A 57,671-nucleotide genomic window follows, 5' to 3' on the forward strand; every position below is an offset into this window, starting at 1 on the left:
CCTGCGAGGGTAGGACGTTGCCATGCGAATATTCCGGCATAGCTCAGTTGGTAGAGCCCCTGACTGTTAATCAGGTTGTCGACGGTTCGAGTCCGCCTGCCGGAGTAGTGATAGATGTTAACCTTCTCAATTGAAAGTTAGCATCTTTTTCTATACCTGCCGGCTTAGCTCAGTTGGTAGAGCATCGGTATCGTAAACCGAGGGTCGGGTGTTCAAGTCGCCTAGCCGGCATTGAGAAAGACACCGCTTATGGTGTCTTTTGTTATTTTTAGGAGTATTTGGGAAGCTTCACTACTAAAAATAATGCACATTTTATTACCAAGAGATGTTTGGAGGAAGAAATAAATTGAATAACCAAAGCGATGTAAGCAATGACAAGTCCTTCTTTGGGCAACCACGAGGATTATCGACATTGTTCTTTACGGAGATGTGGGAACGTTTCAGCTACTATGGTATGCGTGCCATTCTGCTGTTTTATATGTATTATGCGGTATCAAAGGGTGGACTTGGCTTTAGCCAAACTACTTCTGCCTCTGTGATGTCCATCTATGGTTCACTGGTTTATCTAACTAGTGTAATTGGCGGATTTGTCAGTGACCGTATATTGGGACCAAGAAAAACAGTATTTTGGGGTGGCGTTTTCATTATGTTAGGTCATATTGCCCTAGCATTGCCATTTGGTGCTCCAGCGCTGTTTATTTCAATTGCTCTGATTGTTGTGGGAACTGGGTTACTAAAACCAAATGTTTCTGAAATGGTTGGGGGCTTATATACAGAAGAAGATATTCGCCGTGATTCTGGCTTTAGTATTTTTGTTTTCGGAATTAACTTGGGTGCTTTAATTGCGCCGTTACTCGTTGGTTGGGTTGGTGCCCATATAAACTTTCACGTTGGCTTCTCACTGGCAGCTATTGGAATGTTCTTTGGTCTTCTTCAATATTATTTGGGCGGAAAGAAATATTTGAGTAAGGATAGTTTATATCCTTCCGATCCGCTTGAACCTGAAGATGCACATAAGCTTGGTTGGCAAGTTACTGTTGGTGTTGTAATATTTGCATTAATTCTCGGCGTTATGAAACTTGCAAATGCCATGACGATCGATAACGTTGTGTTACTTCTAAGTCTGGTTGCGGTGGCAACACCAATCATTTATTTCGTGTTAATGTTCTCAAGTAATAAAGTTACGAAAATAGAACGATCTCGCCTTTGGGCTTACGTCCCATTGTTCATTGCCGCCGTTATTTTCTGGGCAATTGAAGAGCAAGGATCAGTTGTTCTTGCTTTATATGCGGCACAGCGAACACAATTGCATTTAGGACCAATTACATTGGCTGCTTCTCAGTTTCAGTCTTTGAATCCATTATTTATTATGCTATATACACCATTCTTTGCTTGGATGTGGATTAAGATGGGAAACAAGCAACCTACTTCTCCACACAAATTTGCATATGGTTTGGCGTTTGCCGGAATTTCATATTTGTTTATTGCTTTACCCGGTATTTTATTTGGAACAGCTGGAAAAGTTAATCCATTGTGGTTAGTGGGAAGCTGGGCTATTGTTGAAGTAGGTGAGATGTTAATTTCTCCTATTGGCCTTTCTGTTACCACAAAATTAGCTCCCAAAGCTTTCAGTTCTCAGATGATGAGTATGTGGTTCTTAGCAGATGCTGCTGGCCAGGCGATCAACGCACAGATTGTTCGTTTTTATACCAATGCAACAGAAGTTCCTTACTTCTTGATTGTTGGTGCGGTCAGCATTGTTTTCGGCTTGCTATTGCTCTTGATGTCCAAATGGATTTCTTCTAAGATGGCAGGTATCAACTAAATAAAGATTTTTTAGATCAGTTTTTTAAAACTGGTCTTTTTTAATACAGTTTGAAAGACAATTTTGAGTAATTAAGGTAGAATTAAAACCTACGAAAATTAAAAAGAAGGTAAATTATGAAAATTGCCATGACGAGTGATAATCATTTTGATGTGAATCGACTAGATGTCACTGAAACATTAAAGCAGCAGGCGGAATTTTTGGCAAATCAGAATGTTTCTTTATATTTAATTGCTGGTGATTTATTTAATGATTTTGAGAAAAGTCTTACTTATGTACAGAATTTACAAAATGAATTAGGTGCTCAAACAGTAGTGAAATTTATTGCTGGAAATCATGACATGGTACATGGCGTTACATTTGAAGAACTAGAGAGCAATATTGGAACTGGCTATCTACATAACCAGTATTTAGATTTGCCAGGAACCGATTGGCGAATTATTGGTAATAACGGTTGGTATGATTATAGTTTTGCAACTAATGTTAAAGGGAAAACAGTGGATAACTTTGCAACTTGGAAACGTGCTTACTGGATAGATGGCGTTATTCAGCAGCCAATGTCCGATGCTGAACGAATGGCACTTGTTTTAGATGAGACTACTCAACAACTTAAAAGTGCTCAGAAGGCGCGTAAACACGTTCTGTACTTCACTCATTTTGTTCCACGCCAGGATTATATTCGCTATGCACCACAAGGAAATTTGTGGAATATGGCTAACGCTTATATGGGAAGTCCCAAACTAGGAAAACTGCTTGAAAATTATAAAGTAGCACGTGTCCTATTTGGTCATATGCATATTTACCCGCAAGCACAACTTTTTGAACAAACCACTTATTACAATCAATCAGTTGGGTATCACACCAAACGAATCAATGAATGGCAAAAAGATAATTTTATGGCTGAATGGCGATCACGACTGGCTTTCTTGGTGGTTTGAAAAAAGAAATTTAAGAAAATTTGCTAAAACCCCTTGATATTTGTTCAAATTTTCGGTATTATATTTTAGTCGGATGCGTTAAGAAATTAAGGCAATTCAAAAGGGAAGGGTAGCGAAGTCTGGCTAAACGCGGCGGACTGTAAATCCGCTCCTTCGGGTTCGGTGGTTCGAATCCACTCCCTTCCATTTTTATGAATGGGCTATAGCCAAGCGGTAAGGCATCGGGTTTTGATCCCGAGATGCGATGGTTCGATCCCATCTAGCCCAATATTAATAAAAAAACTGTTGTACAACATTTAATTGTTGTATAACAGTTTTTTTTATTGGCTTTTCATCAAATTCCTGTTGAAGAATTAAATATACCAAACAGCATTGTAACCGAAACAATGTTTTGCTAATTTGATGCGAAAAAGGTGTCTTAGTGCTAGCTGCTGGGTTCTTAGTTGCGTTGTTGGTAGATGCTGTATTAGGAAAAGGTCGTTTTGAACCATTAAAGCCTTTGTGATGTGGATGCTTTAGAGATTAGTATCTGGTGGAATTAATTATTTCTTCAATTAAAAAAGAGTGCTAATCATGAAAGATTTTCAAATTCACGATCAGTACTCTATTTATTTTGACAAGTAGCATTAATCTGCCACTGGTTTCAGTGCAAGGGCCTTTGCTGCTTCTTCACAATCATCAAAATGGTGCTTTGTTTGTCCAATAATTTGATAATCTTCGTGACCTTTACCAGCAATCAAGATTACGTCGCCAGACTTAGCCGACTCAACAGCTTTATTAATTGCTTCACGACGATCAACGTAAACTTGGGGGGTGGCATTGGGAACCCCAGCAAGCATGTCATTTAAAATTTCTTGTGAATCTTCAGTACGTGGATTATCGGAAGTAAAAATGGGTTTGGTGCTGTAATCAACGGCTATTTTAGCCATTTTGGGACGTTTACCATTATCACGATCACCACCGCAACCAATCACACAGTAAATGTCTTTTTTAGCAAAAGTTTGAATTGTTTTTAAGGCATTCAGTAAACTGTCTGGTGTGTGTGAATAATCCACAATCACCCTTACGCCAGTGTGCGATGGAATCGATTGGAAACGGCCCTTAACGCCAGTGACCTTTTCCAATGATGCAATGATTTGTGCTTCTGGTAGCCCACCAGCATAGGCGGCTGCAAAAGCGGCCAGTAAATTGTAGACGTTAAACTGGCCAATGAGTTTTGTGGTGATGTGCGTAAGCTGACCAAACACAGATAAATCAAATTCAGTACCATGACTATAGATTTCAATATTTTGAGCTCTAATCATCGCATCAGCATTTAACCCATAGGTGAGCACATGAGCAGCTGTAAACTGTTCAAACTCACGGCCAACTGGATCATCGGTGTTCAAAACGGCTACTTTAGTTGTGCCGTCTAAATTATATTTATTACCAAGTTGAGCAAATAACATACTTTTTGCTTGTGTGTAATTTGCCATCGTCTTATGAAAGTCTAGGTGATCTCGAGTTAAGTTAGTAAAAACAGCCACATCATAATCAATGCCCCAGACACGTCCCAAAACTAAAGCAATAGAAGAAACCTCCATTGAAACTGTTTTAACACCGGCATCACGCATTTGAGCTAGCGTTTTTTGAGTGGTAATTGCGTCCGGAGTCGTGTTGGCAGTTGGAAATGTTTGGTCATTGATGCGACGATACATAGTACCCATTAAACCGGTGGCCTGGTCTTGATCACGATAAATTTGATCAATTAAATGAGTGACGGTTGTTTTTCCATTTGTCCCAGTGACACCGATCATGTGCATTTTTTGACTGGGAGCTTCATAAAAGACATCGGCTAGAATTGCCATGGCTCGTTCTGTATTTTGCACATAAATAACAGGAACTGTAACGTCAATTTTTTTCTGGGCCACGATAATCTTGGCACCTTTTTCGACAGCTTGTTTAACCAGTGTATGCCCATCAACATGGTAACCGGCCACAGCAATAAACATGGCACCCGGTTGGATTTCACGGGTATCCTGTGTCAACATGGTTACTTCAAAATCGGTAGTAACAGCAGGTTGTACTTGTTTGAATTTTAAACTATTAATTAATTTGCTAACTTTCATTAAAACCACTCCTTTTATTTCTACACTTGCTTGTCTATTTATTGTGCGACCGTGAATTGATGATTCCGTAAAAATTCATCATGAAGACCATTTAAAGCGGCCGTTAAATCAGTTTTTTTAATCAGAATCCAAATGGTCGTATAACTGTCAGCAGACTGTAAAATATCAATGTGTCGTTTAGTTAAAGTATTCACAATTCGGGCCGTGATTCCGGGTGTACCGGTAATTCCAGCTCCAACAATTGCTACTTTTGCACAATTTGAAACAGTTTGATATTTAGCTCCAGCATTGGTTAAAGTTTTTTCAGCAAGTTCTGTGCAACTCTGCGGTAGGTTAAAGACTACCGAATTGGGAGTGATATTAATAAAATCAATGCTTAGCTTTTGAGTAGCCATAAGCTGAAAAATTTGTCCCGAAGTTAAAACGGTTGTCGTAACAGAAAACTGAGTTAAATCTGTTTGACTAGTAAGACCAGTCACCGTACGATAATGTGAAATCGTAGGTGTTTCTTCACCAACTAACGTTCCTAAATCCTCAGGTTGTTGATAGGTTGCACGAATTCGCATTGATAGATTTGCCTGTTTTGCAATTTCTACTGCACGAGGATGAATAACGCGCGCACCGTTATGAGCCAAATTTGCAAGTTCGTCATAACTAATGGTTTTAATGCAACGTGCTTTTTTTACTAGCCGAGGGTCGGCGGTCATAATACCCGCAACATCGGTAAAAATATCGACTTGCTTTGCTTTTAGCGCTATGCCAAGGATCGCTGCGGAAACATCGGAGCCTCCGCGACCAATGGTGGTGATTTCGCCATCTTTTGTTGCACCTTGAAATCCGGCGACTACAACAACGTCAACAGTTTTGAAAGCTTTTTTAATGGGAGTAGGATCAACATTTAATATTTTGGCATTTTGAAATTCATCATCGGTAACAATGCCAGCTTCACGGCCAGTCAATGCGATTGCATTTAACCCGGCCTCACGAGCTTCTTCTGTAAATACAGTGGCGGATACGATTTCACCAACAGAAACTAACATATCAAGTTCGCGAGTGGATAGTTTGGACTGATCATTATGAACCAGGTTTAAAAGACCATCCGTTGTATAGGATGCACCGGGTTCACGAAAGGCCGAGACCACAACCACAACTTTTTTACCCTGTTCAATTGAATATTTGACATGAACTAGAGCCTGTTTTCTGGCGGTTGAATCCTTGACAGAAGTGCCACCGAATTTTTGAATAACAATTTCCATTTAGTCTATACCAGCTCTCTACTGTTTCTTTGGTTCGAATTCTTCAACATAAATTTTGTGCCACATCATAAAGGTAAGGATTGTCCATAATTTTCGAGAATTGTCAGCAACACCATCTCGATGATCATCTAATAGTTTTAAAAAGTAATTTTTATCAAAATATTGTTCAGTTTGAGATTCCTGAATAATCGTGCGCGCCCAGTCATACATTTCATTTTTAAGCCAAAAACGAATAGGAACTGGGAAACCAAGTTTTTTACGATGTAGAACATGATCGGGCACAATTCCTTCAACAGCCTTGCGTAAAATATATTTCGTTGTGCCATGGCTAATGCGCAAATCGGCAGGAATACTAGCAGCAACTTTGAAAACTTCACGATCAACAAAGGGGGTTCGTAACTCCAAACTGTGTGCCATGGTTGTGCGATCCGCATTGTGTAATAGATCACCATTTAGCCAAGTGTGCATATCAATGAACTGCATTCTTGTAATCGGGTCGTATTGTGCAGATTCATCGTAAAAGGGTTTGGTAATTTTCTGAAAAGGATGATTAGTGTTGTAATTTTTAAAGAAAGCACGTTTTTCTTTTTCGTTAAAGATAAAGGCATTTCCTACATATCGCTTCTCCATTGGGACGGTTCCTCGTAAAAGAAAGGATCGTCCTTTAACACCCTTAGGAATTAATTGAGCAATGTAGTTCAAAGCGCCATTTATTGGTCGAGTATAATTAAAGAGTTTTAGTGATTCAGGTTCATGATAAATGGTGTAACCACCGAATAATTCATCCGCACCTTCACCGGTAAGTGCAACCTTGACGTGTTTGACGGCCTCTTTAGCTAGGAAATATTGTGGCACAGCGGCCGGATCAGCTAATGGATCGTCCATACTCCAAACAAACTTAGGAAAGGCCTCCATAAATGCTTCCGGTGTAATCAAGCTGCTGTAATTTTTAACTCCTAATTTATCAGCTGTTTCTTGAGCGACATCTAATTCGCTGTAGCCTTCACGTTCAAACCCGACTGAAATTGTCTCTAGATGGGGGTTTAAGTTTTTGGCCATTGCGACGATGATTGACGAATCAATTCCGCCCGATAAGAATGAACCAACGGGAACGTCAGACCGCATATGCATCTTGACAGAATCTTGTAAAACCTCACGAATCTTTTTGGTGTAAACTGCTTCAGATTCGTTTGTAGGATGAAATTCACGATGATAATAGCGATTAATCAATGGTGTTTTGCCAATTTGTTTAGTTAATGTACAACCAGGAGATAGAATTTTAATTTCTTTAGTTAACGTTTCCGGTTCCGGAACAAACTGAAAGGTCATGTAATCTTGCAGGGCATCTTGATCCAAAGTTTTGTGCGCTAGGATTTTGTAAATGGCTTTACTTTCTGAAGCGTAGAACAACTGATCATTTTGGATGGCGTAGTAAAATGGCTTGATCCCAAATTGATCACGAGCTGCAAAAAATGTTTGTTCCTTCTTATCCCAAATGACAAAGGCAAACATCCCACGTAAGTACTTGGTAACGTCTGCATGATACTTGGCATATAAGGCCAAAATAACTTCTGAATCCGATTCTGTTTTGAAGGTGTAACCTTCTTTAATCAAATCGTTACGCAATTCAACAAAGTTATAAATTTCACCATTAAAAGTTAACCAATAACGTTCGTTATCATAAGATAATGGTTGATGACCGCCATCCAAATCAATGATACTTAACCTACGAAATCCCATAGTGATGTGGTCATCTTCGAAGTAGCCACTATCGTCTGGTCCGCGGTGAACCAACATGTTTGTCATTTCATGAACCGTATTGTTTTCAGTTTGACCGTCAATCTTTGATATGTCGTTCAAACATCCTGCGAATCCACACATACGTCCATCTCCTCTTTTCGTTTTATCTAACTTTCTGTTTTTGACTATAAATGAGTCAGATTAAATTAACTTTAAAAAACACCACAAATCAGTGGTTAATTTGATTTTAGCGATAAATAATCAGTTATACAACGAAAACAAATAATAAATCGGAATAATGATAAAATAAGGGTATTAAAAGTGAAAGTGAGTGTATAAAAATGAAAGTTGGATTTATTGGGGTTGGCAATATGGCTCGAGCCATCATTACTGGCATGCTTAAAGCAAATTTTGTAAGTACTGACATTTTGGTTCACAGTGGTCATCTAAACCATTACGAGAAATTTGCAGCGCAAAACAAGTTGACTTTGGAAGACAGTAATCAAGCTGTGGCCAAAAATGCGGATGTCATTGTGTTAGCTGTCAAACCTGACATTGCCAAACAAGTATTAAGTGATATTAAATTAGAACTGAATAGTGATGGAAAATTACTGGCTTCAGTAGTTTCAGGACTAAGTGTGGCTCAAATGCAAGCTATTATTGGCAATTGGCCAGTCATGCGCGTTATGCCAAATGTGAATGTTGAAATTGGTGAAGGAATGACGGCGTTGGCTGCCAGTGGTGAACTAACAAATTCACCGTTTAATAGTGGTAAAAAACTTTTTGAACTGGTTGGTCAAGTGATGGCTATTTCAGAAAAAGATTTTACAGTTTTTGGAGCAATTGCCGGTAGTGCGCCCGCATACGCCTACTTTTTCATTGATGCCTTGTCTAGAGCAGGCGTTAAATATGGGTTGACCAAGTCAGATGCAACCAAAATCGCGGCTCAAGTTGTGAACGGCAGTGCCAAGATGGTACTTGAAGCGGATGAGAATCCAGCAGCATTGATTGATAAGGTTTCTTCTCCAGGTGGCACGACGGTAGCCGGTTTCTTAGCCATGGAAGAGGCCGGTTTTATGACATCGATTGTTAAGGGCATTGACGCGACAATTGCGAAAGAAAAAGGAGAATGACAGATTCCACTTGCAGTTGTGGTCTATACCGATTATAATGAACTTAAACAAAACTGAGGGGGATTTTTAGATAATGAGTACTGTATTGAAACACGCCACAATTTATACTGGATTAGAAAAAATTGATGATGGCTTCATTCGTTTTAACAAACAAATTGAGGCTGTTGGTCCAATGAGTGAGTTCCGTCCATTGCCAGATGATGACATTCATTTTGCAGCAGAAACAATCATTACACCAGGATTCATTGATGTTCATAGTCATGGTGGATACGGATTTGATGCCATGGATGGTGACGCTGATCAGATTAATGAGATGGTCACTAAAATGACACGTACAGAAGGAATTACAACTTACTTCTGTACCACAATGACCCAATCAAATGAAAACATTGATCATGCGATGAAGGGAGTTGCCAAGGCTGCTGCAGTTAACCCAGTAATCAAGGGTGTCCATTTGGAAGGTCCATTTATCTCAGCTACCTTTAAAGGCGCTCAACCTGAACAATATATCAAAGATCCAGATGTGCATTTGTTAGAGCAATGGAACAAATCAGCTAACGGATTGGTTAAATTAATTACCATGGCTCCTGAAGACAAAGGTGCAGACGAGTTTGAAGCATACTGTTTAGCTCATGGCATCGTGCCATCGGTTGGTCATAGTAATGCGAAACGTGCTGATTTATTAAACAGTAAAGTTAGCCATGGTACTCATTTATACAATGCCCAACGCGAATGGAAGCACCGTGAACCAGGAGTTACTGGTCATGTTATGTTGGAAGATAACATTTATGCGGAATTAATTTGCGATGGTTTCCATATTGTGCCAGATATGTTACGTCTTGCTTATGAAGTTAAAGGTCCAGAAAGAATTGAATTGGTTACAGATTCAATGCGTTCTAAAGGGATGCCAGAAGGCGAAAGCGAACTTGGTGGTCAAAAAGTTTACGTTAAAGACAAGCAAGCTCGACTAGCTGATGGTACTTTGGCTGGTTCTGTTTTGGAATATACAGATGCCTTTAAAAACGCCATGAAGTTCATGGGATGCGGAATAGAAGAGGCTGTTCAAATGAGTTCTGTCAACCAAGCAACTGAATTTGGTCTTGATAGTAAAGGAACTCTTGAAGTAGGTAAGGATGCTGATTTAAACTTGTTTGATGATAATTTGAATAAGTTGGCAACTTACAGCTATGGTCGTGAGTTCTCAAATTCAAAAGACTAATTTTTGTAGTGATCATTTTAATGATAATTAACACATTAGAGTCCTTATAGGAGGTGGAATTATGGGATCCCCCATTTATATTCAAATCCACAATGAAATAAAAAAATCAATCGAGGCTGGTAAGTGGGCAATTGGTGACCGTATTCCAGCAGAACGAGAATTAGCCGAGCAATTTAATGTGAGTCGAATGACACTTAGACAGGCGATTCAAACATTAGTTGATGAGGGTATTTTAGAGCGGCGCGTTGGCTCAGGGACCTTTGTAGCTAATCAAAAAGTTCAAGAAAAAATGTCAGGTGTGACAAGTTTTACTGAACTGATGATTGCACAAGGGAAAAAACCTTCTAGCAAAACCATTTCGTATCATGCTGGGCAACCTTCTATGAGTGAAAGTGAAAAGTTACATTTGGGTGATGGCGAATTAGTCTTACGAATGGAACGGATCCGCTATGCTGACAATGTGCCCATTTGTTTTGAAACTGCCACGGTACCCGAAAAATTGGTTAAAGATTTCAGTAAGGCCGAGGTAACGAGTTCACTTTATGGAACATTAGAGAAAAAGGCTGGTTTGGTACCCGGAAAAGCGACACAAACAGTTTCAGCAATGTTGGCTTCTGAAAAAATAGCGGAATATCTGTCTGTAAAACGAGGTGAAGCGATCTTGCGGTTACGTCAGGTTTCGTATCTGCAGGATGGACAACCTTTCGAGTATGTTCGGACACAATATGTGGGTGAACGATTTGAATTTTACTTAAATCGGTAAACCAGAAGAAATAAGTGCCTATATAAAAATAGTTTGTCAATTTTCAAAATGAAAAGGGCAAACTATTTTTTTGAAACAATTTTTATTTATTTTTGAGTTTATGAATTTCCCACATGAATTGAGGAATGATCATTTGCCGTTTCAAGCGCCTCGGATCGGTCAATAAACGGTAAAACCATTCTAGATGATGAGTTTGCCAAAATTTTGGCGCGCGTTTCACGTTGCCAACAAAAACATCAAAACTACCACCCACACCCATCCATAAACCATTTGAGAGATGGCGGTGTTGCGCAATAAATTTTTCCTGTCTAGGAAAACCAGTGGCAACAAACACAATATCTGGTTGCTGATGTTCAATATCAGCGGCAATTACGGCCTCATCTTTAAAGTAGCCATCATGGGCACCAACAAGTTGAATGTTAGGAAAACTAGTACTTAATTTGGACTTCAAAGCACTGATGACCGCTGACTTGGCACCTAAAAAATAGACTTTTTGGTGAGTTTTGTTCGCCCATTCAACTAATTCTGTAAAAATATCATAACCGGCTATTCGTTCTGATAACGGTGTTTTTAATGAATTAGCGGCCTTGATAATACCAATGCCATCAGGAGAAATATAGTCGGCTTTGAGAATGGTTTCGCGATATGAGTTATCAGTTCTAGCGTACATGACAATTTCAGGATTAGCAGTTACAACAAAAGTATTTTGGTGATTCTTAACACGTGTCTGAAGTTGTTCGACGAACTGCTTGCGAGTTGTATTGGCAAACGGAATGCCCATAATTTTCACGCTAGAAAACGGGTCGTTCATAGTAAAATCAATCCTTTCGATTATGGAAAATGACGCACCACGGAAAAAATGATAAAATAGGTGCAACTATTGTTAATATTATTAAAACACTAACTAACTGAGGAGTACACTCGTCATGACTAAAAAATATCCGGATGACAGTTTAACGTTACATACGGATGCTTATCAAATTAACATGATTCAAACTTATTGGGAACAAGGAATTTACAATAAGAATGCGGTTTTTGAAGTTTTCTTTCGGGATATGCCATTTAAAAATGGTTACGCAATTTTTGCTGGATTGGAACGAGTGGTGAAGTATGTTCAACAATTACACTTTACCGACTCAGATCTGACTTATTTGAAAGAATCAGAAAATTATCCAGATGACTTTTTGGAATATTTACGTAATTTCAAATTTTCTGGCACAATTCGTTCTGCTGTTGAGGGTGACTTAGTATTTAACGGTGAACCCATTATGCAGGTTGAAGGCCCCTTAGCAGATTGTCAATTGGTGGAAACAGCTATTTTAAATGTTGTGAACTATCAAACTTTAATTGCCACTAAAGCTTCACGAATTAAATCAGTGGTCGGCAATGATGCTTTACTAGAGTTTGGTACCCGGCGTGCTCAGGAAATGGATGCCGCAATCTGGGGAACCCGTGCAGCATACATTGGTGGCTTTGATGCGACAAGTAATGTCCGTGCGGGCAAGATTTTTGGAATCCCAATTAGTGGCACACATGCGCATGCACTGGTTCAGTACTATCGTAACGATTATGATGCTTTTAAAGCTTATGCGCAAACGCACCATGATTGTGTCTTTTTGGTAGATACGTACGATACGCTTAAGAGCGGTGTCCCTAATGCTATTCGCGTGGCCAAAGAAATGGGTGACAAGAACAACTTCTTGGGAGTTCGAATCGATAGTGGTGACATGGCCTACTTATCTAAACGAGTTCGTGAACAATTGGATGAAGCTGGATTTCCAAATGCAAAAGTTTATGCTTCTAACGATTTAGATGAAAAAACAATTCAAAACTTAAAAATGCAGGGAGCCAAAATTGATGTTTGGGGCGTGGGCACTAAATTGATTACGGCCTATGACCAGCCAGCCTTGGGTGCGGTTTATAAGATGGTTTCAATTGAAGGCGAAGATGGCAAAATGGTGGATACCATCAAACTTTCCAACAATGTTGAAAAAGTTTCAACTCCCGGCAAAAAACAAGTTTGGCGAATTTCTAAGAATGCCGATGGTAAATCAGAAGGAGATTATGTTACCTTGTGGGATGAAGATCCACAAAAACAACCTTCTATTTATATGTTTCATCCAAACTATACGTACATTAATAAAACGGTCAGTGATTTCAACGCGCGACCATTGTTACATGATATCTTTAAAAATGGTGAACTTATTTATAAATTACCAGAACTTAAAGAAGTTAAGGCTTACTCGCGAGAAATGCTTGATTCGTTATGGGATGAATATAAACGTGATTTAAATCCACAAGATTATCCGGTTGATTTATCTGAAAAATGTTATGATCATAAAATGAACAGCATTAATGGTGTTCGAAAGTATGTGAGTTCGTTAAAATTTAAGGAATAAGAGAGATGAGCAGAGATGCGAGAGCTACAACAAAAAATTATTGCGGATTTAAAAGTTACCCCACAAATTGACCCAGAAACTGAAATTCGACGAAGTGTAGATTTTTTAAAAGCTTATTTAAAGAAAAATAGCTTCATTAAAAGTTTAGTTTTAGGAATTTCTGGTGGACAGGACTCTACGTTAACTGGAAAATTAGCTCAGATGGCAATTACCGAGATGCGTGAAGAAAGTGGCGACCAATCTTACCAATTTATCGCCGTTCGTTTGCCATATGGCGTACAGGCCGATGAATCAGATGCCATGGCCGCAATTGAATATATGCAGGCTGATCAGGTAAAACGAGTTGATATTAAACCGGCCGCAGATGCAATGGTACAGGCACTTGAAGCTAATGATTTAAACATTAGTGACTTTAACAAAGGCAATATCAAAGCTCGTGAACGAATGATTGCGCAATATGGCATTGCGGGTGCCAACAGTGGCATTGTCTTAGGAACGGATCACGCAGCAGAGTCGGTCACTGGTTTTTATACTAAGTTTGGTGATGGTGGGGCCGACGTAACGCCAATTTGGCGGTTAGATAAACGACAAGGTAAGGCACTTTTGGCAAAATTAAATGCGCCTAAACATTTATATGAAAAGGTACCTACAGCTGATTTGGAAGATAATCGACCGGCTTTGCCAGATGAGGTTGCTTTGGGTGTGACCTACGATGACATTGATAATTACTTAGAGGGTCACGAAATTGACTCGCAAGCTGCTGAAAAAATTGAAAACTGGTATAAAAAGACGGCCCATAAGCGTCATTTACCGTATACAGTTTACGATCAATTCTAGTAGCTGATAAATTAAAAATAAAAGTACTTGCTATTAGGTTTACTTATAGTTATAATAAATTAACAATCAAACATGAGGGAGTAACTAGCAGTTATTTCTGCGGCAATGTCGTCAACAAGAAAAAATCTGGTATTGCCTGAAAAAGTGAGACTCGTGGATGTTCGCATTTTAGTGTGAACATGCACGAGTCTCTTTTTTAAAAGAACTCTTGCATGTCAGAATAATAAGGAGGAACACATGAAAGCTACAAAAGTAAAGTATTATAACCAAAGCGTGGAAGATGTGCTGAAAGCTCAAGGCAGCTCTCCTGAAGGGCTAACGGATGCCCAGGTTCAAGAAAGCTTAACCAAACATGGTCCTAATCAGTTGGAAACAAAAAAGAATACTACTTTATTGCAAAAGTTTATTGCTCAGTTTAAAGATTTGATGATTATTGTTTTAATTGCAGCTGCAATTATTTCGGTGTTTGTGGGTGAGGGCGTGGATGCAATCATCATCTTGTTGGTGGTTGTTCTTAATGCTATCTTTGGTGTTTTTCAAGAAACCAAGGCAGAAGAAGCCATTGCTGCCTTAAAAGAACTTTCTGCACCACAGGCTCATGTTAAACGGAATGGCAAAGTCGAAACCATTAAGAGCGAAGATGTTGTCCCGGGTGACATTGTTTTGCTTGAAGCTGGTGATATTATTCCGGCTGATTTGCGTCTGATCGAATCTGCTGGTTTAAAGGTAGAAGAAGCGGCCTTGACTGGTGAATCTGTTCCGGTGGAAAAACAAATTGCCATACTGAACGATAAAAAATTACCAATTGGTGATCAAACTAATATGGCATTTATGAACAGTAATGTCACATATGGTCGTGGTAGTGGTGTGGTTGTTGGTACCGGAATGCGGACAGAGGTTGGGCAAATTGCCAACATGATTAATAACGCTGAAGAAACAACAACGCCACTGCAACAAAATTTGGCGCAGCTGAGTAAAGTGTTAACAGGCTTAATTTTAGTGATTGCCGCGATTGTGTTTGTGGTTGGAATGATTCGTGGTAACGAAAGTTTAATTAATATGTTACTGACGGCTATTTCCTTAGCGGTAGCGGCCATTCCAGAAGGATTACCTGCTATTGTGACAATTACACTTGCATTAGGAACGCAAAGAATGGCAAAACGACACGCCATTATTCGTAAATTACCAGCAGTTGAAACTTTGGGTGGTACTCAAATTATTGCCTCTGATAAGACCGGAACATTGACACAAAACAAGATGACAGTTGAAAAAGTTTTTGTGAATAATCAACTACACGATGCCCAAAATGTGCAATTGAAGGATTATCCATACAATCACTTATTTGAGTTGATGATTTTGAACAATGATACCAAACAAACAAAAGAGGGCTTGATTGGTGATCCAACAGAAACAGCGTTAGTTCAATTTAATTTGAATAAGCACGAAGACGTAGATAAGCTAATTCAATCCGAAAAACGGGTGGCAGAGGTGCCGTTTGATTCTGAACGAAAATTGATGTCAACGTACAATCAGTTGCCAGATGGTCGATACATTCAAACGGTAAAAGGTGCGCCCGATGAACTCTTACAGCGGACAACATTGTTTGAAATTGAAAATGATGTTAAACCAATGGATGATACTGAACGCAAACTTATTTTGGAAACAAATCATGAGTTGGCCACCCAAGCAATTCGTGTATTGGGTTTTGCCTACCAAATTGTGGATGAAATTCCTAAAACATTGTCTTCTGAGATTGTGGAACAAGAATTAATTTTTGCTGGGTTGATTGGCATGATTGATCCAGAACGTCCAGAAGTTGCGCAAGCAGTTGTGGAAGCTAAACAAGCAGGAATTCGTCCTCTTATGATTACGGGCGACCATCGGGATACTGCGTCTGCCATTGCAAAACGGTTAGGAATTATTGGTGAAAACGACGATCAAGCCGTAATCTCTGGTACAGAATTGGATGAGATGGATGATAAGACTTTTGCCAAAAAAGTAAAACAATATTCAGTTTATGCACGAGTTGCTCCAGAACACAAAGTGCGCATTGTGAATGCATGGCAAAAGCAAGGTAAAGTAGTTGCCATGACAGGAGATGGCGTTAATGATGCACCTTCACTGAAACAAGCAGATATTGGTGTCGCCATGGGAATCACAGGGACCGAAGTTTCAAAGGGAGCTAGTGATATGATCTTGGCAGATGATAACTTTTCAACAATTGTTGTTGCAGTTGAAGAGGGACGGAAAGTATTTGCCAATATTCAAAAAGCAATTCAGTATTTGTTATCGGCTAATTTGGGTGAAGTTTTAACCTTGTTTGTCATGACAATGATGGGTTGGCAAATTTTAGCACCAGTTCACATTTTATGGATTAATTTAGTTACCGATACTTTCCCAGCCATTGCTTTAGGACTGGAACCAGCTGAAAAAAATGTGATGAAACAAAAACCGCGTGGTCGGGAAAGCAATTTCTTGTCCGGTGGTGTCGCAGGTAACGTCGTTTATCAGGGGCTATTAGAAGGATTAATTACGTTAGCCGTTTATGGAATTGCAATTTGGTTCCCAGTACATGCTTCATATGCTCAAGTCCATGCAGATGCGCTAACAATGGCATTTGCAACCTTAGGACTGATTCAACTTTTCCATGCATTTAACTCAAAATCAATTCACGGTTCGATCTTTAGTGCCACAACTTTGAAAAATAAATTCTTTAATTGGTCAATTGTGGTATCGTTTATACTGTTAGCTGCGACAATTGTGGTGCCAGGATTAAATGATATTTTCCATGTGAGTCATCTTGATCTTCATCAATGGGCAATTGTGGGTGGCGCTTCTATATCAATTGTGATCTTAGTCGAGATTGTCAAATGGTTCCAGCGTCGTTTCGCAGCTCGTTAATCAGTAAGAATGGAGAGATTTTAAATGCGTAAAAGTAATCCACAAGGTTATGCCAATTTACTCAGTCGAGTGATGGAATCGTCTGAACAGATGGGCGATGAGGTTGATCCTCATTTTCAAGATTTTAAAAAGACGTTGGCTTTGAAAGGTGCTGAATCTTTTAGCGAACATGATTTGCACGAGATTGTCACGATTTTTAAAAAAGCCGTTGATCTGTATCAGCAAAATACAGAAACTTTGAAAAGAGCTAAACCGCCAGTACAGATATTGGGACGTCATAAGCAATTGGTAAGTGCTTACCAAACGTATGCGGCCGACTGTGAATTAATGCTGACTAGTATTGATGAACAAAAACGTCAGATTAATTCTGACCAATTTAGTAAGGCTGAACAGGCGCAAGATAAGGATATGGATGCTGTTTCAAAGGCTTTTGATCGGATCATGTCCCTGTTAATGGGTTAAAACACAAAATTAAAACTAGGAAGAAATTTTCCTAGTTTTTTTGTGAAAAAAATTAACTAACAGAGATATTTTTAGAATATGTGTGGTAAAAAAAGATGTTCGCCACGGACAAATAATCACGTATGCTATACTGGTAACTATGTGTTATTGGGATTTAATGTTTAGTTTGGAGTGAATTTTTTTGGAAGATCGAATTGTAAAAATTGTAGAACAACAGCTGTCAGACATGCGGCCAAAACAGATTCATGCAGTATTGAGTTTGTTAGGTGAGGGCGATACGGTACCCTTTATTGCACGGTATCGAAAAGAACGAACGGGAAGCTTAGATGAAGTTCAAATTCGTGAAATTCAGACCAGCTATAATAAAGCAGAGAGCTTAGAAAAGCGCCGTGACGATGTTTTAAAACTAATTTCTGAACAGGAAAAATTGACACCAGCTTTAGAGAAGCAAATTAAAGCCGCTGATAAACTTCAAACGGTTGAGGATTTATATTTACCATACAAACAAAAACGTCGAACGAAAGCCACAATTGCTAAAGAGCAAGGTTTAGAGCCGTTTGCATTTTGGTTAATGACCTTCCCACAAGGTGAGTTGACTGCTAAAGCCAATGAATTTATTGATCCTGATAAAAAAGTAACCACAGTTGAAGATGTGCTGGCAGGTGCACATGAAATTCTTGCAGAAGCATTTGGTGATAGTGCTGGATTCAGAGATTGGATTCGTAATTATACCCGAAAAAATGGCCGTTTTGAATCACAAGTAAAAACTAAGGGAAAACAAAAAGATGAGCAAGGCGTTTATCAACTCTATTATGACTTTGATGAATCATTGGCTAACATGGTGTCACATCGAGTCTTAGCGATTAATCGTGGTGAAAAAGAAGGGGTTTTAAAAGCCCAAATTCAAGTAGATGACGATGCTATAATGCGTTATTTACATTTTCGGATCATCGGTGGCCATGAGGGACCAGCAGTAGCCATTTTACAGGCTGCTTATGAAGATGCGTATAAACGTTTTATCGGTCCTGCAATTGAACGGGAATTACGCAGTGAACTTAGTGAAGAAGCTAATACACAAGCAATCAATGTTTTTGGAGAAAATTTGTATCACCTGCTCATGCAAGCTCCAATCAAAGGAAAAGTTGTTTTGGGATTTGATCCTGCCTATCGAACCGGTTGTAAGTTGGCAATTATGGATCCTAACGGGAAATTCTTAGCAAAAAAAGTTATTTATCCACACAAACCAGCTTCTGAGACCAAACGAAAAGCGGCAGCTGGTGAATTTAAACAATTTTTAGAAGAGTATCAAGTTGAAATGATTGCCATTGGAAACGGAACTGCCAGTCGTGAGTCTGAAGAATTTGTTTCAACAGTTTTAAAAACGATTGAACGCAAAATTTACTATGTGATTGTAAATGAAGCAGGTGCGTCGGTTTATTCTGCTAGTAAAGCGGCTCGAGATGCTTTTCCTGAACTACATGTTGAAGAACGAAGTGCCATTAGTATCGGCCGTCGTTTGCAGGATCCGCTGGCTGAATTAATCAAAATCGATCCTAAGGCTGTTGGTGTGGGCCAATATCAACATGATGTTCCTCAAAAAGAATTAACCAGTCAACTCGATACAGTAATTGAAACTGCTGTGAACCAAGTTGGGGTTAATTTGAATACGGCTAGTCCTCAGTTGCTAGAACACATTTCTGGTTTAACAAAAACCACGGCACAAAATATTGTGAACTGGCGAGATGAAAATGGAAGTTATGAAGCACGAAATCAATTGAAAAAAGTACCTCGCTTAGGACCTAAGGCGTATGAACAATCTGTTGGTTTTTTACGAATTGTGCAAGGGAAAAATGTGCTTGATAATACGGACATTCATCCTGAAAGCTATAAGGCGGCCAAAAAATTATTAACTAAGACTGGTTTAAAGATGGCTCAAATTGGCACACCTGAAGCGACAGCGGCTTTTAAACCACTGAATCTTACTGAAACAGCACAAGAGTTAGAAATTGGTGTTGAAACTTTGAAGGATATCATTGCCGGATTAGAGAAACCAGGGCGTGATTTACGGGATGGAATGCCAGCACCATTGCTTAGAAGTGATGTTTTGACTCTTGAAGATTTAAAGAGTGGCATGAAGCTTCAAGGAACTGTGCGTAACGTTGTGGATTTTGGGGCCTTCGTCGATATTGGTGTTAAACAGGATGGATTAGTGCATGTTTCTAAGCTAACTAAGAAATTTATCAAGAATCCAGGTGAAGTTGTTTCAGTTGGTGATGTTGTCACGGTTTGGGTTGAAAGTGTTGATTTAGATCGTCATCGCATTCAGTTAACCATGTTAGATCCAACTGAAACAGCGGCTCAATGACAGATAATGACTTACAAACGTTAGTAGAACAAATTTCAAGAAACGATTTTCATCGTGAATTTAAACACCGCGCTTTTTTTAACTCGCGGTTGAGAACTACTGGTGGTCGCTACCAATTACAAACACATAATATTGATATTAATCCGCGAATGTTATCGGAACATGATTTACCAACTTTAATTGGCATTATTAAACATGAATTGTGCCACTATCATTTACATTTATTGCATCAAGGATATCAACACCGAGATTCAGATTTTAAAATTTTGTTAGCACGGGTACATGGATCGCGTTTTGCACCGGCAGGACCTGTAAGACAGCAAACTAAGCGGCATTTAATGTATACGTGTCAGAAATGTGGGTTTAAATATTTACGCCAACGACATATTGATTTAAAAAAATATCGATGTGGCAAATGTGGCGGTAGATTGCAGCTTGTGCAAGCGAGTTAACATGAATTTTATTGAAAAAGGTTGTAACTATTGCCGATTTTTGCTAATATAGTTAGGTAATAGTTTTGCACCCATGGCGGAATTGGCAGACGCGCAAGATTAAGGATCTTGTCGGGAGTTTTCCCGGTGGAAGTTCGAATCTTCTTGGGTGCATCCTAAAAAAGAAAAGGATTGAGAAATTAAATTTTCTCAGTCTTTTTTTGCGCCGTTTTTACCAGATTCTAAATCTGTAGAGAATAATAAATGTAAATTTGGGTCATTCTAGTTGCTGAGTGGTTACTTTTTGTATGTAATCGACAATTACTGTATTTAGCGGCATTAAGCAAGTATTGTATCGAAAAATAACTAAGAATGAAATCGCTGTATTAATTGAAACAGTGTGTTAAACTGTACTGTATTAATTAAGTGTATCAGAAGCGTATCAAAATTGAGGAACAGTAAATGAAGAGAAAAGATCGTATATACCAATTTGTAATTGAAAAAACCACAACAAGTACTGTTGCACAGTTGACCGACGGCGCAGCTTTAACAACTGCTGAAGTAGCCGATGCGTTAGATTTAATTCGTTCTAACGTTAGTAAAGAACTAAATCAGTTGGTTCGAGAGGATAAACTATGTAAATTGAGTGGCCGTCCGGTTCGTTATTGTCGTTTAATCGAAGAAAATGGCCATGAAAAGAAAGTCAATTCATCTCCTTTGATGGCAGGAAAAAGACGCATTCATAGTGGTTTAGAGACGAATTTAAATAGCGAGCAGCCCACAACGGAGATTAGTGATGTCTTTGAACATATGATCGGAAATAGCTCAAGTATGCACAATCAAATTGAACAGGCAAAGGCTGCAATTTTGTACCCACCTCGCGGTTTGAACACTTTAATAATTGGACCAACTGGATCTGGTAAAACTTACTTTGCTAATGCGATGTTTCAGTTTGCCAAGAACCAACAACTTATCCAAAAAACGGATGAATTAATTACGTTTAATTGTGCGGACTATTCGCATAATCCAGAACTCCTAATGTCACACCTCTTTGGATATGTTAAGGGCGCGTTTACAGGGGCTAATGAGGATAAAGATGGTCTAATTCAAGAAGCCGATAATGGCATGCTGTTTTTAGATGAAGTACACCGTTTGCCTCCTGAAGGCCAAGAAATGATTTTCTATTTCATGGATCATGGAACATACAGTAAGCTTGGTGAAACGTCCAAAGTGCATCATGCAAATGTTCGTTTAGTTTATGCTACCACGGAAGATCCAGAAAGTTCTTTGCTAAAAACTTTTGTCCGTCGAATTCCAATTACCATTCAATTGCCTGCGTTTAATAAGCGAAGTGCAAAGGAACGAATTGAACTTTTGAAAGTATTGTTAAGCATTGAGGCCAATCGCACGCATAAACAAATTACGCTAACAGAAGACGTTGTGCAGTCTTTGCTGGGCAGTGTGACATATGGGAATGTGGGTCAATTAAAATCTAACATCCAACTTGTTTGCGCACGTGGATTTTTGAATAATATTGAAAATAAGGGTGAAATTATGATTTCGGTGGATGATCTGCCACCGAATATTAAGGATGGTCTGGTTCATTTAGCTTCTAACCGCCGTGATTCTGGTGAAATTTCGAAATTACTAGAACCATATATGACAATTCAACCTGATTCGGATAACCACGTTCTGACAAACCGAAATGATAGTTATGAATTGCCTTACAACTTATATGAAATTATTGGTGATAAAGCGACTTTATTGCGTCAACAAGGCTTAGATCAAGAACATATCAATCATTTTATAAAAACAGACATTAATCTTCATTTGAAGACATTTTCACCCGATGAAGATGATATGCGTGCTGAAGCTAAACTAGCTGAAATCGTGAATCAAAATATCATTGATTTTACTAAGGAAATTCAAAGTAAAATTGAAAAAGAACTTAATTATAGTTTTCGAGATAATTTTCTTTATGCGATGAGCTTGCATATAAGTTCTTTCATTAAACGAATTCAATCTGGTAAACCAATGCGTACGATGAGTAAGGATTTGGTTGCTATGGTGGAAGATTATCCTAATGAAATGAAAGTTGCCCAAGAAATCAAAACACAGCTAGAAGATCGCTACAATGTTCCAATTCCGGAATCAGAAAGCTATTATTTGGCAATCTTATTGGTATCTTTAAAAATTGCGCCAACTTCCGGTAAAGTGGGAATTGTCGTTGCTGCTCATGGTAGTAGTACGGCTACTTCTATGGTACAAGTAGTTTCTCAATTATTGTCGGATAATACTATCCAGTCCTTTGATATGCCTTTAGATATGGAACCGCAAACGGCCTATAAGGAAATTGTTGACTGTGTTAAACGAGCAGATGAAGGTAACGGTGTGTTGCTTTTAGTGGATATGGGGTCTTTGAGCACGTTTGGTAGTAAAATTACCGATGAAACTCATATTCCAGTTAAAGTGATTGATATGGTCACCACCGCAATGGTTTTGGAGGCTGCACGAAAAGCATCGTTTATTGACACCGATCTTGCAGCAATTTATTCTGAATTGCGTGAATTTCATGGCTATTCACGAATTAATGTTTCTAATGAACAAAAAGAAAAGCACAATGAAATTTCGGAAACACCGCTTCCCAATGCAACCCGGCCTAAAGCAATTGTGGCCATTTGCTCAACTGGCGAGGGAACGGCTAAGAAAATTAAAAATATCCTTGACCAGTTATTAGTAGAAAATCTAATTGATGATATTAAGGTAATTCCAATTTCTTTAGTGGGGATGGAACATCATCTCAAGAAGATTCAGGCAAATTATCAAATTATCGCCACAACTGGTGTCACTCACCCGAAGATTCAAGCGCCGTTTATGCCTCTGCAAAAGGTTTTACAAGGTGGCGGAGAGGCCTTTATCAACAAAGTAGTAGAACGGGATTCCTTACAGTCCTTTGATGGTAAACAGGATGTAAAACTTACCAAGGAACTTTGTTGGCAATATTTGGATGAGTTCTATACCTTTATTAATCCACATAAGATTACGGATGTGCTGTGGCAATACATTGATCAGTTGCAAAGTGATACACAAAAGAAATTTAATGAATCCTTTAAAATTAATCTAATTATGCACATTGCGGGTGCAATTGAACGAACTGTAACCAATGGTGCGATTTCTGCTCCTGAAGAAGAATTACAAAAATTAACCAAATCAGAATGGTATCCAGCGGTAAAGGCTGTGAATGAAAGTAATTTAAGACGAATTCGAATTGATTTACCTCGTGAAGAAGTTTATTACATTGTCAAACTATTGGAAACTTGGCAAACCAAAGATGAAAAGCAACAAGAAGAGCTAGCTTCAAATCAAATAATAGAATAAGAGTACTAGTCCAACTAATTAAAATAACACACAAAACTGATACACTTTTAATGTATCAATTTTGTGTGTTATTTTTAAAGCCCTTAAAGTAGGCGTTTTCATTCAGTGTATCTTGGCACGGTTTTTGCTTATATATAAGTGAGTGCAAAAAATGATGGTCTTGTACTTAACGTATCAACGTCTGAGTCAACAGATAAATCTAGTTACAGGGTATTAAGAAATTATTCGTTACATTTTTATTTACTGTAACAATCATAATAGGAGGTATAGAAATGGTAGGGATTATCATTGCTAGTCACGGTGAATTCGCCAATGGGATCTTACAGTCCGGATCGATGATTTTCGGAGATCAAAAGGATGTTAAGGCTGTTACATTGAAACCCAGCGAAGGACCCGATGATATTAAAGGAAAGTTGGAAGATGCAGTTGCATCTTTCGAAAACCAAGATGAGGTATTATTCTTAGTTGATCTCTGGGGCGGAACACCATTTAATCAAGTGAATGGATTGTTTGAAGCTCACAAAGATAAATGGGCAATCGTTGCCGGTTTGAATTTACCAATGTTAATTGAGGCATATGCTTCAAGAATGTCGATGAATAGTGCTCGTGATATTGCAGCACACATCATCGAGACAGGTGTTGAAGGTATCAAGGTTCGTCCAGAAGAGTTACAGCCCAAAGAAAAGGCTCCTCAAGCTTCTGCAAAGCCATCAAATGCAGGTGCTCCAGGAAAATTTGAGTATGTTTTGGCACGAATCGATTCACGTTTGTTACATGGTCAGGTTGCAACCGGTTGGACAAAGGCAGTTAACCCAACTCGAATCATTGTAGTTTCTGACAATGTTGCTAAAGATGAGTTACGAACCACCATGATTAAACAGGCTGCACCATCAGGAGTGAAAGCTCATGTTGTGCCAGTTGATCAGATGATTAAATTAGCTAAGGATGACAAGCACTTCGGTGGTCAACGAGCATTACTACTTTTTGAAACACCACAAGATGCCCTTAGAGCTATTGAAGGTGGCGTTCCACTGAAGACACTTAACATTGGTTCTATGTCTCATTCAGTTGGAAAAGTTCAACCTAACAAGGTTTTGGCTTTTGATCAAGATGATATCGATACTTTTGCTAAGTTAAAAGATCTTGGGGTTACGTTTGATGTTCGTAAAGTCCCAACAGACGCCAAAGATAATATGGATGACATTCTCAAAAAAGCTGAGAATGAGTTACAAAAACAGAAATAATTTAATTTAAAGAAAACGGAGGATTAATCGTTATGAATTTAAACGCTATTCAGATGATTTTAGTCGTTCTCGTTGCATTTTTAGCTGGTATGGAAGGTATTTTGGATCAATTCCAATTTCATCAACCAGTTGTCTCATGTACGTTGATCGGCTTAGTTACGGGAGACTTAGTTCCTTGCATTATTTTAGGTGGTACTTTACAAATGATCGCTTTAGGTTGGGCTAACGTTGGTGCTGCTGTTGCACCTGATGCTGCCTTAGCCGGTGTTGCATCTGCAATTATTCTAGTTTTAGGTGGTCAAGGTAAAGCTGGAGTTTCTTCAGCTATTGCGATTGCCGTTCCTTTGGCTGTTGCTGGTTTGTTACTTACAATTCTTGTACGTACCATTTCAACTATGATTGTGCATATTATGGATAGGGCCGCTGCGGCAGGTAGTTTTGCCCAGTTGGATTTCTGGCAGTGGATTGACATTTGTTTACAAGGTATTCGAATTGCTATTCCTGCTGCATTGATCTTAGCAGTTGGTGCTGGTCCCGTTAAATCATTATTGGATGCAATGCCTTCCTGGTTAACTGATGGTCTTTCCATTGGTGGTGGTATGGTTGTTGCTGTTGGATATGCAATGGTTATTAATATGATGGCAAGCGCTGAAGTATGGCCATTCTTTGCACTTGGCTTTGTAATGGCAACAATTACTGATTTGACATTGATTGCCTTAGGTGCAATCGGAGTTTCACTTGCTTTGATTTACTTAACCTTATCAAGTAATAGTGGTAGTGGTTCAAGTAATGATGGCGGTGGCAGCAACTCTGGTGATCCGCTTGGCGATGTCATAGATAACTATTAAGGAAGGGAGTGCAAAAAATGGCAGATGTAAAAATTAAGTTAACAAAAAGAGATCGTGTTTCCGTTTGGTGGCGTTCAACCTTCCTTCAAGGTTCTTGGAACTATGAACGTATGCAAAATGGTGGTTGGGCTTATTCATTAATTCCAGCTATTAAAAGATTGTACAAAACAAAAGAAGATCGTGCTGCAGCTTTAAAACGACACATGGTATTCTTTAATACCCATCCTTACTTAGCTTCTCCAATTCTTGGTGTTACAATGGCACTTGAAGAAGACCGTGCTAATGGGGCTCCTGTTGATGATATTGCTATCCAAGGTGTTAAAGTTGGTATGATGGGTCCTTTGGCTGGTGTTGGTGATCCAGTGTTCTGGTTTACTGTTCGTCCTATTCTTGGTGCTTTAGGTGCTTCATTGGCTATGAGTGGAAGCATCATGGGTCCAATCATCTTCTTTATTGCTTGGAATATTATTCGAATGGCATTTACTTGGTATACACAAGAATTCGGCTACAAAGCCGGTGCCGCAATTTCAAAAGATTTATCTGGTGGCTTACTTCAAAAGGTTACTAAAGGTGCTACAATTCTAGGTATGTTTATCTTAGGATCCTTAATTAACCGTTGGGTTGTTGTTAAATTTACACCAGTTGTTTCACGAGTTAAACAATCTGCAGGTGCTTTCATTGATTGGGATAAACTTCCAAAGGGCGCTGCTGGAATCAAAGAAGCTTTGACTCAACAGGCTGCTGGTCGTACTTTGGATCAATTCAAAGTGACAACACTTCAAGATAACTTGGATGAATTAATTCCAGGATTAGCTGGTTTGTTGGTTACCTTCCTTTGTATGTGGTTACTCAAAAAAGGCGTTTCACCAATTATCATTATCTTCGGTTTGTTCGCCGCAGGTATCATTTTACATGTTTTGAACATCATGTAATAAAAATGGAATTAGTCTGGGATTTAGTTCCCGGGCTTTTTTTATTAATAGCTAAAGGTTGAAACTACAAAAACACATCTCGTTAACTGATATAAAAGCGTTCATGGTAACAAAATCAGATTAAATTGCCGTCTTCCAGCAAATTTGGGCTGGAACGTAGTGCGAGTTCTTGCGGCTGATTTTTGTCACAAGAATCGATATCGTACGAAGTATCAAACATTCTTAGTCCGGAGGCGATTGGTCTCAGGTGCCCACCCCGTTCCAGACCGGGTGAGCCGTAGGACGGTAGTTAGAACTCTGTTTGTAAACTAAGCTGTTTAACGTCAGTTATTGAAGTGATTTTTGATATTTTCAACCTTTAGTTAATAGTAGAAAATAAAAAGCGGTGACTAATTTTGCTCAAATGATAAAATCGCCGTATAATAGCAGTAATTATTGAGAGAATGGAGTCAAATAAATGGTTGAATCTATCAATACAAAAGTAGACTTAGTAATAAAGGGAACATCATACATTGGTCTGGGACGTTATGGTCAGATTATGATTGGTGATAAGGGATTTGAATTTTATAGTGATCACAATGTGAAGGATTATGTTCAAATTCCATGGAGTGAAGTTAGTTATGTGGCAGCTTCAGTTATGTTTAAGGGCAAGTGGATTCCTCGCTTTGCGATTTTTACGAAGTCAAACGGACACTACACTTTTGCGGCAAGAGATGCCAAAAAAACTTTACGAGCCATTCGGGTTTACGTAGATCCTAAAAATATGGTTCGTTCTTTAACCTTTTTCCAAGTTCTCAGACGAGGCTCACGAAATATTTTCAAAAAACTTAAAGCAAAGGTTGGACGACATAGTTAATTCAAACAATTTAGAGGAATTATAAATTAATGACAGAGTCTATAAATACGAAAATTGATTTAAAAGTTAAAGCAACACTAGACGCAGGTGCGTCTCAAAAGGGCAAAATTGTAATTGGTGATAAGGGATTCGAGTTTATTAATAATCAAAAAAATCGTTATTTTGTCACTTTACCTTGGAATGAAATTGACCATGTTGGAGCCACACGAGGAATTCGAAAAGGGCATATTACTCATTTTACAGTTTACACGAAACGTCATATTGGCTATGTATTTACTGCAAGAGATTCTAAAAGAATATTTGAAGAGATACGTCCACACGTTGGTGCTAAGAATTTAGTTTATGAGAAGGATATGTTTGATCGTCTCCGTCATAGTTTTGAAGATTTGACTAAAAAATAAGAAATTGGTTTTGAGGAGGAGCAGCAAAATGATTGCGTACATTGTGGCGAGTCATGGTGAATTTTCGGAAAGTATCTTGGAAGCATCCTGGGAACTTTTTGGTAAACAAGAAAAAGTGGTTTCAGTAACACTGAAACCTGAAGAAGATCCTAAGGACTTGTTGGCTGATTATCAAACTGCATTGAAAAAATTTGACGAAAATGACCAAGTCATCTTTTTAGTTGATTTATTTGGTGGAACACCATTTAATGTGGCAGCTCAAATTGTTGTTAAACATTCTGAACAAATGGCACTGGTTGCAGGATTAAATTTAGCTATGTTGGGTGAGGCGTATGTGGTACGTGATCAACCTTTGACGGATGCCGTGTTTCGGTTAGAACAAAGTGCAAAGTCTGCGGTTCGTCATTTACAGGTACCAGATGAAGTCAAAGGAGACGACTAGTTTTGACAATGAAGATTTGTTTAGCTAGAGTGGATAGTCGCTTACTTCATGGTCAAATAGCAACCGGTTGGGCAAAAAGTGTCAAACCAAATCGGATATTAGTGGTTTCAGATAATGTTGCTAATGATGAATTACGAAAAATGTTAATCGTTCAGGCTGCTCCAATGGGTGTTAATACTAATGTCATTACCATTGATAAGATGCTACGAATATATAGAGATCCGCGCTTTGACTCCTTTAAAGTGCTTTTGTTAACCGAAAACGTACAGGATATGTTGCGACTAGTGCGTGGTGGGATGAATTTTCAAGATTTAGGAATTGATATTGGTAGTTTGGCGTTTTCTGAAGGAATGACCATGTTAAACGATTCGATTGCGGTTGGTACTGATGAAATTAAAGCAATTCGGGCATTACATGACTCTGGCTTACAGATATTTGCACAGAAAATTCCCAATGATGGTAAGAAGGATATTATGACAATGTTGGAGAAAAATAAGCTCTAACCAAAGTAAGTAATCTTTTTAAAAGTAACAAGGCTGGGGAAAACTCCCAGTCTTTTTCTGTTTCCGAACTTTAATAGCTGAAATCAGAGCAAAAAGGCTAATTTTTTCGTTTAGGTACGAAAACCAAACGACTCAAAGAACGGACCATTCGATTGCCTAGGTTTATCGTCTTAGCGATTCGTAGTATGCGCGAAGTCAAACCACCTTTTTCCCACTCTCCTAAAAGCTAATTTATTATAAAGATTTTAATTAGAGTAACTCCAAATTACCCAAGCAAGAAAAAGATTGGTAAAATAGAGAAAATAGATTTAAGTGAGGATGTGCCAAAACGGTGAATATTAAAATCGCGGCAACGGGACATTACGTTCCTAAAAGAATTGTCGATAATTTTGAATTAAGTAAAATTATGGATACCAGCGATGACTGGATTCAATCTCATACAGGAATTAAGACTCGCCATTTTGCTATGAATAATGAAAATACGTCTGATTTATGCACTAGGGTTGGTGAACAACTTCTAGAAAAAAGTGGTTTAAAACCTGAAGAAATTGATCTAATTTTAGTTTCGACAATTACCCCAGACAGTTTAACTCCGGCGACTGCATGTATTGTGCAAGATAAATTAGGAGCAACCAATGCATTTGCAATGGATATCTCAGCAGCTTGTGCAGGTTTTATATTTGGTCTAAGCACAGCTGAAAAATTTTTACGTTCGGGTCGCTATCATAATGCTTTAGTAATTAGCGGTGAAACGAATTCCAAAATGATGGATTTTACAGATCGAACTTCTGCCGTCTTCTTTGGCGACGGAGCTGGTGGTGCGCTTTTAGAAACAACTGAAAATACTAACGAAGAGTTTTTTATTGATGAAAAGTTACAGAGTGTAGGTAGTCAACATCAAACTATTCATAGTGGTAGAATCGCACCGATTACAAAAATTGCAGGCACTAATTATCCAAAACTCGATGCGTTTTATCAAGATGGTCGTGCCGTATTTGCGTTTGCCACTGAGACGGTGCCCGTTCAAATGCGTCAAATTTTAAATAGAAATCATGTAAATGTAAATTCACTTGATGCAATTATTTGTCATCAAGCAAACTTACGAATTATTGAGAAAATCAGTGCCGCATTGGCAGTCCCAATGACTAAATTTCCAACGAATGTTACTACCTTTGGCAACACATCATCTGCGGGCATTCCCATGGCATTAGATCAACTACAACGTGATACGCATCGACCCCAAAAGGTTCTATTAACGGGATTTGGTGCTGGATTGGACTATGGTAGTATGCTGATTAATTTCTAAGGAGGAGTTGTCAAAATTGAATTTAGAAGACGTCAATAAATTGTTAGATAAATTAGAGCAACTTGATTTTGATGAGGTTGATTTAGAATTCGACCAGGCTAGAATTCATGTTAAAAAAAGGGCAAATAATACTTCACAACACGAAATTACCTTTGATTCCGATCAAAAACAAACTGAAGCTGACGTATTTATGGTCAAAAGTCCGATGGTTGGTGTAGCTCATTTAGAAGCCAGTCTAAAAAAAGGACAAAGAGTACACGCAGGCGATGTGGTGGCACAAATTGAAAGTATGAAGTTGTTTAATGATGTGACAACGTTGTATGGTGGTGTCATCAATCAGATAAAGGTCAAAGATGGCGAATCCGTCGAATTTGATCAACCGTTATTATCGATTAAAAAGGATAAGTAAAATGTTCAAGAAAATTCTAATTGCCAACCGTGGTGAAATTGCGATTCGAATCATTAGGGCTTGTCAGCAGTTGAAAATTGCTACTGTGGCTGTTTATTCAACAGCAGATCGGCAGGCTCTTTTTGTGCAACTTGCTGATGAAGCAGTTTGTATTGGTCCAGCCAGCGCAAAGAATTCTTATTTGAATCGAGAGGCCATTTTAATGGCAGGCATCAATACAAATGCAGATGCCATTCATCCAGGCTATGGTTTTTTATCTGAAGATGAATTATTTGCGCAAATGTGTGAGGAATGCGGCATGACTTGGATTGGTCCTCAAGCAAGTTTGATTCATGACTTTTCTGATAAAACGAATTCTCGAAAAATTGCCAAAAAACTGGGCTTGCCAATTATACCTGGTACGGGGATGATTACGAGTGAACCGCAATTATATGATCAGGCAAATAAGCTTGGTTATCCAGTGTTGCTAAAAGCCAGTCACGGTGGCGGTGGTAAAGGTATTCGGATGGCTAGTTCTGCTAAAGACCTGTTTGTAAAATATGAAACGGTAAAAGAAGAGGCAGGATCATCTTTTTTGGATGGCTCGATTTATTTAGAACGTGATTTTGAGGCGGCTCGTCATATTGAAGTTCAGGTGTTGGGGATGCCAGAAAAATTACTTATTTTAGGTGATCGTGATTGTAGTTTACAAAAACATCGTCAAAAAGTTATTGAAGAAAGTAATGCCAGCATTCTGACACAAGCGGAACGTCAACACCTTTATAAATTGGTGCATCAGTTATTGGATGGAGCAAATTATCAAAGTTTAGGAACGGTTGAGTTCTTGTTTGTGCAGCATCAGTTTTACTTTCTGGAAATGAATACGCGTCTGCAAGTGGAACATGGTATTACTGAAGAAACTAGTGGGGTTGATATTGTTCAGGCGCAAATCAAGGTAGCAGCACATGAGTCATTTGAGTTACCAAATTTGAATTTTCAGGGGCATGCAATTGAATGTCGGTTGAACGCTGAAAATGACATGACAGCACATTTGTTTGAAACGGGAAAATTAACTGAATTTACAATGCCAACTGGAATTCGTGTCGATACAGGTCTGCAAAGTGGTGATGTGTTAACTCCATTTTATGATCGCCTATTGGCAAAAATTATTGTGCATGGAACTGATCGAACGATGACCGTTAAAAAAATGCAGGATGCGCTAGCTCAAATAAAGGTTAGTGGAATTGGCACAAATTTGAAACAATTAAAACAAATTATCAGTAGTGAACAATTTATTAAGGATCATTATTATATTCATTCGGTCGGAAAAATGATGGAGGAATCAACTCATGAGTCATTTGCCTGAAAAAAATAGCTGGCAAATTTGTCAGCACTGTGGAAAACATGTTCATGACTTGCAGTGGGCACCGTATTTTCGGTGTCCTTTTTGTCAAAATTTGCAGCGCTTATCAAATGAACAACGTTTGAAAGTTACGGTAGACGCTGATAGTTGGCATGAAATTAGATTAAATGCACAAACCACTAATTTTTTGGATTTTCCCAATTACTCTGCAAAACTGCATGAAGCACAAAATAAGACGCATCATGGAGAAGCTATTCAAATTGGAACGGCCAAAATCAACACGTTCCCGGTTGCATTAGGCATAATGGATAGTCATTTTATGATGGGAACTTTGAATACAACGGTGGGCACAGCAATTAGACAGATTATGCAAATTGCTAAAACTCAAAAACTACCGCTAATTCTTTTCATTGCTTCTGGTGGGGCACGGATGCAAGAAGGGATCTTTTCTCTATTACAAATGAATACAATTTTAAATCAATGGACGGAATTTGAAAACGACAGACAGTTAGTGATTAATGTTTTGACAGATCCAACTATGGGTGGTGTTTCTGCCAGTTTTGGATTTAAATCTGATTACGTGTTAGCAGAGGATCACGCACAAATTGGTTTTGCGGGGAAACGGGTGATTGAGCAAACCACGCATGAAGAATTGCCTGATAAGTTTCAAACGGCAGAGGATTTGCTTACCCATGGATTGATTGACGAAGTGGTCAAAAGAGAACAGATGCGAACTAAATTAACGACCCTTTTACGTCTACATAGTGGAGGCTAAAAAGATGGCTAAAACGTTAGAAGAAAAAATTAAATTAATTCGTTCCCCCAAACGGTTAACGACACAACAGGTAATTAGTCAATTAGTGACTAATTTTTTTGAGGTTCATGGTGATCGTCAATTGGGTGATGATCCGGCGGTGAGTGCAGGCATTGGTTTATTTCATGCTCGGCCAGTCACGGTTCTGGGTATTAATCGAGGTACGAATATTCAACAGCGTCGTGAAGTGAATGGTGGTGCTGTTCGTGTGACGGGGTATCGTAAAGCTTTGCGAGTTGTAGAAGCTGCAGAAAAGTTCAATCGGCCAGTCATTTCTTTACTTAACATGCCTGGTGCAGACGCGAGCGTTTTTTCAGAAGAACATGGACAAAGTGAAGCAATTGCAGATCTCATTTTAAAAATGGGTCAATTGACGGTACCTAATGTGGCATTATTTTTGGGTGAAGGTCACAGTGGTGGTGCGTTAGCGTTTAGCAATGTCAATCAAATCTTAATGTTAGAGAACGCGTTGTTTTCAGTGGCATCGCCAGAAGCAGTTCAAGCCATTTTAAAAAATCGAAATCAAACGCAGGATGCAAGTGAATTTATGCCAATGACGGCACAACAGTTAGAAAAGATCGGCTTAGTAGATAACATTATTTTGGAAACCCCAGCTAATAACTTAATTGAACGAATTGATGTTGCTCTTAGCAAAGCATTAGATCAGTTGAGAGATTTGGATGCGGCGCAATTAAAAAAACAACGGTTAACCAAGTTTGAAAAATTAATTGAATTTAATAAAAATGAACAATAAAAAAGAGATTTCTTTGATAAAAGATTACGATTCAGCAGGTGTGTCCTGTTGCATGCTTTCATTTGGAAATCTCTTTTTGTGTAAGTTATGGTCCGGTTGTTGGCGAACCAGTGTTACTGTTTTGATTGACTGTATTGGTTGAGCTAGATGCATTGCTATAGCTTGAAGAAGTAGAGCTAGCAGTTGTACTTGAAGAACTCTGAGTGGTAGTTGAGCTAGTCGTTGTATCCGAACTTGAACTACTATCAGTTAGTTTTGTTGTATTGGCTAAGCCTAATTCCTTACGAATTTTATTTGAAATCTTGCGTCGTTCAGTCATAGAGGCAACTTGGTAAGATAAACCATCAATCGTTTCGCTTTCACCTTCCAAAGTATTAGATTTTATGTGGTGAGAAGCATTTTTATAACTAAAACGTAAGGCAAGCATATCATTGAAAGTTAAGTTAGTTTTCATGTTCTTTTGAACAGAATTCAAAATACTTTGGAAACGAGTAACTGAAGAAATTGTTAAGGCTTTACGAACAACAGCCAAAATAACCTGACGTTGGCGTTTTTGACGACCGTAATCGCCATCAGGATCATCATAGCGCATCCGGGAATAAGAAAGAGCTTCTTTGCCAGTTAAGTGGGTTTTGACACCTTTTTTAACGTTTGCTGATCCGTATTTAAAGGTTAGTGTTGGGGTAACATCAACGCCACCGACAGAATTGACAAGTTCCTTAAGACCACCCATATTCATCACAATATAAAAATCAATTGGAACATCAAGAAGATTTTGAACAGTTTTAATGGACTGTGATGCGCCACCAATTGTATATGCAGCATTGATCTTTTGAGTTGTGTTGTTAATTGTAACGGCAGTATCACGAGGAATGCTGGTCATATACGTCGTTTCTTTTTGAGCGTTTAACGATGCCACGATCATCGTATCACTCAGCCCTTTAGTTTTACGACCAAGGGCACCCGTGTCGGTTCCAAGAATTAAAACATTGAGCGGATCTTTATTTTTAATCACTTTTGAAACGTTTCGGGCAGTTGGTGTTTTTGTTTTTTGGTAGGCTTGATTGGCAACTTTTTGAGCACTAGTGTACATTGTATAGGCTTTGACACCACCAGCAATCAACAAAATTAGGGCAACTATGCCAATACTCCACCAGATCTTTTTGTGGGATTTTTTGGCACTTTTCATGTGTTTCTCACTCACTAAGGTGAACCTCTTTTCAATTATTAAATTTTAAAATTAAAACGTTTTCCCCGCGCTTACATCATATTTCAACGGCCTTTTTATGAAAATGGTCTATGAAAATATGCTATACTAATCATTGTTGCATTTATCATACACCATCTAGGGAAGGGATAAAATCACAATTTTTATACATAGTATTCAAGGCGTTATTATCATTATTGTGATGATTGCCATTGGATATATTCTGTCTTGGCGAAAGTGGTTTGACGAGAGTTCTTCACGACTAATTGCCAAATTAGTGACTCAAATTGCTTTACCTGCCTATATGATTAGCACGATTACTCATGATTTTACTGCAAAAAAGCTGCTAAGTACACTACCAGATTTAAGATTTCCTGTTTTATCCATGTTAATTTTATTTGCGTTAGCGGCAGTTTTATATCGAGTGATGCAAATTAAGGAACAACACCGGGGATTATTTGAATCAATGTTTCTAAATTCTAACACTGTTTTTATTGGTCTACCGGTCAATATGGCCTTGTTTGGTAATCGAAGTTTGCCATATGTACTAGTTTATTACATGGCAAACACCACCATTTTTTGGACGTTAGGGGTTTGGTTAATTCAAAGAGACGGGACAACTTCAGAAAAATTCAATTTGAAGACCACTTTGGGTAAAATCTTTTCACCACCATTACTTGGGTTTATTGTGGGTGTTTTATTGGTTATTTTCCATATTCAACTTCCACAATTTGTATTGACTGATTGTCAGTATATTGGTGGTTTAACAATTCCACTTTCCATGTTTTTCATTGGAATTGCGATTCAGCGCGCCGGTATTCAAAACGTAACCATTGATCGGGATAGTTTGGGTGTTTTATCAGGGAGATTTATTTTTGCCCCAGTTCTCATGACACTACTGGTATTACCAATGCCGGTTCCTGTATTAATGAAACAAGTTTTTATTTTGCAATCGGCAATGCCAGTAATGACCAATGCCCCAGTAGTGGCCAAATTGTATCATGCAGACGAAAAGTATGCAGCAATTATGGTGACCGAAACCACCTTGCTAAGTTTGGCAGTTATTCCATTATTAATGTTATTTGTTAAATCAGGATTAATTACTTAAGTTTTAGCAATATTGTAGGAAAAAGAACGTCAGTTTAAAAATATTTGGGAGATAATAAAGAAATTGAGAAAAACAGTCAGTTACATTAGTTTTTCAACTTTAATGTTTAGTTTGATGGAAATTGCCCTTAAAATGGCAGGCGGCGCGTTTGACCCGATTCAACTGAATTTGATTCGGTTTGCCGTGGGTGGATTAGTATTGTTACCAATTGCCTTAAACTCTTTGAAAAAACAGCAACGTAAACTTAATTGGAAAGATTTGAGATTATTTGGCATTACAGGATTTATCTGTGTCATCATTAGTATGACGTTGTATCAACTAGCGATTGTATATTCACCAGCAGCTACAGTTGCAGTATTGTTTAGTTGTAATCCTGTGTTTGCCTTAATTTTTTCATATTTAATCTTGCATGAACGTTTAGGACGTGCTAATTTAATTTCAGTAGTTGTTTCTGTGATTGGTTTACTAGTAATCGTCAATCCAGCCCATTTAACTAATGTTGTGGGATTAACATTGGCTGTGACTTCAGCCTTAACTTTTGGCTTATATAGTATTATTTCACGGTACGGTTCACAAAAACGAGATTTAAACGGTATTGTGATGACTTGTTTTACTTTTTTGACCGGAACCGTTGAACTGCTGGCAATTGTTGCTTTAACACATGTACCAGTTATCGGTCGTTCAATGACGCAAGTGAGCTACTTAAAACAATTTGTCAACATTCCAGTTATTCAAAATATTAGTTGGCAATATTTACCATTGTTGTTCTTTATTGGTGTTTGTGTCACTGGTGGAGGATTTGCGTTTTACTTCTTGGCAATGGAAACTTCAGACGTTTCTACAGCCTCTTTGGTGTTCTTTATCAAACCAGCATTAGCACCAGTACTAGCGGCGCTAATTTTAAGTGAACAGATTACCTTGCCAACTATTATTGGTATCGTGATTATTTTGTTAGGTTCAGTTATTACCTTTATTGGAAATCGTTCGAAATCAATTCGATCCGAAATGGGACAACCAGTTTATCCTGATAAAACGAAAAAGACTGATTCAGACGACTTAATTGGAGAAGTAGAAGACTTTAATTCAAATGTTGAAGATGAGGATTAAAAATGACGTACTTAGTCTTATTGAGGCATGGTCAAAGCATCGCTAACCGTGATAATGTTTATACGGGGTGGAGCGATGTTCCATTAACACAGCAGGGCAGACAAGAGGCTCATCAAGCTGGAAAGCTTATTTATCAAACAGGAATTCAGTTTGAAGATGTGCATACATCTTTGTTAAAGCGGGCAATCACGACGGCGGATATCGTCATGGACGAAATTCACCAAAATTGGTTACCAATTCATAAAGCTTGGCGGTTAAATGAGCGCCATTATGGTGCACTTCGTGGGCAAAATAAGGATGAAACACGTAAAACATATGGTGTTCATCAAGTGGCCTTGTGGCGCCGTAGTTTTAAAGCTGTCCCACCACTATTGAAGGCAACTGAGTCAGATCGGCGTTATATGCAGTTGGGTGACGTTGAACCTCGTGGCGAGAGCCTTGAGATGGCTTATAACCGACTGTTGCCTTATTGGACGGACCAAATTGCTCCCAAACTTTTAGCGGGCAAAAACCAGTTGGTTGTGGCCCATGGTAGTACTTTACGTGCCCTCATTAAGTACTTAGAACAAATTAGCGATGAAGGCATTGATGGCGTTGAAGTCGCCAATGGTGAACCAATAGTTTATCAATTTGACGAAAATTTGAATATTGTGAGCAAAGAAGTGCTGGACTAAAAATGAACCAGCTAAAAACGAATTTTGAGGAGAAGGCTGTAGTTGGCCTTCTTTTTTGTTAACAATGAAGCTTGTTGTATGGTCAGGAATGAGTTGTCTTTGAGAATCGATTAGGGCTATACTACCGATATAGTAACCCTAATTATAAAATTTTTTTAAAAATAATCTTTAATTGAAATTTAAATTATTTACTGATTGGAGTGTAGCCATCATATGCAGTACAAGGATAAATATAATTTGACCCGTGATCAAAATGTTAGGTTTGCCAAAATGAATTTTACTAGGCTAGTGCACACAAATGCACGTTTTGAGGGAATAAACACGACCTTACCACAAACGCAAACTATTATGGATGGAATGGGTGTTGATGGTGTTTCTGTAGAAGATATAAATACCATTATAAATTTGAAACGCGGGTGGGAGTTGATAACAACCCCCAATGAAGAGACATTGACATTAGACTATGTGAAAAAGGTTAATGCTATTGTTGCAGCTCAGGATGCGTTAGTTCCTGGTGAATTACAAAAGGGTAGTAGCAAAGTGCAAATTGGTACGAGTGAAGATTTTGTACCAGAGCCTGTTGATACAGAAAAAGAACAAAAATTTTTAAAGAATTTGTTATCAAGTCCCTTAAAAAGCACGACAGATAAAGCAATGACACTAATGTATCATTATATGCGCGGTCAAATTTTTGGGGATGGAAATATAAGGACGGCTACGTTAGTTGCAAACAAGCTGATGATTGATAATGGTGCTGGTTTAATCAATGTCCCCTTAAATCATTGGCATAAATGGAACGAATTAATTGGCGATTTTTATCGTACTAACGACATGAACGTGATTGAAAAATGGACTTATGATAATGGCATTCAGGGTGTTCAGCTTTTTCGTGTAAATTAAAACTAATGGAGAAATTTGAACTGATTTGATTGCTACTAACTTTTTTAGGACAACTCCGCAAAGCAGACTAAATAAATAGGCAAGGCTCCAGCCGGGAATCCTCCCGTCATCCGCCTTACCTATTTACTTAGTCTTAGCGCTTTGTTACGTTCACTTTTTTAGGACAGTTGCACAAGGCAAGCCAAAAAAAATAAACAGGATTCCAGCGGGATTGCGATCCCACCTCCATCCTGCTTATTTTTCTTGACTTTAACGCCTTGTTCCGCTCACTTTTTTTAGGACAACTCCACAAAGCAAGCCCAAATAAATAGGCAAGGCTCCAGCCGGGAATCCTCCCGTCATCCGCCTTACCTATTTATTTAGTCTTAGCGCTTTGCTACGTTCACTTTTTTAGGACAGTTGCACAAGGCAAGCCAAAAAAAATAAACAGGATTCCAGCGGGATTGCGATCCCACCTCCATCCTGCTTATTTTTCTTGACTTTAACGCCTTGTTCCGCTCACTTTTTTTAGGACAACTCCACAAAGCAAGCCCAAATAAATAGGCAAGGCTCCAGCCGGGAATCCTCCCGTCATCCGCCTTACCTATTTATTTAGTCTTAGCGCTTTGCTACGTTCACTTTTTTAGGACAGTTGCACAAGGCAAGCCAAGAAAAATAAACAGGATTCCAGCGGGATTGCGATCCCATCTCCATCCTGCTTATTTTTCTTGGCTTTAGCGCCTTGTTCCGCTCACTTTTTTAGGATAACTTCACAAAGCAAGCCCAAATAAATAGGCAAGGCTCCAGCCGGGAAATGTCCCGTCATCCGCCTTACCTATTTATTTAGTCTTAGCACTTTGTTACGTTCACTTTTTTAGGACAACTTCACAAAGCAAGCCCAAATAAATAGGCAAGGCTTCAGCCGGGAAATATCCCGTCATCCGCCTTACCTATTTATTTAGTCTTAACGCTTTGTTACGTTCACTAATCCTTGTATGCCAACGCACCCATTGGATCCCATGGCAACAATTGAGTTGGTTCCTCAGCTTGTGCCTTTCGTTGATCTTCCGTTAAGAATTGTTTGTCTACAACGACTTGGTAGCAATATTCGCTCATCCATTCATCCGTCATGACCATGTAACCCTTAGTTCCGACCTTGTCACCCCAGCTGTTTTCGACTTTCCATTTCTTTGGTTCGCCGTCAACTAAATCAACACCAGTAATGACCATCGCATGAGTCATCAAACTCTCACTATAATCCAAACGTTCTGCCTTAGACATTGATAAATCAATATCAAAAAGAGCTTCCTCATCATAAACGCCAAGATCCAATAATCCACGTTTTCTTGGTTCTGAATGCTGACCGACATCACAACCAAACCAAACACTATGACCAGCCTTAAGTTGGTTAATAGCTGCTTGCTTGAAATCATGCATGTTTAAGTTTAAATGCTTAACCTGACGACCACCAACAACGTTACCCAACATTTCAATTGAGTAGGTATGGTTAAATGGTTTGTCATCAGTAGGAGCATTGATGATTGAAACGTAGTTAGTAAGATCCCAACCAACAAACTTTTCAAAGAATGACTTAGGCGTTAAACCAGCTTCACGATGGAAGTTCTTGTCGTCATCACGGTATTCCCAGTCAAAAGTTGTAGGTGGTTCACCAAAGCTATATGAAGCCATTCGGTAAACTTCTTCCAACATTTTTTCTTTGCGTGATTGAACTTGTTCGTCTGAAGAACCGGCATTAACAAGTTCACGTAATTCAACAGCATCCTTACGAAGTTTTTCGTTTAAGAGGGTGTTGAATTCGTTAGACTTGTTACTGTTGTAAGTTTCAGGATAAACAGATTCTGGAACGATTCCATATTTGTCAATGATGGCACATAACATGTCCCACTGACCACCATCACCTTGAGGCTCATTTAAAAGCCAGGCAACTTTACGATCTGAAGTTGGCTTGTCAGCAGTAGCAATGATATTTTCGTAGAACCAGTTTGATTTTTCAAACTTATCCCAGAAAAAAGTGTAGTTTTGAGAAAGCTCAAAATCCTTGAGCTTAAACTCTGCAGATAGATGATGACGCATCGTGTTTAATGCGGCAAACATCCAACAACGACCACTTTGTTTCTGATTAGCAACAGCACCTGTCTCTAAATCGATTGAAAAAACTGGGCTGAAGTCTGCGCCGCCACGAAGGCCTTCGCTAGCTGCTAAAATACCATTTTTAGTAACCGCACGTTCGAGGACTTTAGACTTGTTTTGTTCATTATAGTGTTTTGCATAACGAGCAACTTGATCTTTAGAAATACTGTTATTACTCAATTTATTCACTCCTAACCTATGATATATAAACATTGTAGTCGAAAAAGAATAATTAGTAAATGCTTAAATCTTGATTAAAAACTGTTTAGGGACGGGCTTGGATAACTTCAGGACCATTTTGGCGACCCACAATGATGGTATTGACCATATCTAAAAATAGACCCTGTTCAACAATGCCAACCTGTTTGATTAAATAATCGGCCAATTCGTGAGGATGTTCAATTTTTCCTAAATGAAGATCAATGACATAATTTTTTGAATCGGTTAAAACATGGTCGCCACTTTCATCCAGTCTGAATTGCGGATGAAGTCCTTTGGCTGCTAGTTTTTTGTAGACTTGTTGACTACCATAGGGAATTACTTCCAAAGGTAAGGGGAATTTACCAAGTTCTTGAACCATTTTGGATTCATCCACAATCCACATGACTTTGGTAGAATTGGTTGCCACAATTTTTTCGAACAGATGGGCAGCACCGCCACCCTTAATGCCTTGATAATCTGCGCTAATTTCATCGGCACCATCAATAGTAAGATCAATATGGTCCACTTCATCGACCGACTTGACCTGAATACCTAATGATTCAGCTTGTTTAGCAGTCCGATTCGAAGTTGGGACACCGATAATGTGAAGATTTTCCCTTTTAACGCGTTCACCAAGGGCATCGACCATAAATTTAACGGTGGAACCTGTGCCAAGACCAACGACTGTGTTATCTTGAATAAATTTGACAGCTTCTTGACCGACTAATTTCTTAAGTTCATTTTGATCCATTATTTTTCTCCATTTCATTTTTGGTTTCTAGAGTAGTGTGATCATCAATCAGCGCCTGATACTCGGTATGCTTTTTTAAATAAGTTCGCGCATAAGGACATAATGGATAGATTTTTTTATGCTGTTCTTTAGCAAAGCTCAAGATCTTCAGCATGAGTTGTTGTGCTAAACCTTGACCACGTAATTCTGGATTTACAAAGACCTGTTCAATAACTATAGTTTCTTGTTTCTTAATGAAAAAGTAAGTGACACAACCACCAATTTTTTCGTGATAAGTAAAACTGATTTTTTTGCCGTCATTAGTGAATTCCATCCCAACACATCCCTCTAAAAATTGTTAATTTACATTAATTGTCGCTTTCGTATTTTGCAAAGTCAATTAGAAAACTTAAATTTCTTCCTTTTACTGAATGAATTAGTTTACAAAACTTGATTTCAAACGGATAATGTACAAAGATTAAACTTTTTAATGCGAATTTACACATTAGATAAACAAGAAGGGAATTTTTAATATGAAACGTGGTTTTGAAATTGTTTCCAAATATCAAGATAAAAATCTGAATCTTCCATATCGTTCGACCAACCATGCGGCTGGGTATGATTTTGAAGCGGCTACGGATTTTGTTTTACCTTCCATTTGGAAGGGCAATTTTTTGAAAGTTCTCTGGGCACTACGCCATAAGCAAGCTGTTAGTGAAACGGATTTACTAAATGGTAGTAAGGATTTAAAACCTTTTTTGGTTCCAACCGGAATTAAAGCTTATATGCAAGATGATGAATTTTTACTGGCTGCCAATCGATCAAGCAATCCGTTGAAACGTAATTTAATCTTACCTAATGGTGTTGGCATTATTGATGCAGATTATTATAACAACGATAGTAATGAGGGTGAGATCTATTTTCAATTGATCAATATGGGTCTTCGAGATATTACGATTAAAAAGGGCGAACGAATCGGGCAGGGAATCTTTATGCCTTATTTGCAGGCCGATGGTAAAGATGAGCATGCAACTAAGCGAGTGGGTGGTTTTGGTTCATCTGGTAAGTAGTAAGTTTAAGGATTTATAAAGATATTTTCAGATCAATTGTTTCCTTAAGAATATGCTAAAATTGAAGGGAGCCGATATCACAATGGCAAAAGCAAAAACACAGTTTGTCTGTCAGAATTGCGGGTACGTTTCACCCCGTTTTTTGGGCCGTTGTCCAAGCTGTGGTCAATGGAACACATTAGTTGAAGAACGTGTTGAAAGTGAAAAAGTGAATCATAAGGCACGGATTAGCTTTGAAGGGCAGCACGCCAAGCCACAGTTGATTAGCCAAGTTGATATGACAGAGACTCCGCGTGTCAAAACTGGATTAGAAGAGTTTAATCGTGTTTTGGGTGGTGGAATTGTTTCCGGTTCACTGGTTCTGATTGGCGGGGATCCGGGAATTGGAAAATCAACGCTACTGCTACAAATTTCTGGTCAATTAAGCGAAAAAAAGCATCGCGTGTTATATGTTTCAGGAGAAGAAAGTGCGGCCCAAATCAAAATGCGGGCCGATCGCTTGCATGTCGCAAGTGAAAATTTTTATTTGTTTCCAGAAACAGATATGAATAGCATTCAAGCTGCAATCAAAGAACTTAAACCAACTTATGTGGTCATTGATTCTATTCAAACAATGCAGGAACCAGACATTCAATCCACAGTTGGTAGTGTGGCTCAGGTACGTGAAATTACAGCTGAATTGATGCAAATTGCCAAAACAAACAATATTACGATTTTTATCGTGGGTCACGTGACCAAAGGCGGTGCCATTGCTGGTCCCAAAATTTTGGAGCATATGGTGGATACTGTTTTGTATTTTGAAGGTGATTTGCATCACACGTACCGAATTCTACGAGCGGTTAAAAATCGATTTGGTTCAACAAACGAGTTAGGCATCTTTGAAATGCGCGAGACAGGATTAACCGAGGTAGCCAATCCTTCTGAGATCTTTTTAGAGGAACGTTTGAAAGACGCAACTGGTTCCGCAATTGTGGTGTCAATGGAAGGTACGCGTCCTATTTTGGTAGAAGTCCAGGCGCTAATTACGCCGACAACCTTTGGGAATGCTAAACGAACGGCTAGCGGTTTGGATCATAATCGTGTTTCGTTGATCATGGCCGTGCTTGAAAAAAGAGCTAATTTTCTTTTACAAAATCAGGATGCCTATTTAAAGGCGGCTGGTGGGGTAAAATTAGACGAGCCAGCGATTGATTTAGCCATTGCGATTAGTATTGCTTCAAGTTATCGGAACAAGGGGACGGATCCGATGGACTCGTTTGTGGGCGAAATTGGATTGACTGGTGAAATTCGCCGGGTAAATCGAATTGAGCAACGTGTGGCAGAAGCTCAAAAACTAGGTTTCAAACGGATCTATGTACCAAAGAACAATTTGCAGGGGTGGACACCACCGACTGGTATTCAGGTTGTAGGAGTGGCTACTTTAAGTGAAGCGCTGCATAAGATTTTTAAATAATTGGTTTTAATTTTGAAAGGAGGGATGTTTGATGAAAAAAAATATTATTAAATCTGTCTTTGCCTTGGCAGGTGGTGCGTTGGGCGTTATTTTGTTACCACCGCTGTGGATTTTATTGTCGTTGGGTGATCACTGGTGGCTAAGTAATTCAGTTACAAATTTCTTGGTTGGTGCAATTATTTTCTTTATTATTTCAATGTTCTTAGCTGGCTATGTTGAACGCCTCGTAAATCGGTTGGAAAAGCAAATTTCAAAAATACCACCGGTTCGTTTACTGTACGGTAGCTTGTCAACCGTAGTTGGATTGGTATTAGCAATTTTGATTTCGACCTTGTTTTATCGCCAACAGATTTTCTTTTTGAATACGGTTGTCCCAATTATTTTAATGTTAACTTTGGGGTATCTTGGTTTTCGAATTGGAACGACACAGGCGGATGAATGGCGTAAATTATTCGCACGTCGTAAAGAACCTGAAAGTGCAAAAAATGTATTGGATCGCAAATATACGGATAATTTCCATCACTATAAAATTTTGGATACCAATATTTTGATTGATGGCCGAATCTATGATTTGATCAAAACGGGTTTTATTGAGGGAACTTTATTAGTGCCAAATTTTGTGTTGTATGAATTACAGTACATTGCAGATTCTTCGGATAGTATCAAACGTGTTCGAGGACGACGTGGGCTGGATATTTTAAACAAGTTACAAAATGAGCATATTATTCCGGTCGAAATGTATGAAGGCGACTATGAAGAGATTGATGAGGTAGATAGTAAACTTATTCGATTAGCTAAAGATAAAGATGCCGTGATCGTTACTAACGATTTTAATCTCAACAAAGTAAGTCAATTCCAAAATGTGCAGGTTCTAAATATCAATGCGTTAGCTAATGCTTTGAAGCCCCGGGTCATTCCTGGCGAGAATTTACATGTCATGGTTGTCAAAAACGGAACTGAACGGCAACAAGGTGTTGCTTATTTGGATGATGGCACCATGGTTGTGGTTGAAGAAGGCAAGTATTTCATTAATCAAGAACTAGACGTTGTTGTCACAAGCGCGTTGCAAACTGATGCGGGCCGTATGATTTTTGCGAAACCATTGCATTCAACGCGAGGTATTAGTGATCGAAACTCTGAAAATAGCTAGGATTGTGACTTTATTTATTTGAACGGCAATTGTACAATTGATTAAGCAATAAAATGTGAAAAACTTAGAAAGAGGCGTTAATTTTGGCAAAAAGTAAGATTCGTGTTCGTTATGCACCAAGTCCTACTGGTCATTTGCATATTGGTAATGCACGAACAGCACTATTTAATTATCTGTTTGCGCGTCATTACAAAGGCAAGTTTATTATTCGAATTGAGGATACGGATACCAGCCGTAATATCAAGGATGGTGAACGTAGCCAACTTGATAATCTGAAATGGTTAGGCTTGGATTGGGATGAAGGTCCTGACAAACCTGGTGACTATGGTCCTTATCGTCAGTCTGAACGAAAGGCCATTTATGAACCTTTAATTCAAGAGTTGTTAGATAAAAAACTGGCTTATGAATCTTATGAGACAGAAGAAGAACTTCAAAAACAACGTGAAGAGCAAAAGGCGCGTGGCGAAATGCCTCGTTATGTTTATGAATATGCCGGAATGAGCGATGATGAAATTCAAGCTAAAATTGCTGAATCTAAGGCGGCTGGTTTAGAACCAGTCATTCGTTTCCGCGTTCCTGAACACAAGACTTATGCTTGGGATGACATTGTTAAAGGCAAGATCTCGTTTGACTCTAGTACAATTGGTGGCGATTTTGTCATTCAAAAACGGGATGGAATGCCAACTTATAATTTTGCTGTTGTGGTTGATGATCATAAAATGGAAATTTCACATGTTTTCCGTGGGGATGATCATGTGGCAAACACACCAAAACAATTGATGATTTATGAGGCCTTTGGTTGGCAACCACCTAAGTTTGGCCATATGAGTTTAATCATTAATAGTGAAACTGGCAAAAAGTTAAGTAAACGTGATGAAAGTGTGCTTCAGTTTATTGAACAGTATCGTTCATTAGGTTACTTACCGGATGCTATGCTTAATTTCATTGTGTTACTTGGTTGGTCACCAGTTGGTGAAAGCGAAATCTTTACGCAACGTGAATTGATTAAAATGTACGATGAGAAGCGCTTGAGCAAGTCTCCGGCTGCTTTTGATGGTAAAAAGCTAGAATGGATTAATAATCAGTACGTTAAATCTGCTGATGAAGATAAAGTAATGGATTCTGCTTTACGTCAACTAATTAAGGCAGGCAATATTGAAAAGAATCCGGCGCCACAACGCGTTGAGTGGGCACGTAAACTCATTAATGTTTACAAACGTCAAATGAGTTATACCGCGCAAATTAACGAAATGGCAGATTTATTCTTCAATGGTCCAGATGAAATTGATGAAGAATCTAAACAAGAGATTTCTGCTGAAACTGCTTTGCCAGTTCTGAAAGCAATGTATGCACAGTTTGAAAAAATGGAAATATTTGATACAGTTGAAATTTTGGCTGCTATTAAAAAGGTGCAAAAAGCAACCGGCGTTAAGGGACGTGCTTTGTGGATGCCAATTCGAATTGCCATCACACACGAAATGCATGGTCCAGAATTACCTGAGACAATCGAACTTTTGGGTCAAAAGACAGCAATGTCACATTTGAAAGCTATGATTGATGAATTAAGCTAAAAACTTGAAAGAGTGGCCAAGAAGGCTGCTCTTTTTTGTGTATGGCATAAGGAGTTTCCTAGGTTGTCTTTAAGATATGTGATAAAATCAAACCAGAATAAAAAATGAAAAGAGGCCGTTTGGATGATTAATCTTTATAATACAATGACACGTCAAAAAGAACCGTTTAAGCCAATTACTCCCGGAGTTGTGAATATGTACGTGTGTGGCCCCACTGTATATAATTACATTCATATTGGTAATGCACGCAGTATCATTGCGTTTGATACAATTCGGCGCTATTTTGAATATCGCGGATATAAGGTTAATTTTGTTTCGAATTTTACTGATGTTGATGATCACATGATCAATACAGCTAGGCAGGATCATACGACGGTTCCAAAACTAGCTGCGAAATATATTGCAGCTTTTATGAAGGACAGTAAAGCAATTAATGTTGAACCGGCTACTGTAAATCCTCGGGCGACAGAAAATATTCCGGAAATTATTAATTTTATTCAGGTGTTGTTAGATAAGGGATACGCTTATAAATCTGATGGTGATGTTTACTATCGGACAAGAATGTTTAAAAACTATGGCAAACTTTCCGGACAAAATATTGATCAACTTGAGCAGGGCGCTAGTGAACATGTAAATGATGAGGAAACAGCACGAAAAGAAGACCCAATTGACTTTGCACTATGGAAAAAAACAAAGGCAGATGAAATTTCGTGGGAAGCACCATGGGGAAAAGGTCGTCCCGGTTGGCACATTGAATGCTCCGTTATGTCCACTAAATATTTAGGGGATACCATTGATATTCATGGTGGTGGTGAGGACCTTGAATTTCCACATCATGAAAATGAAATTGCTCAAAGTGAGGCCAAAACAGGCAAAACGTTTGCTCATTACTGGATGCATAATGGCTTTGTCACGGTTGGTGATGAAAACGAAAAGATGAGTAAATCATTAGGTAACTTTGTGACGGTTCATGATATTATTCAAGAGATGGATCCACAAATATTACGTTTATTTATGGCAACTACGCAGTATCGGCGGCCTATTCAGTATACCCGTGAGAATTTGGCGGAAGCTGGAAATAACTTGGCTAAATTGCAAAACGCGTTTGCTAATTTGACTTATCGTTATCAGGGCGCAGATGAAGGAGAAAATCCGGAAATCACTACTCGGGTAAACCAGTTGACAGATGAATTCAAGCAGGCTATGGATGATGATTTTAACGTGCAAAATGGGATTGCCGTTGTTTATGAACTGGCTAAAGAATTGAATGTCTATAGTGAACGTGATGTGGTAAAACGTGACTCTCTTGATTTATTAAAAACAAGATTTGTCCAATTGGTCAGTATTTTTGGTGTTAAATTAGAAGAAACTAAATTAGAGGATGAAACCATTAAACAACTGATTGTGCAACGCGATCAAGCCAGAGAGAATAAGAATTTTCAACGCAGTGATGAAATTCGCGATCAATTAAAAGACCAGGGAATTATCTTGGAGGATACCCCCCAAGGAACTCGGTGGAAAAGGGAATAGTAAATGACAGAAAATGGAGATTATAAACAATTAAATGGCATTGCCTTAGCCTATTTAGGCGATGCAGTATACGAGGTTTACATCAGAAGACATTTAATTAACAAAGGGCTGACCAAACCAACTAAGTTGCATCATACAGCTACCAATTTTGTTTCAGCTAAAGCTCAAGCCGCTTTGATTCAGGCAATGACGGATCAGAAAATTTTAACTGAAACTGAAGAGGAGTACTTTAAACGAGGACGTAATGCAAAAAGTCATACTTCGGCTAAAAATACCTCTGTTTTAACCTATCGGATTTCCACGGGATTTGAAGCATTAATGGGTTATCTTTCTTTAAGTGGGCAACAAGAACGCTTAGATTGGCTGGCAAATTGGTGTATTGATCAAGTAGAGGAAGGAAAAATTAGTCATGCCACAAAATGAAAATAAAGCACCACAAACTGAGGACGCACAGGGCGATTTTATTATTGGACGTCATCCTGCAGTTTCGGCCTTGAAATCACAGCAAACAATCAATAAAGTGTTTGTGCAAGAAGGGCTAAAAGCCGATGCAATTCACGATATTGTTAAGCTGGCAGAAAAACGCAAACTTATTGTGTCACAGGTACCAAAGCATAAGCTGGATCATTTAGCTGATGGACAAAATCATCAAGGAGTAGTATTGGCAATTGCTGCTTTTGAATACGCTGATTTAGATGATGTTTTTCAAAAGGCTAGTGCTAAAGATGAAGCACCTTTTGTGTTGATTTTGGATAATATTGAGGATCCACACAATTTGGGATCAATTTTACGAACAGCAGATGCTGCAGGTGTCCATGGCGTCATTATTCCTAAGCATCGGGCTGTCGGATTGACCAGTACGGTTGCCAAAACTTCAGCAGGCGCGATTGAACATGTGCCAGTTGTTCGCGTAACCAATTTAGTTAATACGGTTAAAGATTTAAAGAAACGCGGTATGTGGATCTTTGGAACTGATATGAATGGTACCGATTATCGTAAATGGGATGCGAAAGGTTCAGTTGGTTTGATTATTGGAAACGAGGGCAAGGGAATTTCACCCCTTCTTAAAAAACAGGTCGATGAAACTTTAACGATTCCGATGGTGGGTCAGGTTCAAAGTTTGAATGCAAGTGTGGCAGCAAGCCTATTAATTTATCAAGGTTTTTCAACACGACATTCTTTATAAAAACCCCGACAAAAATGAAGATTACCTAGAAGAAAACGAAATTAACTGCGAAGTTTGCAGATGATTTCGTTTTTTTATTATGCTCGTAAGCAGCGTCAAATAAGCGTTTTAAACGTACGTTCCCTTGTAAAACTAATTAATAATCTGCTATATTGTTTTCTTGAGGAGGCTGGTTAGGAGTTAGGAATGTTAGATAAAACATGTAAAACTGAATTGACGTTAATTGAAAAAGCCAAATTCGGTGATTCGGCAAGTTTTGAACTTTTATTTCGACAGTATAGTCCAATTGTAATTCATATTAAGGAAAAATATTTTTTACGAGGATATGAATTAGACGATTGGTTACAAGAGGGAAGAATTGTGTTCTTTAATACAATTGCCAACTATGATAGTAAACGACACATTACTGTAGGAAAGTTTTTTCAGGCAAACTTTCAAAATCGGGTTTGTAGTTTAATTCGTAGAGAAATGGCGTTTAAAAGACGTTCTGACTTATTCAGTAATTCTCTAGAAGCGATGCAAGAGGAAAATAACGAATATGAGCGCTTGTTTATGACTAAACATGGCGGGCCTCACGAAATGGCTGTGTTAAAGGAAAACTGTGAACGTTATTATTCAGACTTATCTATATTTGAAGCGCGAGTTTTTCGATATTTTTTTGCCGGGAAAAGCTCTACAGAAATTGCGTCTTTATTAGGGTGTGAATCTTCCAAAGTTTTAAATGCGATCAGTCGTTGTCGAAATAAGTTTGAACAACGAATTTCTCATAATCAGTGATAAAAATAGGGCAAATGTCCTATTTTTTGTGGTATTCAATTATATTGAAGGGTTGAAATTGACATGGTGGGGTTGGCATGATAAAGTTAACTTTGATTAATTAGGGAGATAAATTATGGCACAAAAACAAATTGCCTTAGCATGTTCGGTCTGCGGATCACGTAACTACACAGTTGCGGCCAATCCTAACCGAACCACAAGATTAGAGATTAAAAAGTATTGTAAGCACTGCAACAAGCACACATTACATCGAGAAACGCGCTAGGAGGAAAGTTCAATGAAATTTATTAAAAGTGTTATTCAAGAGATGCATGATGTGACGTGGCCAAATGGCCGTCAACTTCGCAAAGATGCGTCTTCTGTCATTGGACTCTCAGTATTCTTTGTTGGCTTTTTTGCACTGGTAGATTGGTTAGTTCAGATTTTTCTTGGTTTATTCCAGTAAAACATGGCACTAATCCAATTTTTTTGATACAATGATGGTGTTGGAACTTCGTGTAGACGGAGTTTTTTTATTTTGTTTAAATTACCAGCGCGAGTCGTTTGGTTACTGCAAACTAGAATTGATTGTTAATTAAAAAAAGGAGAATACAATTGGAAACTGCTGCAAAAAATTGGTATGTTTTACATACTTATTCAGGATATGAAAATAAAGTTAAGGCAAACCTTGAGTCTCGTTCTCAATCAATGGGGATGCAGAATAATATTTTTCGGGTAGTTGTGCCTGAAGAAGAAGAACACGAAAGCAAAAATGGTAAAGACAAAGTTACCATGAAAAAAGAATTCCCTGGCTACGTTTTAGTAGAAATGGTTATGAGTGACCAGGCTTGGTATATTGTGCGAAATACACCAGGCGTAACTGGATTTGTCGGTTCACACGGTTCAGGAAGTAAGCCATCACCATTATTACCAGATGAGGCAGAAAGAATTTTACGTCACTTAGGGATGTCTGTTCGTCACGCTACCATTGAAGTTGAAGAAGGCGAAACTGTTAAGATCGTTGATGGTGCTTTCTCTGGTTTGACTGGTAAGATTACTGAAGTAGACAATAAGAATATGAAACTTAAAGTTAATATCAACATGTTTGGTCGCGAAACAAGCACCGAACTAGATATGGAACAAATCGATAAACTTGATTAGTGAGTTTGTCCTTTTTATGGTTACATGGTATACTTTTAAAGTATGCTTTTGTGCATATATAAGCGTGGGAGAGGAAATTTAAATCCTCATCATACCACACACGGACTTATAAGGAGGTATGTCTCGTGGCAAAAAAAGTAGCAAACGTTGTTAAATTGCAAATTCCCGCCGGAAAAGCAACTCCGGCTCCACCAGTTGGTCCAGCTTTAGGACAAGCAGGTATTAATATTATGGGATTCACAAAGGAATTTAATGCACGTACAGCTGACCAAGCTGGCATGTTAATTCCTGTTGTAATCACTGTTTATGAAGATCGTTCATTCGACTTCGTTACAAAGACTCCACCTGCTTCTGTTCTCTTGAAGAAAGCTGCCGGTGTTGAACATGGTTCTGGTGAACCTAACACAAACAAGGTTGCAACTGTAACCAAGGATCAAGTTAAGGAAATCGCCGAAACAAAAATGCAAGATCTAAACGCTGCAAACGTTGAGTCTGCAATGCGCATGGTCGAAGGTACTGCACGCAGCATGGGCTTTGAAGTTAAAGACTAAGTTGTTGTAGTCGGATACTCCATTAAAATGGATGTATCAAGTGGGAGGAAAATCCGTTAAACCACATTTGCAAGGAGGAAAACACAGATGGCAAAAAGAGGTAAAAAGTATCAAGACGCTTTAAAGCAAGTTGATACGACAAAAGCATATGCACCAAAGGAAGCATTGGAATTAGTTAAAAAAGTTGATTTTGCTAAATTTGATGCAACCGTAGAAACAGTATTTAAGTTAAACGTAGATACAAAACAAGCTGACCAACAATTACGTGGCGCTGTTGTTTTACCAAATGGAACAGGTAAAGAACAAACAGTTATCGTTTTTGCTAAAGGCGAAAAAGCTAAAGATGCACAAGCAGCTGGTGCAGACGTTGTGGGTGACGATGACTTAGTTCAACGTATCCAGGGCGGCTGGCTTGATTTCGATGTTGCAATTGCAACACCTGATATGATGGCTCAAGTTGGACGTTTAGGCCGAGTTCTTGGACCAAAGGGATTAATGCCTAACCCTAAGACTGGTACTGTTACAATGGATGTAACTAAGGCTGTTACAGAATCTAAAGCTGGAAAAGTTACTTACAGAACTGACCGTGATGGTAACGTTCATGTGCCAATTGGTAAAGTATCATTTGATGCTGACAAATTACTTGGTAATTTAACAGTTATCGAGGACACTATTGTTCGTGCACGTCCTGCTTCTGTTAAAGGAACATACGTCCAAAACGTTTCTGTGGCTTCAACATTTGGCCCTGGCGTTCATGTTGACTTGGCACAGTTTTAATTAATTGTGTGTTGACATAGAGATGTTTTCTATGGTAACTTGGATAAGTAAATTATAATAAATTTGCCTAAGACTCAGGTGACGTTCATTCGTCTTAATTTTACCTGCCGAGGAACGTAGAAATGTAAATTTCCGTATCCCAGGTCTGGGTGCGGATTTTTTTATAATTAAAAAAATTGCTGGAGGTGAAAATTAATGAGTAAAGAAGCAATCGCTAAAAAAGCAGCAATTGTTGATACAGCTGTTGATTATTTTAGCAAAGCCGCTTCCGCAATCGTTGTTGATTCTCGTGGATTAACAGTTGCAGAAGACACTGAGTTACGTAAGGAATTACGTGATGCTGGTGTTACATTGCATGTGATTAAAAACAAGATTTTGACTCGTGCTGCAGAAAAAGCTGGTTATAAAGACTTAAATGATGTCTTTGTTGGACCAAGTGCTGTTGCATTCTCTGATGAGGATCCAGTAGCTCCTGCAAAGATTTTGAAGAAATTTGCTGATGAACATGACGCACTTACACTTAAGGGTGGCATGATCGAAGGTAAAGTAGCTTCAATCGAAGAAATCAACACATATGCTTCAATGCCAAGCCGTGAAGACTTGCTCAGCATGCTTGCTAATGTATTACAAGCACCTGTACGTAATGTGGCATATGCAGTTAAAGCTGTTGCAGATAAGAAGTCTGAAGAAGACGCTGCATAATTAAATTAGACAATTAAATGGAGGATACAAAAATGGCATTAGATAAAGACCAATTTATTGAAGACTTAAAAGGTGCTTCAATTACTGACTTAAATGACTTAGTTAAAGCTATCGAAGACGAATTCGGTGTTTCTGCAGCTGCCCCAGTTGCTGCTGCAGGTGCTGCTGGTGATGCAGCTGCTGCAAAGACAACATTTACTGTTGAATTAACAGAAGCTGGTTCAGCTAAGGTTAAAGCAATCAAGGCTGTTCGTGAAATCACTGGTCTTGGCTTGAAAGATGCTAAGGACCTTGTTGACAAGGCACCTTCAGCAATCAAAGAAGACGTTTCTGAAGACGAAGCAAACGATGTTAAAGCTAAGCTTGAAGCAGCTGGCGCTACAGTTACTCTTAAATAATTTATATAATTTGCATGCGAGACACGAATATTTCTAATTTTGATTGCGATTAGATAATCAAGATTTTAGTAAGGATGACGTGGTCTCCTGCTAAAAACCCTGCCAAGATATTTCTTGGCAGGGTTTTTGTGTCTATTGGTCGTTATGTTTTCTGGTATTGGTGAAAAATGACTGTTACCAGTTTTTTTACGTAATCTGTATAAAATAAAAGGAATATATACCCTCATATGCTACGTTTTAAGCGCCTAAACCAAAAGTTGGCAGAAAATTATCTCAATCGGATTTTGTAACGTTGATCAAGAATGGTATATGGTTCACCGATGCTCATATTGTCAGTGTCAATGATCTCAAATATCATATGGAGTAAAAAAGCTGCGTTATTACTGTAAAAATGCAGTGTGGTTCTCAAAAGTCCGTTTCTATTTTTTAGTCAATCGATGAACGCCAATAAAAAAATGGTCATTCAACTATTAAAAGATTCAGTTTCACACAAAATAATTACCAAAATTATTGGTGTCCCTTAAAGTACAGTTGCTGGTCTACAGTACGATGGCCTAAAGCTTCCTCAAAAAGCTTCTTATTTACCGAAACATTCATGTTTTTTAAATTCAGATCAATTGGGTATTTCACAGTTCTCTTGTGAAGTGCTTTTTTGTGCAAGGGTATGCGCAAATGTATGTCAATTACTTTTTTGGACGCGTTGGTTATTTTTCACCTTGTCTAGTTCTTCAGCGAGGTGGCAATAGACCCTTAAAGAAATGATACTATCTGTTCTGTTTATAAAATTTGGCACAAAATGCAATTCACTTGGCGCTTAAAGCTATTACATATACTTGCTTTGTTAGGTATAATTAGTTAAATTAACAAAGAAAGCAGGGTACCTATGGCGAAAAAAACAGTGATTATTACTGGCGGTAGTGATGGAATCGGAAAAGCAGCAGCACGGTTGTTAAAGGAGCAGGGCGCGCAAGTGGTGATTATTGGCCGCTCACCGCAAAAAACGAAAGCGACCGGAACCGAGTTAAACGTGCCTTATTATATTGCGGATTTTACGAAACTTGATGAAGTACGGACATTAGGAAATCAATTGCACGCCGATTATCCACAGATTGATGTTTTGTTTAATAACGCCGGTGGTGTGTATGGTGAGCGTGAAGTCACCGTTGATGGTTTTGAGAAAACTTTTCAGATCAATTATTTGGCTCACTTTTTATTGACAGATATCTTGTTGGATACTTTGATTGCTAGCCATGCAACGATTATTAATACATCCAGCAGCGGTAATAGTGGCTTGAGTAAACTTGATATTAATGACCTGAATTTGGAAAATAAATATAGTCGTACACGTGCGTATGGTAACGCTAAATTGGAAGTTATTTTATTTGCCAAAGAGTTTAATCGGCGTTATGGACAAAAAGGGGTTTCAATGGTGGCCTTTCATCCCGGCAACGTGGTGACTAATTTTGGTGCGGAATCACCAGGAATGATGCATGTTTTGTATCATACCTTTGTCCAAAAGTTAATGCGAATGATTCCACCAAAAAAAGGTGCCGATACAGCAATCTGGTTGGCAACGACCACTCCGGGCAAGGATTGGCAACCTGGTGAATATTATTACAAACGTAAAATTGCCAAGGCACATAAACTGGCTTATGACAAAGATATTGCTCGTTCGTTATGGACGCAAAGTGAAGAAATGATCGGTGAACGCTACCCAACTTTTAAGTAAAGGTGTTTGAAAAAGGAATGGTCAAGTGAAAATCGCAATTAGTAAGCAATTTCAGGATTTTGTTAAGAGCATCGGCTTGTCGCTAGATGATATTTTGCAAAAAGCGGCGATTCCCAACGTTTTATGGCGGGAAGAACTACAATTATCACAGGCAGACTACAATAAGTTTTTATTTGAGCTAGATAGTGAGATCACTGATGATCAATTATTGGCGTTTAGCCAAGTTGAAAACTATAAAGCATTTATGCCACCCTTTTTTGTGGCCCTGTGTGCTCAAAATGCATTGACATGTTTTCAGCGTTTTGCGGTATATAAAAAGTTGATCTGCCCGTTAGTGATCGATATCGATGAACAGACAACAACGCTCTCATTACATCTGAGTTTTGATTTACCTGGGTCGCAAATGGCGCGGTTTACGCTACTGAACGAACAAATGGCGCTGATTAGTTTGATCCGAACCGGCACAGGAGAATCAATCAAACCCGTGGAGGTCACGGCGCCGTATGAATATAGTCCTAAATTAGTTGATTTTGTGGGTGTACAACCACAGTTGTCGGCTACTAATGTGGTTACCTTTAAAAAGGCCGACGTACTTCGGCCTTTTGTGACTCAAAATAATGTGATGTGGGATTACTTGGAACCAGAATTGAAGAAACGCTTAGCGGAACTTAATGCCGAAAACTCTTTCATTAATCATGTTGAAAAGACGTTATTTTCAGCGATTCCTAGTAATCATTTCTCACGTGAATCAGTCGCACATTCACTAGGTGTCAGTGTGCGTACAATGCAACGCAAACTGAGTGAGCAAAATACGACATACGCGCAACTGGTCCAAAAAGTACAGCGCCTGCTGGCAGTCAATTACCTCAACGCTAACGAATTAGCCACTGAAGAGATTTCGTGCTTGGTTGGATATAAAGATCAAGCATCGTTTTCGCGGGCGTTTAAAAATTGGACTGGGCAAACGATTACCGAGTATCGAGCAGCAAACAGTTAATTTCAGTGCATAAAAAAAACCAGCCAAGTGCTGGTTTTTTTAGTGCTATAAAAACATACCGCCGGAAGCTTCAATCCGTTGGGCGTCGACCCATTTAAGCTCTTCGCTGCAGAGTGCGGCGATCACACCACTGACATCTTCGGCTTCACCGATTCGGCCTAGGGTAGTTGCGCTACCAATAAAGCCACGGAGTTGGTCGTTGTCTTTAGCTGCACCGCCGCCAAAGTCAGTTGCCATTAACCCTGGGGCTACGGTGTTGACCCGAATACCACGTGGACCGAGTTCTTTGGCCAAATAGCGGCTGAGAACTTCGATTGCGCCTTTCATTGCGGCGTAAGCACTGCCGCCGGGGGTAGTGAAACGAGTCAGGCCGGAGGACACGTTGACGATACCACCTTGATCGGCCAGTAGCGGTAATAAAGTTTGCGTTAGGAAGTAAACGCCTTTGAAATGAACGTTCATTAAGCTATCAAATTGAGTTTCGGTGGTTTCGGCAAAGCCTGCTTCTAAACCAAAGCCGGCGTTGTTGACGAGAAAATCAAAGTTTTGGCGCTGCCATTTTTCAGTTAAAACGGCAGTTAGTTGTTCGGTAAAATCAGCGAACGAGGCGGTGACACCGGTGTCCAGTTGTAAGGCAGTCGCTTGGCCACCATCTTGTTCGATTTGGGACACAACTGCGGCGGCTTGTTCTTGTTGAGAATGATAAGTGATCACGACGGCAAAGCCTTTTTCAGCAAGAGCGAATGCAGTACTACGGCCAAGTCCACGACTACCACCAGTAACCAAAGCAATTTTGTTTGTCATTTAGTAGACCTTCTTTTTTAGTTTTTGACTGAATGAGTACTTCAGGTTAAAATGATTGTATCACTTAGAGTTAACTCTAAGTCAAGAGAAAGGATTTTTTTAAAATGACTTATACGATCAATGAAGTTGCTGCTAAATTTGGTTTGTCGGCTTACACGATCCGTTACTATGAT

At 38.7% G+C, this 57,671-nt stretch carries 55 protein-coding genes, 5 tRNA genes and 1 other annotated feature (1 of these 61 running past the window's edge); of the genes, 51 read left to right on the forward strand and 9 right to left on the reverse strand.

Features of this window, described 5'->3' with window-relative positions; all coding sequences use genetic code 11:
• Positions 1-32: 32 nt before the first annotated feature.
• The 6 genes from IV87_RS03905 (at position 33) to IV87_RS03930 (ending at position 3,031) form a co-directional block, all read left to right on the forward strand.
• Positions 33-105, forward strand: a tRNA-Asn gene (locus IV87_RS03905).
• A 53-nt stretch (positions 106-158) separates the two neighbouring features.
• Positions 159-231, forward strand: a tRNA-Thr gene (locus IV87_RS03910).
• 94 nt (positions 232-325) lie between these two features.
• Positions 326-1,825, forward strand: coding sequence for a peptide MFS transporter (locus IV87_RS03915; RefSeq protein ID WP_057805676.1), 1,500 nt, complete (start codon positions 326-328; stop codon positions 1,823-1,825).
• A gap of 116 nt (positions 1,826-1,941) precedes the next feature.
• On the forward strand, positions 1,942-2,763 hold the full coding sequence (locus IV87_RS03920; protein WP_057805677.1) for a metallophosphoesterase: 822 nt from the start codon (positions 1,942-1,944) through the stop codon (positions 2,761-2,763).
• A gap of 103 nt (positions 2,764-2,866) precedes the next feature.
• Positions 2,867-2,949, forward strand: a tRNA-Tyr gene (locus tag IV87_RS03925).
• A 10-nt stretch (positions 2,950-2,959) separates the two neighbouring features.
• Positions 2,960-3,031, forward strand: a tRNA-Gln gene (locus tag IV87_RS03930).
• 358 nt (positions 3,032-3,389) lie between these two features.
• Here the strand turns inward: IV87_RS03930 and IV87_RS03935 are convergent.
• Genes IV87_RS03935 through asnB form a run of 3 tightly spaced genes read right to left on the reverse strand, consistent with a single transcriptional unit; the run spans position 3,390 to position 8,008 of the window.
• Positions 3,390-4,871: a UDP-N-acetylmuramoyl-L-alanyl-D-glutamate--2,6-diaminopimelate ligase gene (locus tag IV87_RS03935; protein ID WP_057805678.1), complete on the reverse strand. Its 1,482-nt coding sequence runs from the start codon at positions 4,869-4,871 to the stop codon at positions 3,390-3,392.
• 38 nt (positions 4,872-4,909) lie between these two features.
• Positions 4,910-6,127: an aspartate kinase gene (gene dapG, locus IV87_RS03940; RefSeq protein ID WP_057805679.1), complete on the reverse strand. Its 1,218-nt coding sequence runs from the start codon at positions 6,125-6,127 to the stop codon at positions 4,910-4,912.
• An 18-nt stretch (positions 6,128-6,145) separates the two neighbouring features.
• The gene (gene asnB / locus IV87_RS03945) at positions 6,146-8,008 is read right to left on the reverse strand and encodes an asparagine synthase (glutamine-hydrolyzing) (protein WP_057805680.1); all 1,863 of its coding nucleotides are present in this window, start codon (positions 8,006-8,008) and stop codon (positions 6,146-6,148) included.
• A 200-nt stretch (positions 8,009-8,208) separates the two neighbouring features.
• Here asnB and proC point away from each other — a divergent pair, with 200 nt between their 5' ends.
• From proC to IV87_RS03960, 3 genes are all read left to right on the forward strand, one after another.
• A complete protein-coding gene (gene proC, locus IV87_RS03950; RefSeq protein WP_057805684.1) occupies positions 8,209-9,000 on the forward strand; it encodes a pyrroline-5-carboxylate reductase in 792 nt (263 codons plus the stop codon).
• A gap of 73 nt (positions 9,001-9,073) precedes the next feature.
• Positions 9,074-10,219, forward strand: a complete 1,146-nt coding sequence (gene nagA / locus IV87_RS03955) for an N-acetylglucosamine-6-phosphate deacetylase (protein ID WP_057805686.1) — start codon at positions 9,074-9,076, stop codon at positions 10,217-10,219.
• A 61-nt stretch (positions 10,220-10,280) separates the two neighbouring features.
• A complete protein-coding gene (locus IV87_RS03960) occupies positions 10,281-10,982 on the forward strand; it encodes a GntR family transcriptional regulator (protein ID WP_057805688.1) in 702 nt (233 codons plus the stop codon).
• A gap of 82 nt (positions 10,983-11,064) precedes the next feature.
• Here IV87_RS03960 and IV87_RS03965 read toward each other — a convergent pair whose 3' ends face one another.
• A complete protein-coding gene (locus tag IV87_RS03965; RefSeq protein ID WP_057805690.1) occupies positions 11,065-11,793 on the reverse strand; it encodes a WecB/TagA/CpsF family glycosyltransferase in 729 nt (242 codons plus the stop codon).
• A gap of 115 nt (positions 11,794-11,908) precedes the next feature.
• Between IV87_RS03965 and IV87_RS03970 the strand changes: the two genes are divergently transcribed.
• The 20 genes from IV87_RS03970 to accA all read left to right on the forward strand — a co-directional run bounded on the left by IV87_RS03970 (position 11,909) and on the right by accA (position 33,606).
• Positions 11,909-13,381, forward strand: a complete 1,473-nt coding sequence (locus tag IV87_RS03970) for a nicotinate phosphoribosyltransferase (protein ID WP_057805692.1) — start codon at positions 11,909-11,911, stop codon at positions 13,379-13,381.
• Between the two features lie 15 nt (positions 13,382-13,396).
• Positions 13,397-14,218 carry an ammonia-dependent NAD(+) synthetase gene (nadE, locus tag IV87_RS03975; RefSeq protein WP_057805693.1) on the forward strand — a complete coding sequence of 274 codons (822 nt, stop codon included), beginning with the start codon at positions 13,397-13,399 and terminating at the stop codon, positions 14,216-14,218.
• A gap of 237 nt (positions 14,219-14,455) precedes the next feature.
• Positions 14,456-17,119 (forward strand): cation-translocating P-type ATPase, encoded by a 2,664-nt coding sequence (locus IV87_RS03980; RefSeq protein ID WP_057805695.1) that lies wholly within the window; start codon positions 14,456-14,458, stop codon positions 17,117-17,119.
• Between the two features lie 24 nt (positions 17,120-17,143).
• Positions 17,144-17,581: a hypothetical protein gene (locus IV87_RS03985; protein WP_057805697.1), complete on the forward strand. Its 438-nt coding sequence runs from the start codon at positions 17,144-17,146 to the stop codon at positions 17,579-17,581.
• A 226-nt stretch (positions 17,582-17,807) separates the two neighbouring features.
• A complete protein-coding gene (locus IV87_RS03990) occupies positions 17,808-19,946 on the forward strand; it encodes a Tex family protein (protein WP_371862111.1) in 2,139 nt (712 codons plus the stop codon).
• Positions 19,943-20,398: a SprT family protein gene (locus IV87_RS03995; RefSeq protein WP_057805700.1), complete on the forward strand. Its 456-nt coding sequence runs from the start codon at positions 19,943-19,945 to the stop codon at positions 20,396-20,398. Before IV87_RS03990 ends, IV87_RS03995 begins: the two co-directional genes overlap by 4 nt.
• Before the next feature lie 67 nt (positions 20,399-20,465).
• Positions 20,466-20,551: transfer RNA gene (locus tag IV87_RS04000), tRNA-Leu, on the forward strand.
• A 288-nt stretch (positions 20,552-20,839) separates the two neighbouring features.
• Positions 20,840-23,755 (forward strand): sigma-54-dependent transcriptional regulator, encoded by a 2,916-nt coding sequence (locus tag IV87_RS04005; protein ID WP_057805702.1) that lies wholly within the window; start codon positions 20,840-20,842, stop codon positions 23,753-23,755.
• A gap of 272 nt (positions 23,756-24,027) precedes the next feature.
• The gene (locus IV87_RS04010) at positions 24,028-24,999 is read left to right on the forward strand and encodes a PTS sugar transporter subunit IIB (RefSeq protein WP_057805703.1); all 972 of its coding nucleotides are present in this window, start codon (positions 24,028-24,030) and stop codon (positions 24,997-24,999) included.
• A 32-nt stretch (positions 25,000-25,031) separates the two neighbouring features.
• The gene (locus IV87_RS04015) at positions 25,032-25,847 is read left to right on the forward strand and encodes a PTS mannose/fructose/sorbose transporter subunit IIC (RefSeq protein ID WP_057805705.1); all 816 of its coding nucleotides are present in this window, start codon (positions 25,032-25,034) and stop codon (positions 25,845-25,847) included.
• A gap of 17 nt (positions 25,848-25,864) precedes the next feature.
• Positions 25,865-26,779, forward strand: coding sequence for a PTS system mannose/fructose/sorbose family transporter subunit IID (locus IV87_RS04020; protein WP_057805706.1), 915 nt, complete (start codon positions 25,865-25,867; stop codon positions 26,777-26,779).
• Between the two features lie 457 nt (positions 26,780-27,236).
• Entirely contained in the window at positions 27,237-27,635 is a 399-nt protein-coding gene (locus IV87_RS04025; RefSeq protein ID WP_057805708.1) for a DUF956 family protein, read from the forward strand.
• A gap of 29 nt (positions 27,636-27,664) precedes the next feature.
• Complete coding sequence (locus tag IV87_RS04030) at positions 27,665-28,036, forward strand: DUF956 family protein (RefSeq protein ID WP_057805709.1); 372 nt, start codon at positions 27,665-27,667, stop codon at positions 28,034-28,036.
• Positions 28,037-28,064: 28 nt separating this feature from the next.
• Positions 28,065-28,478, forward strand: a complete 414-nt coding sequence (locus tag IV87_RS04035) for a PTS sugar transporter subunit IIA (protein ID WP_057805710.1) — start codon at positions 28,065-28,067, stop codon at positions 28,476-28,478.
• Between the two features lie 2 nt (positions 28,479-28,480).
• Entirely contained in the window at positions 28,481-28,981 is a 501-nt protein-coding gene (locus IV87_RS04040; RefSeq protein ID WP_057805711.1) for a PTS sugar transporter subunit IIB, read from the forward strand.
• 331 nt (positions 28,982-29,312) lie between these two features.
• Positions 29,313-30,287 (forward strand): beta-ketoacyl-ACP synthase III, encoded by a 975-nt coding sequence (locus IV87_RS04045; RefSeq protein ID WP_057805713.1) that lies wholly within the window; start codon positions 29,313-29,315, stop codon positions 30,285-30,287.
• A gap of 16 nt (positions 30,288-30,303) precedes the next feature.
• Entirely contained in the window at positions 30,304-30,696 is a 393-nt protein-coding gene (locus tag IV87_RS04050; protein WP_057805714.1) for an acetyl-CoA carboxylase biotin carboxyl carrier protein, read from the forward strand.
• Position 30,697: 1 nt separating this feature from the next.
• On the forward strand, positions 30,698-32,041 hold the full coding sequence (locus IV87_RS04055) for an acetyl-CoA carboxylase biotin carboxylase subunit (RefSeq protein ID WP_057805715.1): 1,344 nt from the start codon (positions 30,698-30,700) through the stop codon (positions 32,039-32,041).
• Positions 32,025-32,813, forward strand: a complete 789-nt coding sequence (locus IV87_RS04060) for an acetyl-CoA carboxylase carboxyltransferase subunit beta (RefSeq protein WP_057805717.1) — start codon at positions 32,025-32,027, stop codon at positions 32,811-32,813. The genes IV87_RS04055 and IV87_RS04060 overlap by 17 nt, the downstream gene beginning before the upstream one ends.
• A 4-nt stretch (positions 32,814-32,817) precedes the next feature.
• On the forward strand, positions 32,818-33,606 hold the full coding sequence (accA, locus tag IV87_RS04065; RefSeq protein ID WP_057805719.1) for a carboxyltransferase subunit alpha: 789 nt from the start codon (positions 32,818-32,820) through the stop codon (positions 33,604-33,606).
• Between the two features lie 85 nt (positions 33,607-33,691).
• On the opposite strand, the gene IV87_RS04070 is transcribed toward accA, so the two are convergent.
• Positions 33,692-34,810 carry an LCP family glycopolymer transferase gene (locus IV87_RS04070; protein ID WP_074693871.1) on the reverse strand — a complete coding sequence of 373 codons (1,119 nt, stop codon included), beginning with the start codon at positions 34,808-34,810 and terminating at the stop codon, positions 33,692-33,694.
• Between the two features lie 157 nt (positions 34,811-34,967).
• Between IV87_RS04070 and IV87_RS04075 the strand changes: the two genes are divergently transcribed.
• The 4 genes from IV87_RS04075 to IV87_RS04090 all read left to right on the forward strand — a co-directional run bounded on the left by IV87_RS04075 (position 34,968) and on the right by IV87_RS04090 (position 38,602).
• Positions 34,968-35,921 carry an AEC family transporter gene (locus IV87_RS04075; protein WP_057805720.1) on the forward strand — a complete coding sequence of 318 codons (954 nt, stop codon included), beginning with the start codon at positions 34,968-34,970 and terminating at the stop codon, positions 35,919-35,921.
• 63 nt (positions 35,922-35,984) lie between these two features.
• The gene (locus IV87_RS04080; protein ID WP_057805722.1) at positions 35,985-37,028 is read left to right on the forward strand and encodes a DMT family transporter; all 1,044 of its coding nucleotides are present in this window, start codon (positions 35,985-35,987) and stop codon (positions 37,026-37,028) included.
• A gap of 2 nt (positions 37,029-37,030) precedes the next feature.
• Positions 37,031-37,702 carry a 2,3-bisphosphoglycerate-dependent phosphoglycerate mutase gene (locus IV87_RS04085; protein ID WP_057805724.1) on the forward strand — a complete coding sequence of 224 codons (672 nt, stop codon included), beginning with the start codon at positions 37,031-37,033 and terminating at the stop codon, positions 37,700-37,702.
• 213 nt (positions 37,703-37,915) lie between these two features.
• Positions 37,916-38,602, forward strand: a complete 687-nt coding sequence (locus tag IV87_RS04090) for a Fic family protein (RefSeq protein ID WP_057805726.1) — start codon at positions 37,916-37,918, stop codon at positions 38,600-38,602.
• 963 nt (positions 38,603-39,565) lie between these two features.
• Here IV87_RS04090 and IV87_RS04095 read toward each other — a convergent pair.
• From IV87_RS04095 to IV87_RS04105, 3 genes are read right to left on the reverse strand one after another with little or no spacing between them, the layout of a single operon-like run.
• Positions 39,566-40,945, reverse strand: a complete 1,380-nt coding sequence (locus tag IV87_RS04095) for a C1 family peptidase (RefSeq protein WP_057805728.1) — start codon at positions 40,943-40,945, stop codon at positions 39,566-39,568.
• Positions 40,946-40,997: 52 nt separating this feature from the next.
• Positions 40,998-41,684 carry a ribose-5-phosphate isomerase RpiA gene (gene rpiA, locus IV87_RS04100; protein WP_057805730.1) on the reverse strand — a complete coding sequence of 229 codons (687 nt, stop codon included), beginning with the start codon at positions 41,682-41,684 and terminating at the stop codon, positions 40,998-41,000.
• Positions 41,671-41,997 carry a GNAT family N-acetyltransferase gene (locus IV87_RS04105; protein ID WP_057805732.1) on the reverse strand — a complete coding sequence of 109 codons (327 nt, stop codon included), beginning with the start codon at positions 41,995-41,997 and terminating at the stop codon, positions 41,671-41,673. The genes rpiA and IV87_RS04105 overlap by 14 nt, the downstream gene beginning before the upstream one ends.
• 199 nt (positions 41,998-42,196) lie before the next feature.
• Here IV87_RS04105 and IV87_RS04110 point away from each other — a divergent pair, with 199 nt between their 5' ends.
• The 17 genes from IV87_RS04110 to IV87_RS04185 all read left to right on the forward strand — a co-directional run bounded on the left by IV87_RS04110 (position 42,197) and on the right by IV87_RS04185 (position 56,694).
• Positions 42,197-42,733: a dCTP deaminase/dUTPase family protein gene (locus IV87_RS04110; protein ID WP_057805734.1), complete on the forward strand. Its 537-nt coding sequence runs from the start codon at positions 42,197-42,199 to the stop codon at positions 42,731-42,733.
• Between the two features lie 82 nt (positions 42,734-42,815).
• Positions 42,816-44,186, forward strand: a complete 1,371-nt coding sequence (gene radA / locus IV87_RS04115; protein WP_057805736.1) for a DNA repair protein RadA — start codon at positions 42,816-42,818, stop codon at positions 44,184-44,186.
• Positions 44,187-44,217: 31 nt separating this feature from the next.
• Positions 44,218-45,336 carry a PIN/TRAM domain-containing protein gene (locus tag IV87_RS04120; protein ID WP_057805738.1) on the forward strand — a complete coding sequence of 373 codons (1,119 nt, stop codon included), beginning with the start codon at positions 44,218-44,220 and terminating at the stop codon, positions 45,334-45,336.
• A gap of 83 nt (positions 45,337-45,419) precedes the next feature.
• Positions 45,420-46,907 carry a glutamate--tRNA ligase gene (gene gltX / locus IV87_RS04125; protein ID WP_057805739.1) on the forward strand — a complete coding sequence of 496 codons (1,488 nt, stop codon included), beginning with the start codon at positions 45,420-45,422 and terminating at the stop codon, positions 46,905-46,907.
• Positions 46,908-47,030: 123 nt separating this feature from the next.
• Positions 47,031-48,437, forward strand: coding sequence for a cysteine--tRNA ligase (cysS, locus tag IV87_RS04130; RefSeq protein WP_057805741.1), 1,407 nt, complete (start codon positions 47,031-47,033; stop codon positions 48,435-48,437).
• Positions 48,438-48,440: 3 nt separating this feature from the next.
• Entirely contained in the window at positions 48,441-48,860 is a 420-nt protein-coding gene (locus tag IV87_RS04135; RefSeq protein ID WP_057805743.1) for a Mini-ribonuclease 3, read from the forward strand.
• A complete protein-coding gene (gene rlmB / locus IV87_RS04140) occupies positions 48,847-49,623 on the forward strand; it encodes a 23S rRNA (guanosine(2251)-2'-O)-methyltransferase RlmB (protein WP_057805746.1) in 777 nt (258 codons plus the stop codon). The genes IV87_RS04135 and rlmB overlap by 14 nt, the downstream gene beginning before the upstream one ends.
• Before the next feature lie 186 nt (positions 49,624-49,809).
• Positions 49,810-50,400 carry a sigma-70 family RNA polymerase sigma factor gene (locus tag IV87_RS04145; protein WP_057805747.1) on the forward strand — a complete coding sequence of 197 codons (591 nt, stop codon included), beginning with the start codon at positions 49,810-49,812 and terminating at the stop codon, positions 50,398-50,400.
• Positions 50,401-50,515: 115 nt separating this feature from the next.
• Entirely contained in the window at positions 50,516-50,665 is a 150-nt protein-coding gene (gene rpmG / locus IV87_RS10890) for a 50S ribosomal protein L33 (RefSeq protein ID WP_074693873.1), read from the forward strand.
• Positions 50,666-50,677: 12 nt separating this feature from the next.
• Positions 50,678-50,845 carry a preprotein translocase subunit SecE gene (gene secE, locus IV87_RS04150; protein WP_057805748.1) on the forward strand — a complete coding sequence of 56 codons (168 nt, stop codon included), beginning with the start codon at positions 50,678-50,680 and terminating at the stop codon, positions 50,843-50,845.
• A gap of 149 nt (positions 50,846-50,994) precedes the next feature.
• On the forward strand, positions 50,995-51,540 hold the full coding sequence (gene nusG, locus IV87_RS04155) for a transcription termination/antitermination protein NusG (RefSeq protein WP_057805749.1): 546 nt from the start codon (positions 50,995-50,997) through the stop codon (positions 51,538-51,540).
• Between the two features lie 125 nt (positions 51,541-51,665).
• Positions 51,666-52,091: a 50S ribosomal protein L11 gene (gene rplK / locus IV87_RS04160; protein WP_057784519.1), complete on the forward strand. Its 426-nt coding sequence runs from the start codon at positions 51,666-51,668 to the stop codon at positions 52,089-52,091.
• Between the two features lie 87 nt (positions 52,092-52,178).
• A complete protein-coding gene (gene rplA / locus IV87_RS04165) occupies positions 52,179-52,868 on the forward strand; it encodes a 50S ribosomal protein L1 (protein WP_057805750.1) in 690 nt (229 codons plus the stop codon).
• A gap of 48 nt (positions 52,869-52,916) precedes the next feature.
• Positions 52,917-53,039: a sequence feature (ribosomal protein L10 leader region), on the forward strand.
• Positions 53,040-53,063: 24 nt separating this feature from the next.
• Positions 53,064-53,570: a 50S ribosomal protein L10 gene (gene rplJ, locus IV87_RS04170; RefSeq protein WP_057750552.1), complete on the forward strand. Its 507-nt coding sequence runs from the start codon at positions 53,064-53,066 to the stop codon at positions 53,568-53,570.
• Positions 53,571-53,602: 32 nt separating this feature from the next.
• On the forward strand, positions 53,603-53,968 hold the full coding sequence (rplL, locus tag IV87_RS04175; RefSeq protein WP_057805757.1) for a 50S ribosomal protein L7/L12: 366 nt from the start codon (positions 53,603-53,605) through the stop codon (positions 53,966-53,968).
• An 883-nt stretch (positions 53,969-54,851) separates the two neighbouring features.
• The gene (locus IV87_RS04180) at positions 54,852-55,697 is read left to right on the forward strand and encodes an SDR family NAD(P)-dependent oxidoreductase (RefSeq protein WP_057805760.1); all 846 of its coding nucleotides are present in this window, start codon (positions 54,852-54,854) and stop codon (positions 55,695-55,697) included.
• Between the two features lie 25 nt (positions 55,698-55,722).
• Positions 55,723-56,694, forward strand: a complete 972-nt coding sequence (locus IV87_RS04185; protein ID WP_057805762.1) for a helix-turn-helix domain-containing protein — start codon at positions 55,723-55,725, stop codon at positions 56,692-56,694.
• A 45-nt stretch (positions 56,695-56,739) separates the two neighbouring features.
• On the opposite strand, the gene IV87_RS04190 is transcribed toward IV87_RS04185, so the two are convergent.
• Entirely contained in the window at positions 56,740-57,498 is a 759-nt protein-coding gene (locus tag IV87_RS04190; protein WP_057805764.1) for an SDR family NAD(P)-dependent oxidoreductase, read from the reverse strand.
• 104 nt (positions 57,499-57,602) lie between these two features.
• On the opposite strand from IV87_RS04190, the gene IV87_RS04195 reads away from it, so the two are divergent.
• Positions 57,603-57,671 carry the beginning of a MerR family transcriptional regulator gene (locus tag IV87_RS04195; RefSeq protein ID WP_057805767.1) on the forward strand. Its footprint extends 327 nt past the window's final position, so 69 of the gene's 396 nt are visible here — the first part of the coding sequence; the start codon lies at positions 57,603-57,605; its stop codon lies off the right edge, out of view.

The organism is Pediococcus ethanolidurans (assembly GCF_001437405.1).
In the GTDB taxonomy this organism is placed as follows: Bacteria; Bacillota; Bacilli; order Lactobacillales; family Lactobacillaceae; genus Pediococcus; species Pediococcus ethanolidurans.

What these genes read in the sequence shown, in the direction of transcription:
- rplJ (WP_057750552.1), top strand. Translation starts at nt 53,064, where the DNA reads ATGAGTAAAGAAGCAATCGCTAAAAAAGCAGCAATTGTTGATACAGCT.
- IV87_RS04055 (WP_057805715.1), top strand. Translation starts at nt 30,698, where the DNA reads ATGTTCAAGAAAATTCTAATTGCCAACCGTGGTGAAATTGCGATTCGA.
- IV87_RS04180 (WP_057805760.1), top strand. Translation starts at nt 54,852, where the DNA reads ATGGCGAAAAAAACAGTGATTATTACTGGCGGTAGTGATGGAATCGGA.
- IV87_RS04135 (WP_057805743.1), top strand. Translation starts at nt 48,441, where the DNA reads ATGACAGAAAATGGAGATTATAAACAATTAAATGGCATTGCCTTAGCC.
- IV87_RS04105 (WP_057805732.1), bottom strand. Translation starts at nt 41,997, where the DNA reads ATGGAATTCACTAATGACGGCAAAAAAATCAGTTTTACTTATCACGAA.
- IV87_RS04120 (WP_057805738.1), top strand. Translation starts at nt 44,218, where the DNA reads ATGAAAAAAAATATTATTAAATCTGTCTTTGCCTTGGCAGGTGGTGCG.
- IV87_RS04015 (WP_057805705.1), top strand. Translation starts at nt 25,032, where the DNA reads ATGAATTTAAACGCTATTCAGATGATTTTAGTCGTTCTCGTTGCATTT.
- nadE (WP_057805693.1), top strand. Translation starts at nt 13,397, where the DNA reads ATGCGAGAGCTACAACAAAAAATTATTGCGGATTTAAAAGTTACCCCA.
- IV87_RS03980 (WP_057805695.1), top strand. Translation starts at nt 14,456, where the DNA reads ATGAAAGCTACAAAAGTAAAGTATTATAACCAAAGCGTGGAAGATGTG.
- IV87_RS04095 (WP_057805728.1), bottom strand. Translation starts at nt 40,945, where the DNA reads ATGTTTATATATCATAGGTTAGGAGTGAATAAATTGAGTAATAACAGT.
- IV87_RS04110 (WP_057805734.1), top strand. Translation starts at nt 42,197, where the DNA reads ATGAAACGTGGTTTTGAAATTGTTTCCAAATATCAAGATAAAAATCTG.
- IV87_RS04010 (WP_057805703.1), top strand. Translation starts at nt 24,028, where the DNA reads ATGGTAGGGATTATCATTGCTAGTCACGGTGAATTCGCCAATGGGATC.
- radA (WP_057805736.1), top strand. Translation starts at nt 42,816, where the DNA reads ATGGCAAAAGCAAAAACACAGTTTGTCTGTCAGAATTGCGGGTACGTT.
- IV87_RS04145 (WP_057805747.1), top strand. Translation starts at nt 49,810, where the DNA reads ATGTTAGATAAAACATGTAAAACTGAATTGACGTTAATTGAAAAAGCC.
- nagA (WP_057805686.1), top strand. Translation starts at nt 9,074, where the DNA reads ATGAGTACTGTATTGAAACACGCCACAATTTATACTGGATTAGAAAAA.
- IV87_RS04005 (WP_057805702.1), top strand. Translation starts at nt 20,840, where the DNA reads ATGAAGAGAAAAGATCGTATATACCAATTTGTAATTGAAAAAACCACA.
- asnB (WP_057805680.1), bottom strand. Translation starts at nt 8,008, where the DNA reads ATGTGTGGATTCGCAGGATGTTTGAACGACATATCAAAGATTGACGGT.
- IV87_RS03935 (WP_057805678.1), bottom strand. Translation starts at nt 4,871, where the DNA reads ATGAAAGTTAGCAAATTAATTAATAGTTTAAAATTCAAACAAGTACAA.
- rplA (WP_057805750.1), top strand. Translation starts at nt 52,179, where the DNA reads ATGGCAAAAAGAGGTAAAAAGTATCAAGACGCTTTAAAGCAAGTTGAT.
- rpmG (WP_074693873.1), top strand. Translation starts at nt 50,516, where the DNA reads ATGGCACAAAAACAAATTGCCTTAGCATGTTCGGTCTGCGGATCACGT.
- IV87_RS03985 (WP_057805697.1), top strand. Translation starts at nt 17,144, where the DNA reads ATGCGTAAAAGTAATCCACAAGGTTATGCCAATTTACTCAGTCGAGTG.
- IV87_RS04030 (WP_057805709.1), top strand. Translation starts at nt 27,665, where the DNA reads ATGACAGAGTCTATAAATACGAAAATTGATTTAAAAGTTAAAGCAACA.
- IV87_RS04035 (WP_057805710.1), top strand. Translation starts at nt 28,065, where the DNA reads ATGATTGCGTACATTGTGGCGAGTCATGGTGAATTTTCGGAAAGTATC.
- IV87_RS03960 (WP_057805688.1), top strand. Translation starts at nt 10,281, where the DNA reads ATGGGATCCCCCATTTATATTCAAATCCACAATGAAATAAAAAAATCA.
- secE (WP_057805748.1), top strand. Translation starts at nt 50,678, where the DNA reads ATGAAATTTATTAAAAGTGTTATTCAAGAGATGCATGATGTGACGTGG.
- dapG (WP_057805679.1), bottom strand. Translation starts at nt 6,127, where the DNA reads ATGGAAATTGTTATTCAAAAATTCGGTGGCACTTCTGTCAAGGATTCA.
- IV87_RS04190 (WP_057805764.1), bottom strand. Translation starts at nt 57,498, where the DNA reads ATGACAAACAAAATTGCTTTGGTTACTGGTGGTAGTCGTGGACTTGGC.
- rpiA (WP_057805730.1), bottom strand. Translation starts at nt 41,684, where the DNA reads ATGGATCAAAATGAACTTAAGAAATTAGTCGGTCAAGAAGCTGTCAAA.
- IV87_RS04090 (WP_057805726.1), top strand. Translation starts at nt 37,916, where the DNA reads ATGCAGTACAAGGATAAATATAATTTGACCCGTGATCAAAATGTTAGG.
- IV87_RS04025 (WP_057805708.1), top strand. Translation starts at nt 27,237, where the DNA reads ATGGTTGAATCTATCAATACAAAAGTAGACTTAGTAATAAAGGGAACA.
- IV87_RS04085 (WP_057805724.1), top strand. Translation starts at nt 37,031, where the DNA reads ATGACGTACTTAGTCTTATTGAGGCATGGTCAAAGCATCGCTAACCGT.
- IV87_RS03970 (WP_057805692.1), top strand. Translation starts at nt 11,909, where the DNA reads ATGACTAAAAAATATCCGGATGACAGTTTAACGTTACATACGGATGCT.
- accA (WP_057805719.1), top strand. Translation starts at nt 32,818, where the DNA reads ATGGCTAAAACGTTAGAAGAAAAAATTAAATTAATTCGTTCCCCCAAA.
- rlmB (WP_057805746.1), top strand. Translation starts at nt 48,847, where the DNA reads ATGCCACAAAATGAAAATAAAGCACCACAAACTGAGGACGCACAGGGC.
- cysS (WP_057805741.1), top strand. Translation starts at nt 47,031, where the DNA reads ATGATTAATCTTTATAATACAATGACACGTCAAAAAGAACCGTTTAAG.
- IV87_RS03920 (WP_057805677.1), top strand. Translation starts at nt 1,942, where the DNA reads ATGAAAATTGCCATGACGAGTGATAATCATTTTGATGTGAATCGACTA.
- proC (WP_057805684.1), top strand. Translation starts at nt 8,209, where the DNA reads ATGAAAGTTGGATTTATTGGGGTTGGCAATATGGCTCGAGCCATCATT.
- IV87_RS03915 (WP_057805676.1), top strand. Translation starts at nt 326, where the DNA reads ATGTTTGGAGGAAGAAATAAATTGAATAACCAAAGCGATGTAAGCAAT.
- IV87_RS03995 (WP_057805700.1), top strand. Translation starts at nt 19,943, where the DNA reads ATGACAGATAATGACTTACAAACGTTAGTAGAACAAATTTCAAGAAAC.
- IV87_RS04020 (WP_057805706.1), top strand. Translation starts at nt 25,865, where the DNA reads ATGGCAGATGTAAAAATTAAGTTAACAAAAAGAGATCGTGTTTCCGTT.
- IV87_RS03990 (WP_371862111.1), top strand. Translation starts at nt 17,808, where the DNA reads ATGCGGCCAAAACAGATTCATGCAGTATTGAGTTTGTTAGGTGAGGGC.
- IV87_RS03965 (WP_057805690.1), bottom strand. Translation starts at nt 11,793, where the DNA reads ATGAACGACCCGTTTTCTAGCGTGAAAATTATGGGCATTCCGTTTGCC.
- rplL (WP_057805757.1), top strand. Translation starts at nt 53,603, where the DNA reads ATGGCATTAGATAAAGACCAATTTATTGAAGACTTAAAAGGTGCTTCA.
- IV87_RS04060 (WP_057805717.1), top strand. Translation starts at nt 32,025, where the DNA reads ATGAGTCATTTGCCTGAAAAAAATAGCTGGCAAATTTGTCAGCACTGT.